Origin of the sequence: Micromonospora sp. NPDC048170 (assembly GCF_040652795.1) — a bacterium.
GTDB lineage: Bacteria > Actinomycetota > Actinomycetes > Mycobacteriales > Micromonosporaceae > Micromonospora.
Genome location: NZ_JBEZMR010000005.1, coordinates 114,946 through 170,234, shown reverse-complemented (window position 1 = coordinate 170,234; position 55,289 = coordinate 114,946). Strand labels below are relative to the sequence as shown.

The 55,289-nt window shown below is 72.5% G+C and carries 54 protein-coding genes and 1 pseudogene (1 of these 55 running past the window's edge); 25 read left to right on the top strand and 30 right to left on the bottom strand.

Annotated elements, in window-relative coordinates:
- Positions 1 to 329 precede the first annotated feature (329 nt).
- The gene (locus tag AB0D32_RS11305; protein ID WP_357087849.1) at positions 330 to 491 is read left to right on the top strand and encodes a hypothetical protein; all 162 of its coding nucleotides are present in this window, start codon (positions 330 to 332) and stop codon (positions 489 to 491) included.
- A gap of 195 nt (positions 492 to 686) precedes the next feature.
- Here AB0D32_RS11305 and dapE read toward each other — a convergent pair whose 3' ends face one another.
- Entirely contained in the window at positions 687 to 1,760 is a 1,074-nt protein-coding gene (gene dapE, locus AB0D32_RS11300) for a succinyl-diaminopimelate desuccinylase (RefSeq protein ID WP_357087847.1), read from the bottom strand.
- Positions 1,761 to 1,887: 127 nt separating this feature from the next.
- On the opposite strand from dapE, the gene dapD reads away from it, so the two are divergent.
- The gene (gene dapD / locus AB0D32_RS11295; protein WP_357087844.1) at positions 1,888 to 2,844 is read left to right on the top strand and encodes a 2,3,4,5-tetrahydropyridine-2,6-dicarboxylate N-succinyltransferase; all 957 of its coding nucleotides are present in this window, start codon (positions 1,888 to 1,890) and stop codon (positions 2,842 to 2,844) included.
- Between the two features lie 51 nt (positions 2,845 to 2,895).
- On the opposite strand, the gene AB0D32_RS11290 is transcribed toward dapD, so the two are convergent.
- Positions 2,896 to 6,279, bottom strand: a complete 3,384-nt coding sequence (locus AB0D32_RS11290) for a S8 family serine peptidase (RefSeq protein WP_357087842.1) — start codon at positions 6,277 to 6,279, stop codon at positions 2,896 to 2,898.
- A 98-nt stretch (positions 6,280 to 6,377) separates the two neighbouring features.
- Between AB0D32_RS11290 and AB0D32_RS11285 the strand changes: the two genes are divergently transcribed.
- Complete coding sequence (locus AB0D32_RS11285; RefSeq protein ID WP_357087839.1) at positions 6,378 to 6,935, top strand: sugar O-acetyltransferase; 558 nt, start codon at positions 6,378 to 6,380, stop codon at positions 6,933 to 6,935.
- 71 nt (positions 6,936 to 7,006) lie between these two features.
- On the opposite strand, the gene AB0D32_RS11280 is transcribed toward AB0D32_RS11285, so the two are convergent.
- The 6 genes from AB0D32_RS11280 to fdxA all read right to left on the bottom strand — a co-directional run bounded on the left by AB0D32_RS11280 (position 7,007) and on the right by fdxA (position 11,983).
- A complete protein-coding gene (locus AB0D32_RS11280; protein ID WP_357087837.1) occupies positions 7,007 to 7,654 on the bottom strand; it encodes a nucleoside/nucleotide kinase family protein in 648 nt (215 codons plus the stop codon).
- Positions 7,654 to 8,301: an SIMPL domain-containing protein gene (locus tag AB0D32_RS11275; RefSeq protein ID WP_357087834.1), complete on the bottom strand. Its 648-nt coding sequence runs from the start codon at positions 8,299 to 8,301 to the stop codon at positions 7,654 to 7,656. The genes AB0D32_RS11280 and AB0D32_RS11275 overlap by 1 nt, the downstream gene beginning before the upstream one ends.
- An 82-nt stretch (positions 8,302 to 8,383) precedes the next feature.
- Positions 8,384 to 9,409 (bottom strand): prephenate dehydrogenase/arogenate dehydrogenase family protein, encoded by a 1,026-nt coding sequence (locus AB0D32_RS11270; protein WP_357087831.1) that lies wholly within the window; start codon positions 9,407 to 9,409, stop codon positions 8,384 to 8,386.
- The gene (locus AB0D32_RS11265; RefSeq protein WP_357087828.1) at positions 9,409 to 10,407 is read right to left on the bottom strand and encodes a prephenate dehydratase domain-containing protein; all 999 of its coding nucleotides are present in this window, start codon (positions 10,405 to 10,407) and stop codon (positions 9,409 to 9,411) included. The genes AB0D32_RS11270 and AB0D32_RS11265 overlap by 1 nt, the downstream gene beginning before the upstream one ends.
- A gap of 146 nt (positions 10,408 to 10,553) precedes the next feature.
- Positions 10,554 to 11,660 (bottom strand): succinyldiaminopimelate transaminase, encoded by a 1,107-nt coding sequence (dapC, locus tag AB0D32_RS11260; RefSeq protein ID WP_357088088.1) that lies wholly within the window; start codon positions 11,658 to 11,660, stop codon positions 10,554 to 10,556.
- Positions 11,657 to 11,983 carry a ferredoxin gene (gene fdxA, locus AB0D32_RS11255; protein ID WP_350919159.1) on the bottom strand — a complete coding sequence of 109 codons (327 nt, stop codon included), beginning with the start codon at positions 11,981 to 11,983 and terminating at the stop codon, positions 11,657 to 11,659. Before fdxA ends, dapC begins: the two co-directional genes overlap by 4 nt.
- A gap of 79 nt (positions 11,984 to 12,062) precedes the next feature.
- Between fdxA and AB0D32_RS11250 the strand changes: the two genes are divergently transcribed.
- A complete protein-coding gene (locus AB0D32_RS11250) occupies positions 12,063 to 13,034 on the top strand; it encodes a GNAT family N-acetyltransferase (protein WP_357087824.1) in 972 nt (323 codons plus the stop codon).
- A gap of 274 nt (positions 13,035 to 13,308) precedes the next feature.
- On the opposite strand, the gene AB0D32_RS11245 is transcribed toward AB0D32_RS11250, so the two are convergent.
- The 3 genes from AB0D32_RS11245 to mshB form a co-directional block, all read right to left on the bottom strand.
- Positions 13,309 to 13,776, bottom strand: a complete 468-nt coding sequence (locus AB0D32_RS11245; RefSeq protein ID WP_357087821.1) for a hypothetical protein — start codon at positions 13,774 to 13,776, stop codon at positions 13,309 to 13,311.
- Between the two features lie 77 nt (positions 13,777 to 13,853).
- The gene (locus tag AB0D32_RS11240) at positions 13,854 to 14,291 is read right to left on the bottom strand and encodes a hypothetical protein (protein ID WP_357088085.1); all 438 of its coding nucleotides are present in this window, start codon (positions 14,289 to 14,291) and stop codon (positions 13,854 to 13,856) included.
- A 17-nt stretch (positions 14,292 to 14,308) separates the two neighbouring features.
- Positions 14,309 to 15,235: an N-acetyl-1-D-myo-inositol-2-amino-2-deoxy-alpha-D-glucopyranoside deacetylase gene (gene mshB, locus AB0D32_RS11235; RefSeq protein ID WP_357087818.1), complete on the bottom strand. Its 927-nt coding sequence runs from the start codon at positions 15,233 to 15,235 to the stop codon at positions 14,309 to 14,311.
- 87 nt (positions 15,236 to 15,322) lie between these two features.
- Between mshB and AB0D32_RS11230 the strand changes: the two genes are divergently transcribed.
- On the top strand, positions 15,323 to 17,464 hold the full coding sequence (locus tag AB0D32_RS11230; RefSeq protein WP_357087814.1) for a prolyl oligopeptidase family serine peptidase: 2,142 nt from the start codon (positions 15,323 to 15,325) through the stop codon (positions 17,462 to 17,464).
- Between the two features lie 331 nt (positions 17,465 to 17,795).
- Here the strand turns inward: AB0D32_RS11230 and AB0D32_RS11225 are convergent, their stop codons facing one another.
- From AB0D32_RS11225 to AB0D32_RS11205, 5 genes are all read right to left on the bottom strand, one after another.
- Positions 17,796 to 19,541 (bottom strand): ABC transporter substrate-binding protein, encoded by a 1,746-nt coding sequence (locus tag AB0D32_RS11225; RefSeq protein WP_357087811.1) that lies wholly within the window; start codon positions 19,539 to 19,541, stop codon positions 17,796 to 17,798.
- A gap of 109 nt (positions 19,542 to 19,650) precedes the next feature.
- On the bottom strand, positions 19,651 to 20,637 hold the full coding sequence (locus AB0D32_RS11220; protein ID WP_357087808.1) for an ABC transporter permease: 987 nt from the start codon (positions 20,635 to 20,637) through the stop codon (positions 19,651 to 19,653).
- A 12-nt stretch (positions 20,638 to 20,649) separates the two neighbouring features.
- The gene (locus tag AB0D32_RS11215; protein WP_357087805.1) at positions 20,650 to 21,651 is read right to left on the bottom strand and encodes an ABC transporter permease; all 1,002 of its coding nucleotides are present in this window, start codon (positions 21,649 to 21,651) and stop codon (positions 20,650 to 20,652) included.
- A complete protein-coding gene (locus tag AB0D32_RS11210; RefSeq protein WP_357087802.1) occupies positions 21,648 to 22,709 on the bottom strand; it encodes a dipeptide ABC transporter ATP-binding protein in 1,062 nt (353 codons plus the stop codon). Before AB0D32_RS11210 ends, AB0D32_RS11215 begins: the two co-directional genes overlap by 4 nt.
- Before the next feature lie 55 nt (positions 22,710 to 22,764).
- Positions 22,765 to 23,868, bottom strand: coding sequence for an ABC transporter ATP-binding protein (locus tag AB0D32_RS11205; protein WP_357087798.1), 1,104 nt, complete (start codon positions 23,866 to 23,868; stop codon positions 22,765 to 22,767).
- A gap of 209 nt (positions 23,869 to 24,077) precedes the next feature.
- On the opposite strand from AB0D32_RS11205, the gene AB0D32_RS11200 reads away from it, so the two are divergent.
- The 5 genes from AB0D32_RS11200 to AB0D32_RS11180 all read left to right on the top strand — a co-directional run bounded on the left by AB0D32_RS11200 (position 24,078) and on the right by AB0D32_RS11180 (position 31,252).
- Positions 24,078 to 25,514: a TldD/PmbA family protein gene (locus tag AB0D32_RS11200; RefSeq protein ID WP_357087796.1), complete on the top strand. Its 1,437-nt coding sequence runs from the start codon at positions 24,078 to 24,080 to the stop codon at positions 25,512 to 25,514.
- A gap of 54 nt (positions 25,515 to 25,568) precedes the next feature.
- Positions 25,569 to 27,011, top strand: a complete 1,443-nt coding sequence (locus tag AB0D32_RS11195) for a metallopeptidase TldD-related protein (RefSeq protein ID WP_357087793.1) — start codon at positions 25,569 to 25,571, stop codon at positions 27,009 to 27,011.
- A gap of 355 nt (positions 27,012 to 27,366) precedes the next feature.
- Entirely contained in the window at positions 27,367 to 28,188 is an 822-nt protein-coding gene (locus AB0D32_RS11190; protein ID WP_357087791.1) for a hypothetical protein, read from the top strand.
- 12 nt (positions 28,189 to 28,200) lie between these two features.
- Positions 28,201 to 30,150, top strand: a complete 1,950-nt coding sequence (locus AB0D32_RS11185; protein WP_357087789.1) for a fumarate reductase/succinate dehydrogenase flavoprotein subunit — start codon at positions 28,201 to 28,203, stop codon at positions 30,148 to 30,150.
- A gap of 4 nt (positions 30,151 to 30,154) precedes the next feature.
- Positions 30,155 to 31,252, top strand: a complete 1,098-nt coding sequence (locus AB0D32_RS11180) for a succinate dehydrogenase/fumarate reductase iron-sulfur subunit (RefSeq protein WP_357087787.1) — start codon at positions 30,155 to 30,157, stop codon at positions 31,250 to 31,252.
- A 75-nt stretch (positions 31,253 to 31,327) separates the two neighbouring features.
- Here AB0D32_RS11180 and AB0D32_RS11175 read toward each other — a convergent pair whose 3' ends face one another.
- Positions 31,328 to 31,765, bottom strand: coding sequence for a (deoxy)nucleoside triphosphate pyrophosphohydrolase (locus tag AB0D32_RS11175; protein ID WP_357087783.1), 438 nt, complete (start codon positions 31,763 to 31,765; stop codon positions 31,328 to 31,330).
- Positions 31,766 to 31,948: 183 nt separating this feature from the next.
- Between AB0D32_RS11175 and AB0D32_RS11170 the strand changes: the two genes are divergently transcribed.
- The gene (locus AB0D32_RS11170) at positions 31,949 to 32,254 is read left to right on the top strand and encodes a 4a-hydroxytetrahydrobiopterin dehydratase (protein ID WP_357087781.1); all 306 of its coding nucleotides are present in this window, start codon (positions 31,949 to 31,951) and stop codon (positions 32,252 to 32,254) included.
- On the opposite strand, the gene AB0D32_RS11165 is transcribed toward AB0D32_RS11170, so the two are convergent.
- Positions 32,241 to 32,660, bottom strand: a complete 420-nt coding sequence (locus AB0D32_RS11165; RefSeq protein WP_357087778.1) for a VOC family protein — start codon at positions 32,658 to 32,660, stop codon at positions 32,241 to 32,243. The genes AB0D32_RS11170 and AB0D32_RS11165 overlap by 14 nt on opposite strands.
- Positions 32,657 to 33,019: a DUF1801 domain-containing protein gene (locus AB0D32_RS11160; RefSeq protein WP_357087775.1), complete on the bottom strand. Its 363-nt coding sequence runs from the start codon at positions 33,017 to 33,019 to the stop codon at positions 32,657 to 32,659. Before AB0D32_RS11160 ends, AB0D32_RS11165 begins: the two co-directional genes overlap by 4 nt.
- A gap of 86 nt (positions 33,020 to 33,105) precedes the next feature.
- On the opposite strand from AB0D32_RS11160, the gene AB0D32_RS11155 reads away from it, so the two are divergent.
- Entirely contained in the window at positions 33,106 to 33,990 is an 885-nt protein-coding gene (locus AB0D32_RS11155) for a LysR family transcriptional regulator (RefSeq protein WP_357088082.1), read from the top strand.
- A 51-nt stretch (positions 33,991 to 34,041) separates the two neighbouring features.
- Positions 34,042 to 34,404 (top strand): PH domain-containing protein, encoded by a 363-nt coding sequence (locus tag AB0D32_RS11150; RefSeq protein WP_357087772.1) that lies wholly within the window; start codon positions 34,042 to 34,044, stop codon positions 34,402 to 34,404.
- A gap of 77 nt (positions 34,405 to 34,481) precedes the next feature.
- Here AB0D32_RS11150 and AB0D32_RS11145 read toward each other — a convergent pair whose 3' ends face one another.
- Positions 34,482 to 34,742 (bottom strand): hypothetical protein, encoded by a 261-nt coding sequence (locus tag AB0D32_RS11145; RefSeq protein WP_357087770.1) that lies wholly within the window; start codon positions 34,740 to 34,742, stop codon positions 34,482 to 34,484.
- The gene (locus AB0D32_RS11140) at positions 34,739 to 34,966 is read right to left on the bottom strand and encodes a DivIVA domain-containing protein (protein ID WP_357088079.1); all 228 of its coding nucleotides are present in this window, start codon (positions 34,964 to 34,966) and stop codon (positions 34,739 to 34,741) included. Before AB0D32_RS11140 ends, AB0D32_RS11145 begins: the two co-directional genes overlap by 4 nt.
- A 356-nt stretch (positions 34,967 to 35,322) precedes the next feature.
- On the opposite strand from AB0D32_RS11140, the gene AB0D32_RS11135 reads away from it, so the two are divergent.
- On the top strand, positions 35,323 to 35,739 hold the full coding sequence (locus AB0D32_RS11135; protein WP_357087767.1) for a GntR family transcriptional regulator: 417 nt from the start codon (positions 35,323 to 35,325) through the stop codon (positions 35,737 to 35,739).
- 362 nt (positions 35,740 to 36,101) lie between these two features.
- On the opposite strand, the gene AB0D32_RS11130 is transcribed toward AB0D32_RS11135, so the two are convergent.
- On the bottom strand, positions 36,102 to 37,103 hold the full coding sequence (locus tag AB0D32_RS11130; RefSeq protein ID WP_357087764.1) for a hypothetical protein: 1,002 nt from the start codon (positions 37,101 to 37,103) through the stop codon (positions 36,102 to 36,104).
- Between the two features lie 201 nt (positions 37,104 to 37,304).
- Here AB0D32_RS11130 and AB0D32_RS11125 point away from each other — a divergent pair, with 201 nt between their 5' ends.
- The 4 genes from AB0D32_RS11125 to AB0D32_RS11110 all read left to right on the top strand — a co-directional run bounded on the left by AB0D32_RS11125 (position 37,305) and on the right by AB0D32_RS11110 (position 39,040).
- Positions 37,305 to 37,931, top strand: coding sequence for a superoxide dismutase (locus AB0D32_RS11125; RefSeq protein ID WP_357087761.1), 627 nt, complete (start codon positions 37,305 to 37,307; stop codon positions 37,929 to 37,931).
- On the top strand, positions 37,931 to 38,194 hold the full coding sequence (locus AB0D32_RS11120) for a superoxide dismutase (protein WP_357087758.1): 264 nt from the start codon (positions 37,931 to 37,933) through the stop codon (positions 38,192 to 38,194). The genes AB0D32_RS11125 and AB0D32_RS11120 overlap by 1 nt, the downstream gene beginning before the upstream one ends.
- A gap of 34 nt (positions 38,195 to 38,228) precedes the next feature.
- Positions 38,229 to 38,564: a YnfA family protein gene (locus AB0D32_RS11115; protein WP_357087755.1), complete on the top strand. Its 336-nt coding sequence runs from the start codon at positions 38,229 to 38,231 to the stop codon at positions 38,562 to 38,564.
- 80 nt (positions 38,565 to 38,644) lie between these two features.
- Positions 38,645 to 39,040, top strand: coding sequence for a hypothetical protein (locus AB0D32_RS11110; RefSeq protein WP_357087753.1), 396 nt, complete (start codon positions 38,645 to 38,647; stop codon positions 39,038 to 39,040).
- Positions 39,041 to 39,073: 33 nt separating this feature from the next.
- On the opposite strand, the gene AB0D32_RS11105 is transcribed toward AB0D32_RS11110, so the two are convergent.
- On the bottom strand, positions 39,074 to 40,723 hold the full coding sequence (locus AB0D32_RS11105) for an FAD-binding dehydrogenase (protein WP_357087750.1): 1,650 nt from the start codon (positions 40,721 to 40,723) through the stop codon (positions 39,074 to 39,076).
- A gap of 90 nt (positions 40,724 to 40,813) precedes the next feature.
- On the opposite strand from AB0D32_RS11105, the gene AB0D32_RS11100 reads away from it, so the two are divergent.
- Positions 40,814 to 42,034, top strand: a complete 1,221-nt coding sequence (locus tag AB0D32_RS11100) for a helix-turn-helix domain-containing protein (protein ID WP_357087747.1) — start codon at positions 40,814 to 40,816, stop codon at positions 42,032 to 42,034.
- Positions 42,035 to 42,043: 9 nt separating this feature from the next.
- Positions 42,044 to 42,982 (top strand): MBL fold metallo-hydrolase, encoded by a 939-nt coding sequence (locus tag AB0D32_RS11095; RefSeq protein ID WP_357087744.1) that lies wholly within the window; start codon positions 42,044 to 42,046, stop codon positions 42,980 to 42,982.
- 151 nt (positions 42,983 to 43,133) lie between these two features.
- On the opposite strand, the gene AB0D32_RS11090 is transcribed toward AB0D32_RS11095, so the two are convergent.
- From AB0D32_RS11090 to AB0D32_RS11075, 4 genes are all read right to left on the bottom strand, one after another.
- Positions 43,134 to 43,328 (bottom strand): hypothetical protein, encoded by a 195-nt coding sequence (locus AB0D32_RS11090; protein ID WP_357087741.1) that lies wholly within the window; start codon positions 43,326 to 43,328, stop codon positions 43,134 to 43,136.
- Between the two features lie 197 nt (positions 43,329 to 43,525).
- The gene (gene ychF, locus AB0D32_RS11085) at positions 43,526 to 44,611 is read right to left on the bottom strand and encodes a redox-regulated ATPase YchF (protein WP_357087739.1); all 1,086 of its coding nucleotides are present in this window, start codon (positions 44,609 to 44,611) and stop codon (positions 43,526 to 43,528) included.
- 138 nt (positions 44,612 to 44,749) lie between these two features.
- Positions 44,750 to 45,517, bottom strand: a complete 768-nt coding sequence (locus AB0D32_RS11080; RefSeq protein WP_357087736.1) for a peptidase E — start codon at positions 45,515 to 45,517, stop codon at positions 44,750 to 44,752.
- Between the two features lie 62 nt (positions 45,518 to 45,579).
- Positions 45,580 to 46,083 (bottom strand): MarR family transcriptional regulator, encoded by a 504-nt coding sequence (locus AB0D32_RS11075; RefSeq protein ID WP_357087733.1) that lies wholly within the window; start codon positions 46,081 to 46,083, stop codon positions 45,580 to 45,582.
- A gap of 92 nt (positions 46,084 to 46,175) precedes the next feature.
- Here AB0D32_RS11075 and AB0D32_RS11070 point away from each other — a divergent pair.
- Positions 46,176 to 46,991 (top strand): annotated as a pseudogene (locus AB0D32_RS11070) (EamA family transporter); the annotation flags it as partial.
- Positions 46,992 to 47,044: 53 nt separating this feature from the next.
- Here AB0D32_RS11070 and AB0D32_RS11065 read toward each other — a convergent pair.
- Entirely contained in the window at positions 47,045 to 47,527 is a 483-nt protein-coding gene (locus tag AB0D32_RS11065; RefSeq protein WP_357087730.1) for a hypothetical protein, read from the bottom strand.
- A gap of 141 nt (positions 47,528 to 47,668) precedes the next feature.
- Between AB0D32_RS11065 and AB0D32_RS11060 the strand changes: the two genes are divergently transcribed.
- The 4 genes from AB0D32_RS11060 (at position 47,669) to valS (ending at position 54,153) form a co-directional block, all read left to right on the top strand.
- Positions 47,669 to 49,219 carry an AlkA N-terminal domain-containing protein gene (locus tag AB0D32_RS11060; RefSeq protein ID WP_357087727.1) on the top strand — a complete coding sequence of 517 codons (1,551 nt, stop codon included), beginning with the start codon at positions 47,669 to 47,671 and terminating at the stop codon, positions 49,217 to 49,219.
- Positions 49,216 to 49,716: a methylated-DNA--[protein]-cysteine S-methyltransferase gene (locus AB0D32_RS11055; protein WP_357087724.1), complete on the top strand. Its 501-nt coding sequence runs from the start codon at positions 49,216 to 49,218 to the stop codon at positions 49,714 to 49,716. The genes AB0D32_RS11060 and AB0D32_RS11055 overlap by 4 nt, the downstream gene beginning before the upstream one ends.
- 226 nt (positions 49,717 to 49,942) lie before the next feature.
- Positions 49,943 to 51,514 carry a trypsin-like serine protease gene (locus AB0D32_RS11050; protein WP_357087721.1) on the top strand — a complete coding sequence of 524 codons (1,572 nt, stop codon included), beginning with the start codon at positions 49,943 to 49,945 and terminating at the stop codon, positions 51,512 to 51,514.
- Between the two features lie 74 nt (positions 51,515 to 51,588).
- Positions 51,589 to 54,153, top strand: a complete 2,565-nt coding sequence (gene valS / locus AB0D32_RS11045) for a valine--tRNA ligase (RefSeq protein WP_357087717.1) — start codon at positions 51,589 to 51,591, stop codon at positions 54,151 to 54,153.
- Between the two features lie 34 nt (positions 54,154 to 54,187).
- On the opposite strand, the gene AB0D32_RS11040 is transcribed toward valS, so the two are convergent.
- Positions 54,188 to 54,838: a hypothetical protein gene (locus AB0D32_RS11040; protein ID WP_357087714.1), complete on the bottom strand. Its 651-nt coding sequence runs from the start codon at positions 54,836 to 54,838 to the stop codon at positions 54,188 to 54,190.
- A 91-nt stretch (positions 54,839 to 54,929) separates the two neighbouring features.
- A protein-coding gene (locus AB0D32_RS11035) for an ABC transporter permease subunit (protein ID WP_357087711.1) crosses the window boundary here: on the bottom strand, positions 54,930 to 55,289 show its 3' portion. It continues 351 nt past the right edge of the window; only the last 360 of its 711 coding nucleotides appear in the window; its start codon lies beyond the right edge, outside the window; it ends in the stop codon at positions 54,930 to 54,932.

Genomic DNA, 55,289 nt, shown 5'->3' with positions numbered 1-55,289 from the left:
TGCGAGCACCGCGAGCCGGTCCCGCCCCGGACCACCAGACGGGAGCAGCGGGCCGGCCGACAGGCAGGCGGACGGGAGCGCACCGACCGATGGCAGGTGGCCGGGCAGCGGGCGAACAGGCGGGCGGCGGGCGTGCAGGCCGGGCGGCGGGTGAGCCAGCGACGAGGCGCCCGGGCCGGGCCACGGGCGAGGCGACAGACGGGGCGCCCCGACCGAAGAGGGCCTGGAAAATTTTTTCTGGATCTTGGGCAACTAATTCGGTCGCACGGACGTCTTACTATTCACATACCGGGTATGCCCCGGCGCGCGCCTTCGGGGGAGGAGTCAGCGTGATCAGCAACAGCGAGATGATCCGGATCCGGCGGCAGATGCAGCGCCGCATCCGCGACGTGGTGGCCGAGCGCCGCCGCGCCCGCCTGATGGAACCGTCCACCGAGCAGGGCGGCCAGGCCGACACCCGGCCCACCGCCGACACGTCCGCCACCGTCTGACCGCACCGACAGCACCGTGCACGGGAGGTCCGCGTCACTCGACGCGGACCTCCCGTTGCTGTGAGGGTTGCCCCTCGGCGAACGGAACCGCACCCCTGGACAGCGGGATGTCCCTCGGCGAACGGAACCGCACCCTGGCCAGGCCGTGCACCGGCGGGGCGGTGATGGGCTGCCACGCGCCGCCCCCGGAGGTCGTCAGGCGGAGGCGAGCCAGCGGTGCAGGGTGGCGGCGCCGTCCCGGATCTTGCCGATCTCGACGTGCTCGTCGGGATGGTGGGCCAGGTTCGGGTCGCCGGGGCCGAAGTTCAGTGCCGGGATGCCCATCGCGGCGAACCGGGCCACGTCCGTCCAGCCCAGTTTGCCGATCGGTGCGGCGCCCACCGCCGCGAGGAACTCCTGGGCCGGGGCCGCGTCCAGCCCGGGCGGGGCGCCGGCGGTCGAATCCGTGACCCGCACCTCGAAGCCGGCGAAGACCTCACGCAGGTGTGCCTCGGCCTCGGCGGGGGTACGGTCCGGCGCGAACCGGTGGTTGACCTCGACCTCGCACCGGTCGGGCACCACGTTGCCGGCCACGCCGCCGTGGATGCGGACCGCGTTCATGCCCTCCCGGTAGTCACAGCCGTCGATGGTGACCCGCCGCGCCTCGTAGGTGACCAGCCGGGCGAGCACCTCGCCGGCGGCGTGGATCGCGTTCACCCCGTGCCAGGATCGGGCCGAGTGGGCGCGTACGCCGGTGGTGGTGACCATCGCGCGCATGGTGCCCTGGCAGCCGGCCTCGACGATGCCGTACGTCGGCTCCAGCAGCAGTGCGAAGTCCGCCTCCAGCCACTCCGGGTGCGCCTCGGCGACCAGGAAGAGACCGTTGTACTTCGACTCGATCTCCTCCGCCTCGTAGAAGAAGTACGTCACGTCGTAGCGCGGGTCAGGCAGGTGCACCGCCAGGTGCAGCGCGAACGCCACGCCGGACTTCATGTCCGAGGTGCCGCAGCCGTACATCAGGTCGCCGCGCATGGTCGACGGGAAGTTGTTGTTCAGCGGCACCGTGTCCAGGTGACCGGCGAGCACCACCCGCTGGTCGCGACCCAGGTCGGTCCGCGCCATCACCGTGTTGCCGTGCCGGTGGGTGGTCAGGTGCGGTACGCCCCGCAGCACCTGCTCCACGCAGTCGGTGATGGCCTTCTCGTTGAGGGACACGGACTCTATGTCGACCAGCGCACGGGTCAGCGCCACCGGATCGGCGAGGACCTCGGGGGTCAGCGGGTTCTCCATGCTTCGCACGGTACCGTCAGAGCTGGTGAGCGCGGGGAGCGAGCTTCCCGAGGCGGCGCCGTGTGCGACGCGGTCGCGCGGGGCGCGGAGGGCTCGCCGTCCCGCAGCACGAACGAGAGGTGAATCAGTGACGTCCGAATCCGCCTGGGGCATCGGCCTGGCCACCGTGACCGCTGACGACCAGGTGCTCGACACCTGGTATCCGACCGGCAAGCTGGGGCTCGGCGAGCTGCCGCTGGTCGCCGGCGAGGACGAGGCGGACGTTCTGGACCTGCCGCCGGGGGCGGTCGGCGACCGGGCGCTGCCCGGGCTGCGTACCGCGCAGGTGGTCACCGTGATCGGCTCGCTGGACGACCCGATCAAGGACGCCGCCGACGCGTACCTGCGGCTGCACCTGCTCTCCCACCGCCTGGTGCGGCCCAACGAGCTCAACCTCGACGGCGTCTTCGGCAAGCTGGCGAACGTGGCCTGGACCTCCGCCGGGCCGTGCCCCCCGGAGCGGGTGGACGAGCTGCGGGTCATCGAGCGGGCCGCGGGCCGCCACCTGGCCGTGTACGGGGTGGACAAGTTCCCCCGGATGACCGACTACGTGGTGCCCTCGGGCGTGCGGATCGCCGACGCCGACCGGGTGCGGCTCGGTGCGCACCTCGCCGCCGGCACCACCGTGATGCACGAGGGCTTCGTCAACTTCAACGCCGGCACGCTCGGCACCTCGATGGTCGAGGGGCGGATCGTGCAGGGCGTGCTGGTCGGCGACGGCTCCGACATCGGCGGCGGCGCCTCCATCATGGGCACCCTCTCGGGCGGCGGCACCGACAAGGTGCGGATCGGCGAGCGCAGCCTGATCGGCGCGAACGCCGGCGTCGGCATCTCCCTCGGGGACGACTGCGTCGTGGAGGCGGGGTGCTACATCACCGCCGCGTCGAAGATCACCTTGCCGGACGGCCGGGTGGTCAAGGCCCGCGAGCTCTCCGGGGTGGACGGCCTGCTGTTCTGGCGCAACTCGGTCACCGGCGCCCTGGAGGCGAAGCCGCGCACCGGCCGGGGCATCGAGCTGAACGCCGCGCTGCACGCCAACGACTGACGGTCGCCCCGCCGGGCCCGCGGTCGGCCGCGGACCCGGCGGGGGTACGCCTCAGCGCAGGCGGTACGCCTGGATGACGCGCTGGGTGACCGTGTTGCCGGCCGTGTCCCGCGCGGTGGCCCGCAGCGAGACGTGTCCGACGCCGGCCGGGTGCCGCACGGTGGCCGCCCAGCCCTGGCCGCCGGGCCGGACCCGGGCCTGCTGCCAGGTCTTCCCGCCGTCGTAGGAGACGTCGACGGTCAACGCGGCGACCCGGGCCGAGGGCGCGCCCGGCTGCCGCTGCACCGTCACCGGGATCACGAAGCTCCGGCCCGCCGGGGCGGCGTTGTTCGCGTCCAGTCGGGGCGCGAACCGGATCGCCGACGCCGGCAGGGCGGCCGGGTCGTCGCCGGCGACGTGCCGGGACCGGAACGTCCAGGTGGCCGCCACCTCGGTCGAGAGGTCGGTGAAGCTCCGCTTCGACAGCACCTCCAGCCGGTAGTCGGCCGCGCCCGGCGGCACGTCGAACCCGCCGTACGCCGGGTCGGGCGTCTCCCCGACCAGGACCCCGTCGCGGTAGAGGGCGGTGCGGGCGGTGTCGGCGATCGAGCCGCCCGGGTGCCCCTCGGCGTCACTGTGCAGGGGCAGACTCACCTCGACACGGTCGCCCTGACGGGTGATGCCCGCCTGCGGGAACGACGGCCCGTACGGTGCGCTGTTCCAGCTCTCCCGGTAGTGCCGCCCGGCCCGCAGGCTGCGCTCCTCGGAGAAGAGGATCGCCTTGAGGTCGAGCCAGCCGTCGTCGGCCGGCACCCCGAAGTTGAGCTCGGAGGACCAGCGCACGTCCCGGGTGTTGTGGTGCTCCACCCGCTGCCCGGGCGTGGCGGTGGGCAGGACGATCGCCCAGCCGCCGACGTCGGGATCCTGGCGCGGGAAGACCATGCGCTCGGTGGTCAGGCCGGGGCTGCCACCGTTGAACCGGTGGGTGACGGTGGCCAGGTCCCTTGCCCGGTAGTGCCGGACGAGGCCGGTCGGCATCTGCCCGGGAACCGGCTCACTGAGGGCGTAGAGGTAGGGGCTGCTCGCCGCGCCCCTGTCGGCCCACTGGCTGCTGACCGTGGCGAGGAAGCGCTCCCTGGAGACCGTCCGGCCGAGCCCGGCGGTGTAGAGGCCGGTGAAGTCGGAGTCCACGATGCTGAAGCTGTAGCTGCCCTCCTCGGTGAGGAAGTGCGCGTCGGCGACGACGAGCACCGGGGTGGCCGAGCGCTGCGGGACGCTCATCCGGACCGGCCTGCCCCGCCGGGCATCGAGGGTGATCCGCGTGTCCTCCGCGACCGCCAGCTCCGGCTGGACGAGTTGGGTGATCCCGGTGAGCTCCTCGCCGTCCAGCTCGTACACCCAACTGACCAGCCCGTACCGGCCCTTGGGGACCCGCACCTCGGCGGTGCCGTCCGGGTCGTACACGTCGTGGGTGTCGTACCCGTCGAGCGAGATCAGTGTGGTGCCGTGCTCGCCGGTGAGCGCGCCGGCGCGGTTCAGGTGCCGGGCGGTCACCGTGTAGCTCTCCACCTCCCGGTACACGGCCAGCGGGGCGGTGGCCACCACCGTGTTGCCGGAGCGGGCCACGAGCCGGCCGGTGTAGTTGCCGTCCGGTCCGTCGACCCGGGTGTCGGCGGTGACGGTGGTGCTCGCGGTGCCGCCGGCCGGCACACTGATCCGGGTCGCGCCGAGGGTGAACATGCCGGCCGGGGCCGGGGCGCCGGCCGGGCCGGTCGCCTCGACGGCCAGGTCCAGACCGATCGCGGTCGAGCCGTCGTTGCGCCAGGTCACCGTGCGGGTGATCGGGGTGTCGTCGCCGTGCGGCCAGAGCGCCCGCCCGAACGACACGCTCGGCGGGTCGCTGGTCACCGTCTGCCAGACCGCGCTGGCCACGTCGACCCGCCCGGCCCCCTGCTCGTACGCGGTCAGCCCGGGGTGCGGCTTCGCCGAGGACATCAGGAGGGCCTTGAGGCGGTCGGCCTTCCAGTCGGTGTGCTTCTGGGCGAGCAGCGCCGCGGCGCCGGCGACGTGCGGGGCGGCCATCGAGGTGCCCGACATCGACACGTACCCGTCCCCGGCCGGCTCGCCGATCACCCCGTCCCGGCTGCGCGCCGCCACGATCCCCACCCCGGGGGCGGTGATGTCGGGCTTGAGCGCGTCGTCACCGGTGCGGGGGCCCCGGCTGGAGAAGTCGGCGAGGCTGTCGTCCCGGTCGACGGCGCCCACCGAGAGGGCGGCGTCGGCGGTGCTGGGGGAGCTGACCGGGGCGAATCGGCCGGAGTTGCCGGCGCTGATCACGAAGAGGGCGCCGGTCTGCGCGGTGAGCGTGTTGACGGCCTCCTCCAGCGGGTCGACCTCCGGGGTGTCGAAGCCGCCGAGGCTCAGGTTGATCACGTCGGCGCGCTGCTCGACCGCGGCCCACTGCATGCCGGCGAGGATCGCCGACTCGGCGCAGCCGTACGTCTCGCAGACCTTGCCGTCGAGCAACGTCGCGTCCGGGGCCACGCCCCGGTGCCGCCCGTCGGAGGCTGCGCCGCTGCCGGCGATGATCGAGGCGACGTGGGTGCCGTGCCCGACCACGTCGCCCGGCGCGGACTCCTCGGTGAAGTTCCGCGCCTGCGCGACCCGGCCGGCCAGGTCCGGATGGGTGGCGTCGACCCCCGTGTCCAGCACGGCGACCCGCACGTCCCGGCCGGTGAAGCCAGCCCGGTACGCCTCCGGCGCGCCGATCTGCGGCACGCTGCGGTCGAGCGTGAGCTGCCGCCGGCCGTCGAGCCAGATCCGGTCGGCGCCCCCTGCCGCGCCGACCCTAGCGCCGGCGGCGGTGACCGCCGCCCAGACCTCGGCGGCCCGCCGCTTGCTCGCCGTGGCGGCGAGCCCGCCGACGGCGGGCAGCTCGCGGGTGACCGTCACCCCGCCGGGCACGGCCGAGCGCCGGGCCGGGCCGGTGCCACCGGTGATCAGCAGGGGCAGGTTGTCGCGCCGGGCGTCGTCGTAGCCGGCGGCGACCAGCTCGGTGACGTCGAACAGCCGCCGGTCGATCCGGCCGTCCCGGATCGGCGCCACGGCGTCCTCGGGCACCACCGAGAGGTGGCCCCGATCGCGTCGGGTCAGGAAACGGACGTCCTCGCGCCCGGGTGCGGGTCGCACGCTGGCCCGGGAGCCCGTGACGGTGACCCGGTCGCCGGTGAGCAGGGTGACGGTGCTCGGGCGGCTGCCGGCCGCTCCCGCCCGGGCCGGTGCGGCCGGGTCGGCTGTCGGGTCGGGACGGACGGTCGGATCGGCGGGCGCCTGGGCCACGGCCATGCCGGGGGTGCCGAGCACCATGCCGAGCACGAGACCGAGACCGACCAGTTTTCTTCTTCGCTGCAACGGATCCTCCTCGTCGGGCGTTACTACCTGTAGAGAGAGACGCATTGACAGTCATCAGGATTGCATACCGGGTATGCAAAAAGAAGACATGAAGATGACGGACCAGCCAACGAACGGACCCGGCCATCGGGGATGATCGGCCGGTGACCTCCATGAAGGAACGCATGCTGGCGGGCGAGCCGTACATCGCCGACGATCCGGAGATCGCCGCAGACCTGGACCGGGCGACCCGACTGATGGAACGCTTCAACACCAGCCCGGCCGCCGACCCCGAGGCCCGGCTCGCGGCCCTGCGAGACCTGCTCGGCGAGGTGGGCGAGGGCACCGACGTCCGGCCGCCGCTCCACATCGACTACGGCTGGCACGTCCGGATCGGACCGCGCAGCTTCGTCAACTTCAACGCGGTCCTCCTCGACGTCGCCCCGATCACCATCGGCGCCGACGTCCAGATCGGACCGAACGTGCAACTGCTCACCCCCACCCACCCCGTCGAGCCCGGGCCCCGCCGCGACAAGTGGGAGGCGGCCAAGCCGATCACCATCGGCGACAACGTCTGGCTCGGCGGCGGGGCGATCGTGCTCGCCGGCGTCACCATCGGGGAGAACACCGTCGTCGGCGCGGGCGCCGTCGTGACGAAGGACCTGCCGGCGAACGTCGTCGCCGTGGGCAATCCGGCCCGCGTCGTACGCCAGCTCGACTGACCGCCAACACGGCGGCCCGGTCACCGGTTTCTACCGCTCCCCCGCGCCCCGGCGCCGGTCCGGCTGACCCGTCAGGGCGGCGGCGGCTCGGCGAGCCGGACGACCAGGTCGGCGTGGTCCGCGGTGCCGGCCACCAGGGCGGCGTTGGTCTCGTCGCTGCCCGTCGCCCACTCCCGGGCCTGCTCCGCCGACCGCCCGTACGCCTCGTGCCGGGCGGTCAACCGGCGCAGCCGCAGCCCGGGGTCGAGGTCGAGGAACCACGCCTCGTGCAGGAGCTGCCGCACCTCCTCCCAGGGCGTCCCGTTCACCAGCAGGTAGTTGCCCTCGGTGACCACCAGCCGCACCGACGGCGGCACCTCGATCGAGCCGGCGACCGGTTCCTCCAGATCCCGGCGGAACGCCGGCGCGTAGACCGCCGTCGGTTCCAGCCTGCGCAGGCGACGCAGCAGCGAGACGTAGCCGTTGGCGTCGAAGGTGTCCAGGGCACCCTTGCGCTCCGCCCGGCCCAGCCGGCCCAGCTCGGCCCGGGCCAGGTGGAAGCCGTCCATCGGCACCAGCCGGGCGGTCGGGCCGACCGCCTCCACGATCTGCTCCGCCAGCGTGGACTTGCCCGCGCCGGGCGGCCCGGCTATGCCGAGCAGCTGCCGCGGGCCCGCCTCGGCGAGGGCCCGCGCCCTCGCCACCAGCTCGTCGATCCCGACGACCCGGGCGGTCACCATCAGTCGAGGACCGGCTCGCTGATGGCGAACCGCGCCTGCACCGCGGCGTGCACGGTCTGCGGCTGCGGGTCGAGTGCCAGCTCCGGCGTGCCGCCCTCGGCGCCGCCGTCGAAGGCGTACGCCATCCGGCTCATCATCGGCTGCTCCGCCGCGCCCGCGTCGGCCAGCTCGATCAGGGCGGTCACCCGGGTGCCCAGGGCCTCCGCGTACTCCCGGGCGCGCAGCAGGGCGTCGGCGAGCGCGGCGTGCCGGGCCTCCCGGTGGGCCGGGCTGTCCGGGCGCAGCGACCACCATGGCCCGGCCACCTCGACCTGGTCCTGGTCGGCCAGGCGCAGCATCAGCTCGCCGAGCGCGGTGAAGTCGCTGACCGTCACGGTGGTGGTCACGCTGCCGCGGTACGCCACCACCCGCTCGCCGGAGCGCCGGGTCTCGGGCCTGACCCGCAGCTCGCCGGTCTCCCGCCGGTCGATGGCCGGGCCCTCGCCGTCGAGCAGCACCCGGACGGCGGCGGCCCGCTCGGCCAGCCGGGTCAGGGTGGCCTCCCGGTCCCGGTCGCGGGCCGTGACGGTCACCGCGAACCGGGCGATCTCCGGAGCGACCTCCCGGTACGCCTCGCCGCGTACCGTCACCACCGGCCCGTCCACCATGCCCTCACCCTAGTGGCCCGCCCACCCGCACGCGGCCCGTGCGTGGCGACCGGTGCGGCCGGCCGGGGCGCAACGCCCGGGTTCAGGCCGCGTCGGTGGTGGCCGGTAGGTGGCCCGTGTAACCCACCCGGTCGCCGTCGATCCGGCACCCGGTCAGGTAGCCGCCGGCGGCCCCCAGCTCCATCAGGTACGCCACCTCGGCCCGGTGGTCGCCGCCTGCGGGGAACTCCCGCCGGTGGGCGAGCAGGTCACGGTCGAGCAGGGCGGTGCGCAGGTCCCGCGCCCGCTGGAAGCGCGCGACCAGAGCGTCGATGTCCCGGTCGCGCAACGCGGAAGCCAGCCCGTCGAGGAACGCGCTGACCTGGCCGAGCTGCCGCACCACCTGCTCGCGGTTGTCGAACAGCATGTCGGCCGTACGCCTGGCCGGGGTGCCGGCGACCCGGGTGCCGTCCCGGAAGCTGCCCGCGGCGAGGCCCAGGACGGCATCCCGGACGTCCGCCCCCGCCACCGCGCCGGCGAGGCTGCCGGCGAGCAGGTGGGGGATGTGGGACGAGAGCGCCACCACCGAGTCGTGCACCGACGGCGACATCGGCACCACCCGGGCGGCGAAGACGTCGACGATGAGACCCGACAGCATCCGGAACGGCCTGATGCCCTCGGCCGCCGGGCAGAGCACCCATGCGGCCCCCTCGAAGAGTGCCGGCACGGCGGCGGTGAGCCCCGACCGCTCGGTGCCCGCCATCGGATGGCCCGGGACGAACCGGTCGGTCAACCCGTGGGCGACGGCGAACGCGGCCACCGCCCCCTTCGTGCTGCCCACGTCGGTGAGGACGCAGCCGTCACCCACGTGCTTCGCGACGGTGAGCAGGGTCTCCGGCAGGCTCGGCAGCGGGCCGCAGAGAAACACGACGTCGCGGTCACGGACCGCCTCGCCCAGGTCGTCGGGGAACGGCACCCCGCGTTCGCGCCCGTCTTCCCGGGTCGCCCTGTCCGGATCCCAGCCGACGGCGTCCAGCCCCGCCTCGTGCAGCCGGAGCAGGACCGAACCGCCGATGAGGCCGGTGCCCACCACGGCGACCCGGGGCTGCCCAGGGGGATTGTCCACCATCACGCACCTCGGCGGTTCGGTCGGTACCTGTCGAGGGGGCCCGGGAAGACCTGCGTGATCTCGTCGAGGTGGGCCAGCCCGAGGCTGCCGGGCGGCGGCACCAGCGCCCGGCGGGCGTCCACCCCGGCGACGGCGTGGTCGGAGAGATAGCTGCCCAGGTGCTTCACCCGGATGCCCTGGTGCATGAGGCTCCGGATCGCCCGGGCGAGGTCGGCCGAGCGGCGGTCGTGGTCGACCGTGACGACGAAGACGTACTTCCCGGCGAAGCCGGGCAGCGGCCGGGAGGCCAGCGAGACGATGTCGATCCCCCGGTCGGCGAACTGCGTGCAGAGTTCGGCGAGCACGCCCGGGCGGGACCAGCCCGGCGTCAGCGCGACGCTCGTCTTCCAGGTCAGCCCGGCGGCGTCCACGGGCGACGGCTCCGGCCCGCCGGCCAGGCCGAGACAGACGAACCGGGTGTACGCGCCGGGGTGGTCCTCGATCGCGCGGTCGTGGACCCGCACGGGGTACGCCTCGTCGAGGCCGGGGGCCCCGATGGCGATCAGCCCCGGTCGCTCGGCGGCGGCCCGGACGGCGGCGGCGGTGCTCGGGAAGTGCTCCACCGGCAGGCCGGTGCGGCTGACGTACCGCGCGCACTGGGCGAGCCCGTGCGGGTGGCTGCCGATCGCCGTGGGCGGGGTGCCGGCCGCCGAGACGTACGCGTCGAAGGTGATGCGGACGGAGGCCTCCCGCATGATCAGCACCGGGTCGGCGCGGAACACGATCCCGTCCAGGCTCGCCGTCATGATGCCCTCGGCCGTGTTCTCGATGGGCACGACGCCGAAGTCGTAACGGCCCTCGGCGACCCCGGCGATCACGGCCGGGATGCTCCCGGCGGCCCGCAGGTCGGCGCCTGTTCCGTGCAGGAGTCGTGCTCCCTGATGGGTGAAGGTGCCCTCGGGCCCGAGGAACCCGATCACCGGCCGCCCGCCACGGGCCCTCTCGCCGTCACCGTCCACCGCTCCACTTCCTTCCCGGCCGACCGCACACCGCGCCGGCCCCACGCCCGCCCGCCGGTGCGGGCTGTCGCCGGAGCACCGGCTCGGCGGACCCGCTGCCATCGAAACTCATCGTGCGATGGCCGGGGTTCCGAGTCGGCGGTCACTCAGGCGCGCAGCCGGCCGGCGACCGCCGCCACGTGCTCGTCGGACTCGGTCAGCGCCACCCGGACGTGCTGGCGTCCGCCCGGGCCGTAGAGGGCGCCCGCGGCGGCCAGGATGCCCCGCCGGGCCAGCCAGTCGACCGTCTCCCAGCAGTCCTCACCCCGGGTCAGCCAGAGGTAGAGCCCGGCCTCGGAGTGCTCGACGGTGAAGCCCGCGCCGGTGAACGCGGCGTGCAGGGTGTCCCGCCGGGCCCGGTAGCGCTCCCGCTGCTCGTCGGCGTGCCGCTCGTCGCGCAGCGCGGCCACCATCGCCGCCTGCACCGGCGCCGGCACGATCATCCCGGCGTGCTTGCGCACCTTGAGCAGCTCCGCCACCAGCGCCGGGTCGCCCGCCACGAACCCCGCCCGGTAGCCCGCCAGGTTGGACCGCTTGGAGAGCGAGTGCACGGCCAGCACACCGTCGTACGACCCGCCGCAGACCTCGGGCGAGAGCACCGAGACCGGTTCCGCCGCCCAGCCCAGCGGCAGGTAGCACTCGTCGCTGGCGACCACCGCGCCGCGTTCCCTGGCCCAGTCGACCACCTTGCGCAGGTGGGCCGCCGGCAGCACTCGGCCCGTCGGGTTGCCCGGGGAATTGACCCAGACCAGGCGTACCCGGGGGTTGGGGCCGACGGCGGTCAACGAGTCGGCACGGACGACGGTGGCGCCGGCGAGCCGGGCCCCGTCCTCATATGTCGGGTAGGCGATCGGCGGCACCACGACCACGTCGCCGGGGCCGATCCCGAGCAGGGTCGGCAGCCAGGCGACCAGTTCCTTGGAGCCGATCGTCGGCAGCACGCCGAGACCGTCGACGCCAGCCCCGCAGGCCCGCGCGACCCACGCCGCGATCGTCTCCCGCAGCACCGGGGTGCCGGCCGTCAGCGGATAGCCCGGTGCGTCGGACGCGTCAGCCAGCGCCCGCCGGATCACCTCGGGCACCGGGTCGACCGGCGTACCCATGGAGAGGTTGATCAGGCCCTCGGGATGCGCCGCGGCCAGTGCGGCCGCGGCTTCCAGTGCGTCCCAGGTGAACTCGGGCAGCCGCGACGAGACCGGCGCGGACCGGTTCAGTGGTCCTCGCCGCGCGGCGGCTGCGCGGCGACGAAGGTCGCGTCCTTCTCCACCTTGCCGATCTTCGAGGCACCGCCGGGCGAGCCCAACTCCTCGAAGAACTCGTAGTTGGCGCCGGTGTAGTCCTTCCACTGCTCGGGGACGTCGTCCTCGTAGAAGATCGCCTCGACCGGGCAGACGGGCTCACAGGCACCACAGTCGACGCACTCGTCGGGGTGGATGTAGAGCATCCGGTTGCCCTCGTAAATGCAGTCGACCGGGCATTCCTCGATGCAAGCCTTGTCGAGCACATCCACGCACGGTTCGGCGATGATGTAGGTCACCGGTCTTCTCCTCCGCAAGACACGCCGCGATCACCCGCGACGGTTAGAGCCTAGTATCTCGCCGGGGAGGGGGTCGATCGTGCTCCGACAGCAGGATGTGGGACACCGGATCGTGGTTCGCCGAATCGTGGGCATTCGCGAAGGTCGGCCGCTCTACTCGGACGCCCTCGGCGAACTGGTCGAGCTGAGCGAAACCCACCTCACGGTCGCCACCGCGCAGGGCCGGCTCCGGGTACCGGTGGCCGAGGTGCACCGGGCCAAGCGGGTGCCGCCGACCCACCGGCCCACCGCCGCGGCGGTGGTCGAGCTGGAACTGGCCGCCGACGAGGCCTGGCCCGCCCCCGTCCGGGGACGGCTCGGCGACTGGCTGCTGCGCGCCGCCGACGGCTGGACCGGCCGGGCCAACTCGGCGTTGCCCGTGGGCGACCCTGACCGGCCCCTGCCCGCCGCACTCGACGCGGTCGAACGCTGGTACGCCGACCTCGGCCAACCACCGATGGTCAACACCCCGCTGCCCCTCGCCAACCCGGTCGGCGCGGAACTGGACGCCCGCGGCTGGGCCAGTGGCCCGCCCGTGCTGGTGCAGACCGTTCCGCTCGCCACCCTGTCACGGGCCGCGCTGTCGCAGGCCGCGCTGTCACAGGCCGCACCGCAGGTCGAGCTGGCCGCCACCCCGTCGGAAGACTGGCTCACCGTCGCCGCCGGCAGCAAGGGCGGCCTGCCGGACGCCGCCCGGCACGTGCTCACCGCCGTGGACCAGGTCCGTTTCGCCCACGTGTACGCCGACGGCGCACTGCTCGCCATCGGCCGGGGCGCCGTCACCGGGCAGGGGCGCTGGCTCGGGTTCAGCCTGATCGAGGTGCTGCCCGAGGCGAGACGGCAGGGCCTGGCCGGCCGGATCATCCGCGCACTCGCCGACTGGGGCATCGCGGCCGGAGCCTCGCACGCCTTCCTCCAGGTCGAGCAGCGCAACACCCCGGCGGTGGCCCTCTACCGCACCCTCGGCTTCACCACCCACCACACCTACCTCACCCGCGTCGCCCCCCGCTGACAGCCATCACCCCGCGCAACGCACCCGACGCACTCGACGCGGCGCACTCGACGCACTCGACGCACTCGACGCGGCGATCTTGCACTTTCCGCCCCGACAAAGCCGACATCCGTCGCAGATCGTGGGCACAAAGTGCAAGATCGCGGGCGGAGGGGGGGCGGGCGGGGGCGGAGGGCGGAGGGCGGGCGAGGGGTGGGGTGAGGAGGGGTGGGTGGGGTGGGTGGGGTGGGTGGGGTGGGTGGGGTGGGTGGGGTGGGTGGGGTGGGTGGGGTGGTTAGCGGCGGACTACCCGGCGGGGCTTGGTGGCCTTGAGTTCGGCGTAGCGCTTGAGGGACTGCGAGCGGTGGTCGAGGCCGAGCGCCGTGAGGAGCAGGAAGCCGAGCAGCACGCCGACGCCGGCAGCCGCGAGGTAGAGCCAGATCTGGGCGAAGAAGGTGCCCGCTCCCCCGCCGAACGGGTTGTCGCCGACCAGCAGCGGCCCGACCAGCACCGTGAGCAGCAACGCGATCCCGACGGCGGCGGCCAGGTCGGCGCCCCAGGCGGCGACGGGCCGACGCTTCCCCCAGACGAAGGCGACCGCGGCCAGGGCCAGCCCGATCACCACGAACATCCCCAGCGACACCCGGTCGGCGGCGGCCGTGTCGTCGCCGTCGAAGCCGAACCGGGTGACCAGCCGGGCGACCACGTTGACCGCGAACAGCGCGACCGTGAGAACCCCGATCGCCCGCCACCGCTCACTCATCGCACGCCTCCCGCCGTACCGCCCGCCGGGGCGGCGGGCTTCCTGGCAGGATGTCTACCACCGGAACCTGTGCGTCGTCAGTCCCCCGACCGGACCGGTGGTGGTGCCAGGATCTGCCGGAACCCCATCACCGCGAAGGTCATCGCGCCGGCCACGATCATCGTCAGGCCCACCCAGTTGTCGCCGGTGACGAGCAGATCCCCCTCGGCGGTACGGACCGCCGCGACCGCCATCAGGACGAACCAGGGCGTCGCGGGCAGCGCCACCGCCCAGCGGCGGCCCACCGCCTCGTGCGCGAACCAGCTGAGCGCGATGTTCGCACCGATGGCGATGAGCACCGAGACGCCGATCAGGTGCCCACCGACCCGGAGCGTGGCCAGCAGCAGCTCCAGCACCGCGGTGAGCGCCCCGGCGAGGACGGCGACCAGCCCGCCGGCCACCCGCAGGGCGAGGTCGAGCAGCCGCCGGGACTGCCCGGGCGGCGGTGGGGCGGTCTCCTCCGGGGCGGCCGACATCGACGCGACGGGCAGGGTCACCGGTGACCGGCCGCCGCGACCGGGGACCGGTCCGGACCGTCGGCGAGGTCGAGCCCGGCGAAGAGGTCGTCCTCCCAGCCGTACGGGCCGCTGCCCGGGCCCTTCTCCCCCACCGCGAGGGTGTAGTACTCCACGCCCATGAACTCGCTGCCGAAGTTGCCGGCGATCGAGTAGAGCCAGGAGGCGTCGGGGATCTGGGTGGCGTGCGCGCGCATCGCCGCCTCCTTGGCGGCGTGCTGCTCGGTGGCGTCGATCCGGGCGGCGATCTGCGTGTCCGGAGTGCCGAAGGGCAGCTCCGAGATGTCCTGGATGCCGGCGAAGGGATTGTCCGACGACTCGGCGAAGTGGGTCAGGCCGGCCTCCAGCACGCTGAGCGGCATCGCGGTCCAGTAGATCTTCGCCGGGGCGACGCCCTCCGCACGGGCCAGCTCGTACGCGCGCATCGCCACCCGGTGCGCCTGGATGTGGTCCGGGTGCCCGTAGAAGCCGTTGTCGTCGTACGTGACCATGACCTGCGGGCGTACCTCCCGCATGATCTCCACCAGGTGCCCGGCGGCCTCGTCGAGGTCGGCCTGCCAGAAGGCCCGGGGGTGTTCGTTGGTGGCGAGGCCCATCATGCCGGAGTCACGGTAGCGGCCGGCGCCGCCGAGAAAGCGGTGGTCGGTGACGCCGAGCGCGGCGCAGGCGGCCGTCAGCTCGGCGATCCGCCAGCCGCCGAGCTGGTCGGCCTCGGCCGCGACGAGCTGCGCCAACGCCGGTACGTGAATCTCGCCCTCCTCGCCGAGGGTGCAGGTCACCAGGGTGACGTGGGCACCGTCTGCGGCGTAGTGCGCCATCGTCGAACCGGTGCCGATGGACTCGTCGTCGGGGTGCGCGTGGACCAGCAGTAGGCGGCGGTCAGGCAGCGTCGTCACGCTGGTCACTCTAACCGGCAGTTCTCCTCCGCCGGCCCTGACGCGTCCACGCAGGTCGGCCACATCACCCCCGGTCACCGCTCTACGATCTGGGCTGTGGACTTTCCGGAGCTGGCCGCCCGCACCCGCCGGTTCAGCCGCGGAGCGCCGCGGGCCGTCACCGTGGCCGACGACGGCTCCCGGGTGGTCTTCCTGCGCTCGGCCGGCCCGGAGGACCCGGCCGACGCGCTCTGGCTGCTCGACGTGGCCACCGGCGAGGAGCGCCTGGTCGCCGACCCGACGGCGCTGCTCGGGGCCGACGCCGACGCCGACGCGCTGAGCCCGGGCGAGCGCGCGCTGCGCGAGCGGCTGCGGCTGAGCGCCTCCGGCATCGGCTCGTACGCGCTGGACGGCGCCGGCCGGATCGCGGTGTTCGCGCTGGCCGGGCGGCTGTTCCGGGCCGACCTGGTGCACGGTGACGTGATCGAGGTGGCCACCGTCGGCCCGGTGCTCGACCCCCGGCCCGACCCCACCGGGCAGCGCCTGGCGTACGTCACCGACGCCGCCGAGGGGGTCCGCCGGGGGCAACTGCGGGTGGTCGAGGACGACGGCACGGACGCCCTGCTGGCCGGCGAGGACTCGGGGGTCACCTGGGGGTTGGCCGAGCACATCGCGGCCGAGGAGTTCCACCGGTTCCGCGGCTACTGGTGGGCGCCGGACGGTCGTTCGGTGCTGGCCGCCCGGGTCGACGAGTCGCGGGTGGAACGCTGGCACCTGCACGACCCGGCCGACCCGGCCAGTCCGCCGACCACGGTCGCGTACCCCCGGGCGGGCAGCCCGAACGCCGAGGTCAGCCTGCACCTGCTGGATCTCGACGACGGCTGGGTCGACGTGCACTGGGACCGGGAGACCTACCCGTACCTGACGAACGTGCACTGGGCCGACGGAGGGCCGCTGATCACCGTGCTGCGCCGGTCCCAGCAGCACGGCCTGGTGCTCGCCGTCGACCCGCGCACCGGCGAGACCCAGGTGCACGCCGAACTGGCCGACCCGCGCTGGGTGGAGCCGATTCCCGGCACCCCGGCGCACCTGCCCGACGGCCGGGTGCTGGTCGGCGGCGAACTCGCCCACGACGGGTACGACGCCCGCTGCCTCTTCGCCGACGGGACCCTGCTCACCCCGCCGTCGCTCTACGTGCGGCGGGTGGTGGGGCGGGTCCCGGGCGGCGGCGGCCCGGCCGACCTGCTGGTGGAGGCGAGCGACGGGGAACCGAGCGAGCGGCACCTGTTCCGGGTACGCACCACCATCGGCGGCGGCGTGGACGCCCGCCGGATCACCACCGACCCGGGCTGGCACACGGCCGCCGTGGGCGGGGACGTGCTGGTGGTGGGGAGCGCCTCGCTCGACCACCCGGGCACCCGGTGGACGGTGTGGCAGGGCGGGCGCGAGGTGGCCGTGCTGCGCTCGCTCGCCGCCACCCCGCCGTACTCCCCGCTGCCGCTGTTGGAACGGGTCACCGACCGGCGGCTGCCGACGGCCGTGCTCTACCCGGACAACTACGTCACCGGCCGGCGGCTGCCGGTGCTGCTCGACGTGTACGGCGGGCCGGGGCACCAGGAGGTGCTCGCGGCCCGCGCGGCGTGGCTGGAGCGGCAGTGGTGGGCCGACGCCGGCTTCGCGGTGGTCACCATCGACAACCGCGGTACGCCGGGCGTGGCCCCCTCCTTCGAGAAGGCAATCCACCGGCGGGTGGCTGACGTCGTCCTCCAGGACCAGGTGGACGCGCTCACGGCGCTGGCCGGCAAACACCCCGACCTGGACCTTGAGCGGGTGGCGGTGCGCGGCTGGTCGTTCGGTGGCTGGCTGGCCGGGCTGGCGGTGCTGCGGCACCCCGAGCTGTTCCGGTGCGGCATCGTCGGGGCACCGGTCACCGACTGGGCGCTGTACGACACCGCCTACACGGAGCGCTACCTGGGGCTGCCGGACGACGGCACGGACATCTACGCGCACCACTCACTGGTGGAGCTGGCCGGCGAGTCGGTGCCGGGGCCGGAGGCGGCCCGCCCGCTGCTGCTGGTGCACGGTCTGGTCGACGACAACGTGGTGGCCGCGCACACGCTGCGCCTGTCCGCTGCGCTGCTCGCGACCGGCCGGCCGCACGCGGTGCTCCCGCTGACCGGCGCCACCCACATGGCCGCCGGCGGCACCGCGGAACGCCTGCTCAGACTGGAACTCGACTTCATCCGCCAACACCTCTAACTCCCCACCCCCTCCCCTGCGGCCCCACCCTCCCCTCCCCTGCCGCCCCATCCCGCCACGCCCACCCGCCCGCCCGCGCGCCCACGTCACGCCCCTCGCCTCCGCGATCTTGCACTTTGTGCCCTCGATATGCGTTGAATGTCCCTTGCGTCCGGGCGGTAAGTGCAAGATCGCGGAGGCGAGGGGCGAGGAGCGGCGCGAGGGCGGCGCGAGGGCGGCGCGAGGGGCGAGGGTGGGGTGGGGGGTGGGCTGGGTGTACGGCGACCCCCGGTCGACGACGTTGTCGGCCGGGGGTCGGTCCGTTGCCGCGGTTACGGCCGTACGGGTGGTGTCACTGCTTGACGTAGGCGTCCACGAAGCTCGGCCAGCCGAAGATGCTGCCGATGAAGACGCCGCCGGCCTTCTCGCCGTGGGCGACGGAGACCACCTCGGTGTAGAGCGGCACGGCCGGTGCCGACTCCTTCATCAGCCGCTCGTCGAGCTTGCTCCACTCGTCGGCCTGCTTGGCCGGGTCGAGCGCGAGCACCCGGTCGAACTCCGCGTTGAGCGCGTCGTTGTTGAGCTGCGAGGTGTTGCTGTTGCCCTCGGCCTTGATGCCGCGGCCGTCGAAGAGCACCGGCAGGATCGAGGCGCCGCTGGGCCAGTCGGCCGCCCACGAGTCGACCCAGAGGTCGTACGGGTTGTCCTTCTTCTTGACCGTGTCGAGGTAGCCGTCCTCCGGGATCGTCTTGATCGTCACGGTGAGGCCGGCCTTCTCCAGCGCGTTCTTGATCTGGGTCGCCCGCTCCTGGGAGCTGGTCACGTCGGAGGTGAGCAGCACCAGGTTCTGCGTCTTGCCGGCGAGCAGTTCCTTGGCCTTCTCCGCGTTGCCGCTGTCGCCGGCCGGGTACGCGTCGAACTGCTTGTAGCCGAGCGTGGTGGGCGGCAGCAGCGTGGTCAGTGGCACGGCGCCGTAGGGGCCGCCGAGGTTCTTGGTGATGCTGGTGCGGTCGATCGCGTGGTTGATCGCCTGGCGCACCTTCAGGTCGGTGACCCGGGTGGTGTTGATGCTCAGCCGGTACGCGTTCGGCGTGGCCGCGACGATCATCCGCGCCTTGAGGGCGGCGTCGCCGGTGACCTTGGCGATCAGCTCCGACGGGACACCGCCGGTGGCGACCGCCGCGGCGTCGTTGCCGGTGCCGGCGAGCACCCGGTTGGTCTGGGCGGCCTGGTCCGCGCCCAGCGACCAGATGAACTTGTCCGGGTACTGGTGGCGCACGGCGTCGGTGGCCGGGTCCCAGTGCTCGTTGCGCTCGAGCACGATCTCGACGCCAGGCGTGTGCTTGGTCATCTTGTACGGGCCCGACGAGAACGGCTGGTTGTCCAGGTTGACGCCGGTGTCCTTGTCGGCCGGCAGCGGCGCGGTGGCCGGCAGCGAGACGGCGAACGGCAGGTCACAGCGGGGCTTGTTGAACTCGAAGCGCAGGGTCCGCTCGTCGGGCGTGGTCAGCCCCGGCGGCAGCGAGGCCTTGTTGGCCTTGAAGTCCCACTTGGTGTCGTACTGCGGGCTGTCGACCAGCCACTCCTGGAGGTAGGTCGGGCCGCCGGTGAGGTCCGGGTCGAAGGACCGGGCGATGCCGTACGCGATCTCCTTGCTGGTGATCGGCCGGCCGTCCTCGAACTTCACCCCCTGCTTGACCTTGAACTCCCAGACCTTGCAGTCGTTGTTGACGTTGGTGCCGGGGGTCTCGGCCAGGTCACCGACCAGGGTGACGTTGCCCTTGCCGTCGTCCTTGAACGTGGTGAGGAAGCGGGCGTAGAGCTGGCTCCCCATCAGGCCGGCAAACGAGTAGATCCGCTGCGGGTCCATGTGGGAGATCTTGTTCTCCCGCAGGATGTAGAACGTGCCGCCCTTGGTCGCGCCGGACACCTCCGGCGCCGGGCCGAGAGAGTCCTTGGGGTCGGTCGCGATGGCACCGGTGCGCGGCTTGGTGGTGTCCACGCCGCCAGTGTCGTCGCCGGTGTTCTCGCTGCACGCACTGAGGGAAACCATCAGTGCGATCGCACCGCCCAGGGCGGTGACGCGCCTTGCTCGCATACTCACTCCTCCGGATCACCGATGAAGGAAAGCTTCGCGTAGATTTCCAGTTCGGTAGATTTCAATCGGATAACGGGGCCACAACGATCGGCACCCGGGACACGGCGGGTCAGCCGAGGCGTACCCGGGGGTCGATGAACGCGTAGAGCAGGTCGACGAGCATGTTGGCGACGACCACGAACAGTGCGGAGATCAGCACGGTGGCCATGATGGTCGGCAGGTCCCCCTGCCTGACCGCCTCCACCGCCGTACGCCCCAGCCCCTGGATGCCGAAGGTGGTCTCGGTGATCACCGTGCCGCCGAGCGCCGTGCCCACGTCGAGACCGGCGATGGTGACGATCGGCGTGATCGCCGCGCGCAGCGCGTGCTTCCCGTACACCTGCCGTTTCGGCATGCCCTTGGCCCGGGCGGTGCGCACGTAGTCCTCCGAGAGCGTCTCCAGCATCTGCGCCCGCGACAGCCGTGCGTAGATCGCGGAGAAGAGCAGCGCCAGGGTGACCCAGGCCAGCACCAGCCCCCGCGCCCACTCCACCGGATTCTCGAACAACGACGTGTACCGCGGCGTGGGCAGGATCTTCAGGGTGTAGACGAAGATCAGCAACAGCACCGCGCCGACGAAGTAGAGCTGGAGCGAGGCGAAGGTCAGGGTGAGGCCGATCGAGATCCGGTCCAGCAGCGAACCGCGCCGCAGCGCCGAGACCATGCCGAGCCCGACGCCGATGGCGAGCCACAGCACCGCGGCCGGCAGGACGATGCTCAACGTCACCGGCAGCACCCGGGCGAAGGTGTCGGTGACCGCCTCGCTGTTGACGTACGAGTAGCCGAGGCAGGGCGCCGCGCACTCACCGCCCTGCGCGCTGCCCAGATCGCGGCCGACGAAGATGCCCTTCATGTAGTTGGCGTACTGCTCCAGCTTCGGGTCGTTGAGCCCCAGCTCGGTCCGCACCCGCTCCAGTCGCTCGGCGTTGCAGTTCTTCGGGCACATGCCGGTCACCGGGTCGGCTGGCAGCGCGAAGAACAACAGAAAGCTGACCACACTCACCGCGAACAGCACCGAGATCGCCAGCAGCATCCGCTTCAGCAGGAAGCGCATCATGCGCAGAACCCCTTACCGTGACGACTTCGGGTCGAGCGCGTCACGCAACGCGTCGCCGAAGAGGTTGAACGCCAGCACCAGCGCGAAGATCGTGATGCCCGGGAAGAAGACGTACGCCGGGTCGGTCTGCAGGTAGTCGATGCTCCGGTAGATCATCCGGCCGAAGCTGGGCACGGACTCGGGCAGGCCGACGCCGAGGAACGACAGCGCCGCCTCGCTGGTCACGTACGAGGGCACCAGCAGCGAGAACGACACCAGGATCGGGGCCCAGATGTTCGGCAGCAACTGCCGGAAGAGCATGTGCGCCAGTCCCGCGCCGCTGGCCTTCGCCGCCTCGACGAACTCGCGTTCGCGCAGCGACACCACCTGCCCGCGGACCAGCCGGGCGGTGCTGGTCCAGCCGAACGCGGTGAAGACCACGATCAGCGTGGTGACCGCGAACCAGGTCGGCACCTCGTCGCGCGGGCCGTAGAAGCGCAGCGAGAACGTCGGCACCACGGCCAGCGCGAAGATCAGGAACGGCATCGCCAGGGCGACGTCGGTGATCCAGCTGATCACCGCGTCCACCACCCCGCCGAGGTAGCCGGCGAGGATCCCGAGGACCACGCCGATCGCGGTGGTGATCAGGGCGGCGCCGAGCGCGATCAGCAGCGAGGTGCGGATGCCGAAGATCATCCGGATGAAGATGTCCCGGCCCAGGCCGGGCTCCAGGCCGAACCAGTGGTCACCACTGATCCCACCCACGTATCCCAGCGGCATCCCGGTGCTGTCCAGCAGGTCGCCGAACTGCTCGTTCGGCGACACCCCGTAGAGCCGCTGGACCAGGGGCGCACCCACCGCCAGCAGCACGAAGAAGACCAGCACCACGCCGCTCACCAGGGCGGTACGGTCGCCTCGCAGCCGGCTCCGGACGAGCTGGCCCGGCGAGCGGCCGACCAGCGTCTTCTGCTCACCGTCGGCACCGCCGGACTCGATCTCGGCCAGCGCCGTGCCCTCGGCCGGGGACAGGCTCATCTCGACACCTCCTCGACGGTCGTGCCGGCCCCGGTCGCCTCGGGACCCGCCGGCCGCGCGTCGTCGCCGACCGGCCCCGTCTCCGGGAAGTGGCAGGCGGTGGCCTGGTCGCCGCCGCGCGACACCAGTGCCGGTTCCTCGGTGGCGCACCGCTCCTGCGCCTTCCAGCACCGGGTGCGGAAGCGGCAACCCGACGGCGGGTCCAGCGGCGTCGGAACGTCCCCGGAGAGCCGGATCCGGCCCGCCGCGCCGAGCTGGGTGACGTCGGGGATCGCCGAGAGCAGCGCCCGGGTGTACGGATGCTGCGGGCGTTCGTAGATGTCGTCCCGGTCGCCGATCTCGACGACCTTGCCGAGGTACATGACGGCGACCCGCTGGCAGAAGTGCCGCACCACGGCCAGGTCGTGGGCGATGAAGACGAACGCCAGGTCGAGGTCGCGTTGCAGGTCGCGCAGCAGGTTCACCACCTGCGCCTGGATCGACACGTCCAGGGCGGAGACGGGCTCGTCGGCGACGATCAGCTTCGGGCGCAACGCCAGGGCACGGGCGATGCCGATGCGCTGCCGCTGCCCGCCGGAGAACTCGTGCGGGTAGCGGTTGTAGTGCTCCGGGTTCAGCCCGACCAGTTCCAGCAGCTCCTGGACCCGCTTCTTCACCCCGCCCGGCGGGATGATCCCGTTGACCTGCAACGGCATCGCCACGATCCGGCCGACGGTGTGCCGGGGATTCAACGAGGCGTACGGGTCCTGGAAGATGATCTGGAGGTCCTGCCGCAACGAACGCAGCTCACGGCGGCCGGCGTGCGTGATGTCCCGCCCAGCGAACTCGATGCTCCCCGCCGTGGGTTCCAGCAGGCGTACCAGCATCCGCCCGGTGGTCGTCTTGCCGCAGCCGGACTCGCCCACCAGGCCGAGCGTCTCGCCCGGGCGCACGTCGAAGTCGAGGCCGTCCACGGCCTTGACCAGCCCGGTGCGCCGCAGACCGCTGCGTACCGGAAAGTGCTTGGCCAGCCCGCGCACCCGCAGCAGCGGCTCATCGGTGTCGGCCTGGGCACTCATCGGGGTTCACCTGCGTTCGCGACTGCGGGACTCCGCTCCGCTGCATTCCTCGCGCTCATCGGGCCACCCCCACGTGTGCGATGTCCTCCGCGTACAGCCGCGTCCGGTCGTCGGCGGACAGGTGACAGGCCACCAGGTGGCCGGGTGCGCCCGCCGGACGCAGCTCGGGAACCTCCGTGCGGGACCGGTCGCCGTTGCGGTCGGCGTACCGGCAGCGCGGGTGGAAGGCGCAGCCGGACGGCAGGTTGATCAGGCTCGGCGGGTTGCCCTTGATCGGCACCAGGTCCGCGTCCGCGTCGCCGTGCAGCGACGGCACGCTGGAGAGCAGGCCCCAGGTGTACGGGTGCTGCGGCCGGCGGAGCACCTGCTCGACGCTGCCGTGCTCGACGGCCCGCCCGCCGTACATGACCAGCACCTCGTCCGCGACCTGGCTGACCACGCCCAGGTCGTGGGTGATCAGGATGATCGCGGAGTGGAACTCGGCCTGGAGGTCGGCCAGCAGGTCGAGGATCTGTGCCTGCACCGTCACGTCCAGGGCGGTGGTCGGCTCGTCGGCGATCAGCAGGTCCGGGTCGTTGACCAGCGACATGGCGATCATCGCCCGCTGCCGCATGCCCCCGGAGAACTCGTGCGGGTACTGGTCGAAGCGGCGGCCCGGCTGCGGGATGCCGACCCGGCCCAGCATGTCCACCGCGCGCTGCCGGGCCTCGCGCTTGCCGGCCTTCGGGTGGTGCACCCGGTACGCCTCGGCGATCTGCCTGCCCACCGTGAAGTACGGGTGCAGCGCCGACAGCGGATCCTGGAAGATCATCGCCATGTCCCGGCCGCGCAGCCGGCGTACCTCCTCGTCCGGCAGGCCGACCAGTTGGCGGCCGCCGACGGAGATCTCCCCGGTGATGTCGGCCCGCTTGGTGTTGTGCAGCCCGAGGATCGCCAGCGAGGTGACGCTCTTGCCGGAGCCGGACTCGCCGACGATGCCGAGGGTGCGTCCGCGGGCCACCTCGAACGACACCCCGTCGACGGCGCGCACCACGCCGTCTTCGGTGTCGAAGCGGACCCGCAGGTCGCTCACCCGCAGGTAGGGATCCTGGCCGGAGCGCTGCTCCGGCACGCTGGGGCGGTCCGGTTTCCCGGACGGCGCCGACTCCGGCCTGTCCACGACGCCTCCCTCAGTGACGAAGAGAACTTACAGGAAAGCACTGAGGGTGAAAATAAGCTACATAAGCGGGGACTGTCAGCGGGCCACAGCGTAACGACTCTGCAACGGGCGTGAATACCCCTCACCAGCACATCCACGGCCACAACTGGAACGTCCCGGAGCAGCTCGTCCCCTGACGGATGTCGGTGTGCTCGCCTAGGGTCGGGCGCATGACCGAGTTCGACGCTGCTACCGCCGCCGTGCAGGCCGCGCTCGACGCGGGAGCCCGCTACGCCGACGCGCGGGTGATGCACCGCCGCTACGAGTCGATGTCGGCCCGCAACGGCGACGTCGAGGAGCTGACCCAGGACGAGAGCATCGGGCTGGGCGTCCGGGCACTTGTCGGTTCGAGCTGGGGCTTCCACGCCGTACCGGACCTGTCGGACGCCGCCGCCCGCGAGGCCGGCCGGCGCGCCGCGCGGATCGCCGCCGCGAGCGCGCGGGTGCCGGGGCCGCCGATCGACCTGGTGCCGGCCGAGGCGGTCACCGCGAGCTGGGCCTCCCCCTGCGCGGTCGACCCCCTCGGCGTGCCACTCTCCGACAAGGGCGACCTGCTGGTCGGGGCGACCCGGGCCATGGCGGAACACGGCGCCGACGTGGCCGAGGGCCTCTACCAGATCTGGGACACGGCCAAGTGGTTCGTCTCCAGTGAGGGGCACCGGATCGACCAGCGCATCCGGGAGTGCGGCGGCGGGATCTCCGCCACCTCCGTCGGCGACGGCGAGACCCAGCGCCGTTCCTATCCCAGCTACCGCGGCCAGTACGGCACCACGGGGTGGGAGCTGGTCGAGTCACTCGACCTGGCCGCGCACGCGGCGCGGATCGCCGAGGAGTCGCGGGCGCTGCTCACCGCGCCGCCCTGCCCCGCCGGGGAGACCGACCTGATCCTCGGCGGCGAGCAGCTCGCCCTCCAGATCCACGAGTCGGTCGGGCACGCCATCGAGCTGGACCGGATCCTCGGCTGGGAGGCCGCCTTCGCCGGCACCTCCTGGTTGGACCTGACCCAGCTCGGTTCGCTGCGCTACGGCTCCGAGCTGATGAACGTCACCATCGACCCGACCATCCCCGGCGCGTTGGGCAGTTTCGGCTTCGACGACGAGGGCTCCCCCGCCGTGCGGCGGGACGCGGTGCGCGAGGGGCGGTGGGTGGGTGTGCTCGCCGGCCGCGACTCGGCCGCCGTCGCCGGCCTGGACCACGGCGGCAGCGTACGCGCCGACGGCTGGGCCCGGCTGCCGATGGTGCGGATGACCAACGTGGGCCTGGAGCCCGGCCCGCACACCCTGGAGGAGATCGTCGCCGCGACCGACGACGGGGTGCTGATGGACGTCAACCGCTCCTGGTCCATCGACGACAAACGGCTCAACTTCCAGTTCGGCTGCGAGATCGGCTGGGAGGTGAAGAAGGGCCGGCGGGGGCGAATGCTGCGCAACCCCACCTACACCGGCATCGGGCCGCTCTTCTGGCGGTCCATGGACATGCTCTCCTCGGAGACCGTCGCGTGGGGCACCCCGAACTGCGGCAAGGGCCAGCCGGGGCAGACCGGCCACACCGGCCACCCGGCCGCTCCGGCGCGCTTCCGCGACGTCCGCGTGGGAGTCCGCGCGTGAGGGCGGGTCCCGCAACCGCGAAGGAGAGATACACCGGTGAGCGAGGGATGCGGCATGAGTGAGCTGGAGATCGCCGGTCGGCTGGTGGAGCTGGTCCGACGCCTCGGCGGGCCCGACGCACAGGCCGAGGCCGTGGTCACCCGGTCCGATCTGGCGCTGACCCGGTTCGCCAACTCCTTCATCCACCAGAACGTGGCCGAGTCCGGCATCGGGGTGCGGCTACGGCTGCACGTCAACGGGCGTACGGCCGCCGGCAACGGCAGCGTGGTCACCACCGAGGGGCTGACCGCGCTGGTCGAGCGCACCCTCGCCGCGGCGCGGCTCTGCCCGCCCGACCCGGCCTGGCCCGGGCTCGCCCCGCCGGCACCGACACCGTCCGCCGTGGCCGTCGACGAGGCCACGGCACACGCCGAGCCGGACGAGCGGGCCGAGCGGGTACGCGCCTTCGTGGCGGCGGCCGGCGGGCTGGAGGCGGCCGGCTACTGCCGCACGGCGCACCGCTCCTCGGCGTTCGCCAACTCGGCCGGGCACACGGCGCAGGGTCGCGCCGCCGAGGCCTCGATGGACGGCATCGCCCGCACGGGCGGCTCGGACGGCGTGGCCCGGCTCCACGCCGACCGGCTGGCCGATGTCGACGGTGCCGCGCTCGGCGCCCGGGCCTCGGCCAGGGCCCGCGCGGCGGTCGACCCGGTGGAGCTGCCGCCCGGCCGCTACGAGGTCGTGCTGGAGCCGGCCGCGGTCGCCGACCTGCTCCAGAATCTCGCCTGGCACGGTTTCAACGGCAAGCGGTACGCCGAGCGGCAGTCCTTCGCCGAGCCGGGGGCGGCCCAGTTCGACCCGGCGGTCACGCTGGTCGACGATCCGCTCGGCGGCTCCGGGCTGCCGTTCGACGCCGAGGGCACGCCCCGGCGGGCGCTGACCCTCGTGGAGGCGGGCACCACGCGGGCGGTGGCGCACGACCGGCGTACCGCCGCCGAGGTCGGCGCGGCCTCGACCGGGCACGCGTCGCCCGGTGCCCCCGCCTGGGGTCCGATGGCCCGCAACCTGCGCCTGCGTCCCGCCGCACCGGCCGGGGCCACCACCATCGGCGGATCGGCCAATGCGACGCCGGCCGACGCGACACCCGGCGGCGCGGCGGGAGCAGCCGGGGGCGTGCCGGGGGCGGTGGTCGACGCGGACACCGCCGCGCTGGTCGGGCGGGTGCGGCGAGGATTGCTGGTCAGCGACCTCTGGTACACCCGGGTGCTCGATCCGCTGAGCCTGGTCCTCACCGGCCTGACCCGCAACGGCGTCTGGCTGATCGAGGACGGCGTGGTCACCCGGGCCGTCCGCGACCTGCGCTTCACCGAGTCCTATCCCCGCGCCCTCGGCCCGGGCGCGGTGCTCGGAGTGGGACGACGGGCGGTGCGCCAGCCGGACCGGCTGGACGGGGTGTGGTGGGAGGCGCCGCCGCTGCGGCTCGCCTCGTGGAACTTCACGGGCGGCGCCTCCGGCTGAGCCCGTCGCGCGGCGGCGGCTGCCGACCCCGGCAGCGCGCCCTCCACGACGGACTCCGGCCGGTGACGCTTCCGGGTGAGTCGCCGCCGTACGCCGGACAGGCGCCTGGTGAGGTTCTTAACATCCGGACATCGATCATCGTTCGGGGCTTTCCACCGGCCGAAACACACGGGACACTGCCTTGCGCGGACGGCTCGCAAAGATCGGCGTAACGTGTGTCACTTAGCTGCGCCGGATCGTCGGCGCGGTCGTTGGTGTGCGCATGACGTGGCAAGCGGGTGCGGGTTCGCCGGTCCGCGTGCCGACCGAACTTGATCCGCCCGCACCTGCGGGCCCCGTCAGGGAGACGACTCAGATGACATCAACGTCGGCCACGCCGCCGACCCTCAGGCCGCGGGGAGGGCGGGCGCGCGCCGCCATCGCGGCGAAGACGTTGCGTACCGACCGCTGGTGGCTCGCCCCGCTGATCACCGTGATCGGGCTCGGCGCGTGGATCGCGTACGCGACGGTCCGGGTCTTCATGCACAAGTGGTACTGGGTCGAGGACTTCCACTACCTGACCCCGTTCTACTCCCCCTGCGTGACGGACCGGTGCATCGAGGAGGCGTCCCACTTCGGACGGTTCCTGCCGGGCTGGTGGATCATCCCGGATGCCGCGCTGACGCTGCCGTTCCTGCTGCTGTTCCGGCTCACGTGCTACTACTACCGCAAGGCGTACTACCGGTCGTTCTGGCTGTCGCCGCCGGCCTGCGCCGTGCCGGACGGGCACCAGTCCTACAGCGGCGAGACCCGTTTCCCGCTGCTCGGCCAGAACCTGCACCGCTACTTCTTCTACGCCGCGGCGATCATCTCGCTGATCAACACCTGGGACGCGATCCTGGCCTTCCACTCACCGAAGGGCTTCGGGTTCGGGCTGGGCAACATCATCCTGCTCGGCAACGTGGTCATGCTGTGGGCGTACACGATCTCCTGCCACTCGTGCCGGCACATCATCGGCGGGCGGCTGAAGCACTTCTCCAAGCACCCGGTGCGCTACCGGGCCTGGACCTTCGTCTCCGCCCTGAACGTCCGGCACATGCAGCTCGCCTGGATCACCCTCGGCACGCTGGCCCTGACGGACTTCTACGTCATGGCGGTCGCGGCCGGCTGGTTCAACGACCTGCGGTTCATCAACTAGAGGGCCCCTGACATGACCAATCCTCACCACCACACGAGCTCCACCACGCGAATCGAACGACACCACTACGACGTCGTCGTGATCGGGGCCGGCGGCGCCGGCCTGCGCGCGGCGATCGAGGCCCGGCTCGCCGGCAAGAAGACGGCGATCATCTCCAAGTCGCTCTTCGGCAAGGCGCACACGGTGATGGCCGAGGGCGGCGCCGCCGCCGCGATGGGCAACGTGAACAGCCGGGACAACTGGCAGGTGCACTTCCGCGACACGATGCGCGGCGGCAAGTTCCTCAACAACTTCCGGATGGCCGAGCTGCACGCGAAGGAGTCGCCGCAGCGGATCTGGGAGCTGGAGACGTACGGCGCGCTCTTCGACCGTACGAAGGACGGGAAGATCTCGCAGCGCAACTTCGGTGGCCACGAGTATCCCCGGCTGGCGCACGTCGGCGACCGGACCGGCCTGGAGCTGATCCGCACCCTCCAGCAGAAGATCGTCTCGCTCCAGCAGGAGGACAAGCGGGACCACGGCTCGTACGACGCCCGGATCAAGGTCTTCGCCGAGACCACCATCACCGAGCTGCTGCTCGACGGCGACCGGGTCGCCGGGGCGTTCGGCTACTACCGGGAGTCCGGCGAGTTCGTCCTGTTCGAGGCGCCGTCGGTGGTGCTGGCGACCGGCGGTGTCGGCAGGTCCTACAAGGTCACCTCGAACTCCTGGGAGTACACGGGTGACGGGCACGCGCTGGCGCTGCGGGCTGGCGCGACGCTGATCAACATGGAGTTCCTCCAGTTCCACCCGACCGGCATGGTCTGGCCCGTCTCGGTGAAGGGCATCCTGGTCACCGAGTCGGTGCGCGGCGACGGCGGCGTGCTGAAGAACTCCGACGGCAAGCGGTTCATGTTCGACTACGTCCCCGACGTCTTCCGCAAGCAGTACGCGGACAACGAGGCCGAGGCGGACCGCTGGTACAAGGATCCGGACAACAACCGGCGCCCCCCGGAGCTACTCCCGCGCGACGAGGTGGCCCGGGCGATCAACAGCGAGGTCAAGGCCGGCCGGGGCACCCCGGCGGGCGGCGTCTACCTGGACATCGCCTCCCGCCTGCCGGCGGAGGAGATCCGTCGCCGCCTGCCGTCGATGTACCACCAGTTCAAGGAGCTGGCCGACGTCGACATCACCAAGGAGCCGATGGAGGTCGGGCCCACCTGTCACTACGTGATGGGCGGCATCGAGGTCGACCCGGACAGCGGGGCGGCGTTCGGCCACGTGCGGGGGCTCTTCGCGGCGGGCGAGGTGTCCGGCGGGATGCACGGCTCCAACCGGCTCGGCGGCAACTCCCTGTCCGACCTGCTGGTGTTCGGCAAGCGCGCGGGCGGCCACGCCGCCTCGTACGCCGACAGCCTCCCCGCGCGCCCGAAGGTGGGCATCGCCGCCGTGGAGGCCGCCGTGGAGACGGCCCTGGCGCCGTTGCAGCGGGACACCGGCGAGAACCCGTACACCCTCCAGCAGGACCTCCAGGCGGTGATGGGGGATCTGGTCGGCATCATCCGGCGCGAGGGCGAGCTGGTGGACGCCCTGGCGCGGCTGGCGGAGCTGCGGGAGCGGGTGGCGAAGGTCAGCGCGAGCGGCGGCCGACGCTACAACCCGGGCTGGCACCTGGCGCTCGACCTGCGCAACATGCTGGTGGTCTCGGAGTGCACGGCGAAGGCCGCGCTGGAGCGGCGGGAGTCGCGCGGCGGCCACACCCGGGAGGACCACCCGGCGATGGACCCGACGTGGCGCCGGGTCAACCTGGTCTGCTCCCTCGAAGGCGACACGGTGCGCCTGGATCGCAAGCCGCTGCCGAAGATGCGCCCGGAGCTGATCGGCCTCTTCGACCGCGCGGAGCTGGCCAAGTACCTCACGGACGAGGAGCTCGCCGAGTTCGACGCTCACGTCGCCGACGTCGAGACCGAGAAGGAGCGCTGACGCAATGGGTAAGCAGAACTCCCCGGCGCCCGGCCGGCCGGGCGCGAAGCGCCAGTTCCGCATCTGGCGCGGCGACGAGAACGGCGGCGACCTCCAGGACTACGCGGTCGAGGTGAACGAGGGCGAGGTCGTCCTCGACGTCATCCACCGGCTCCAGGCGACCGACGCCCCCGACCTGGCCTGCCGCTGGAACTGCAAGGCCGGCAAGTGCGGCTCCTGCTCGATGGAGATCAACGGCAAGCCCCGGCTGAGCTGTATGACCCGGATGTCCACCTTCGCGGAGGACGAGACGGTCACGGTCACCCCGCTGCGCACCTTCCCGGTGATCCGGGACCTGGTCACCGACGTCTCGTTCAACTACGAGAAGGCCCGGGAGACGCCCGCGTTCGCGCCGCCGGCCGAGCTGGCTCCCGGCGAGTACCGGATGCAGCAGGTCGACGTGGAACGCTCGCAGGAGTTCCGCAAGTGCATCGAGTGCTTCCTGTGCCAGAACGTCTGCCACGTCATCCGTGACCACGACGAGAACAAGCAGGCGTTCTCCGGGCCGCGGTACTTCATCCGGGCAGCCGAGCTGGACATGCACCCGCTCGACGCGAAGACCGACCGCAAGGAGTACGCGCACGCCGAGCAGGGCCTCGGATTCTGCAACATCACCAAGTGCTGCACCGAGGTCTGCCCCGAGCACATCAAGATCACGGACAACGGGATCATCCCCATGAAGGAGCGGGTCGTCGACCGCAGGTACGATCCCCTTGTGTGGCTTGGTAGCAAGATCTTCCGGAGGGGTCAGGTGCCTCAGACCATCGTGACCAGCGAGCACGCCAGCGGTGCGGTGCGCGGCAGCGCGGCCCACGGGGGCGTGCACTCGCACGCGGGCGGTTCGCACGACCAGCGGGCCGAGGGGCAGGCGCAGAGCGGGGTCAACTGGGACCGTGAGGTGCCGAGGCCGACCGCGCCGGCTGTCGACGACCGCGGCAGGCTGCCGTTGACGGAGCTCACGTTCGACCGGGCGGCGGCGCCGTCGCCGTTCGGCGACGACGTGAGGTTCCCGCTGCCGCCGGAGCACCTGAACTTCGCCCACCCGGAGCAGGACAAGCACTGAGTGCGCTGAAATGACGGGGGCCGCGGCTGATGCCGCCGGCCCCCGTCCATTTTCGGCCCGGGTGTCCGCTTCCGTTCAGGCCGAGAGGATGGGCCGGAGGGCGGCGACGATGGGCGCGTCGGCGGGGAGCCAGGTGACGCTGTCGAGTTCGTCGGCGGAGAGCCAGCGCAGCGCCGAGTGTTCCAGGGCCTGCGGCTGGTCACCGTGCAGCAGGCGGGCCGCGTACACCTTGAGCACCGAGCGGCCGTGGGCCATCCGGACGTTGCGACCCACCCGGTCGCCGATCTCCACGCGGACGGCCAGTTCCTCGGCGCACTCGCGGGCGAGCGCGGCGGTCTCGCTCTCGCCCGGCTCCACCTTGCCGCCGGGGAACTCCCACATGCCCGCCACCTCGGGCGGGGCGGAACGGGCGCAGGCGAGCACCCGACCGTCCCTGATGATCGCCGCCCCGACGATCACCCTGAGGTCCCGTCGCTCGGCCTGCCCTCCGCCATTAGCCCGTTCGGTCCGCACGGGCGTCCAGCGTGCCAGATCAATAGGCGGTTTGGGTACCGTGGCCGACCGTCAGGGCAGGAGAACCCGGAAGTGTGGGCGTGGACACACCCAGCATGTGAGGACAGACTAGACGGCACCGACAAGACACGGGACGGCGACGATTTGGCCACAAGCCGGCAACGACGCCTGGGAGGTGCGGTGATGCGCGCGCTGTTCAGCGGCCGATCCAAGCACGACTACCTCAGCGACGCTCTCACCCTCCTCACCGGCTGGATCCGGGAGGGTGAGCAGATCCGACGGACCCTCAGCATCGACGACACGCAGCACGCGGCCCTCACCGAGCGGGTGAAGGTGGTCGCCGACTCGCTGCACCTGCGCCCCGAGATCAGCCGCCGGGCCGACGAGACCCAGATCCGGGTCGGGCACGGCAATGCGCCGCTGACCGAGGGCGAGGTCCTGCTGGCCGCCCGCATCGAGGACGCCTACCGCGCGGTCACCCAGTCCTGAACCGCACGCCGGCTCCCGCCACGTCCTGCGGATACCAGCGCAACTCGACGGAGTTGCCGTCCGGGTCCCGCACATAGAGCGAGGTGGCGCTCCCGCGCGCGCCGAACCGGCCCACCGGGCCCTCGATCACCGTGAAGACGCCCGAGCCGACCACCTCCGCCCAGTCGAGCGGCTCGACCACCAGGCAGAAGTGGTCGACGTTGGCTTCGCCCCGGTCCCGGCGGACGAGGTCGATGATGGTCCCCGCGTCGACCCGTATTGAGGGGAACGGGACCGTGCCGGCCCGCCACTCGTCGACCCGCACCGGGGCCAGGCCGAGCAGACCGCAGTAGAAGCCCAGCGCGCGTTCGACGTCGGTCACGTTGAGCACCAGGTGGTCGAAGCCCGTGACCCGCACCGCGCTCATCCCACCTCCAGGTCGTGCGCCTGGCGCAGCCAGTCGGTGAACAGGGCGGAGTCGACGTCGGCGAGGGTCCGCAGCTTGACGGCGGCCATCTGCCGGGCGCCGGGGACGAGCCGCCCCGAAGGGTCGGCGACCTCGCTGCCGCGCCACAGCCCGAAGGTGACGTACGCGCCGTACGCCTTGACCAGGCAGACAGGGCGCTGGCCCGGCCGGTCGCCCAGGCCCCAGACCGGGTGGCCGTGCCACATCGCGCCGGTCGCTCCCGGCAGAGCCGCCTCGATGACGGGGAGGAGCTTCTCGCCGATCTCCCGCAGTGGCGTGTCGAGACCGGCCAGGTAGTCGGTCACTGTCTTCGTTTCCATGCCCTTCACGATCCGCCGGCCGGCCCCGCCGACCAAGACGCGATCGCACTACCATCGTTGAGCCGGATTCAACGATGGGCGAGGGTGTGCTGGAACGACACGAGCTGGAGACCTTCCTGACCCTCGCCGAGGAGCTGCACTTCGGCCGGACGGCGGTGCGCCTGCGGGTGACCACCGGGCGGATCAGCCACGTGATCAAGAAGCTGGAGCGCCGCGTCGGCGCCCCGCTGTTCGCCCGCACCAGTCGTGTCGTGCAGCTCACCCCTATCGGCCGGCAGCTCGCCGAGGACCTGGCGCCACTGGTCGCCGGCATCGACGACGCGGTACGCCGGGCCGTCGACGCGGGACGGGGCGTCACCGGCCGGCTGCGGGTCGCCTTCCTCGGCGAGTGGACCGCCCCGACGCTACTCAAGGCCGTCACCCTGTTCTCGCAACGCCACCCCGAATGCCAGGTCGAGGTGCACGAGGTGCAGCTCTTCAACTCCCGGCAGAGCCTGCTCGACGGCTCGGTCGACATCCTGATGGCCGCGTACCCCTTCGACGGGATGGCCTGCGGGCCGGTGCTGCTGGTGGAGCGGCGCCTGCTCGCGGTGGCCGCCGGGCACCCGCTGGCCCGGGAGGAGTCCGTCTCCCTGGAGACGCTCGGCGACCACCCGGTGGTGCAGTACCCGGCGGTGACCTCGGTGGAGTTCAAGCGCGACCGCACCCCCGAGCACACCCCGGCGGGCCGGCCGGTGCCGAAGGGACCAGCGGGCAACACCTTCTCGGAGATGCTGACGCTGGTCGCCATGGGGCGGGGTGTGCTGCCGGTAGGCGAGCACACCCGCCGCTACTACCCGCGCCCCGACGTGGCGTACGTGCCCATCCGCGACGCGCCGCCGATCCGGCGGGGCCTGGTCTGGCGGGAGAGCAACGGCACGGCCCGGGTCCACGAGTTCGTCCGGGCCGCGACCGACGCGAACACGGCCTGACGCGCGCCTTCGAGTGATCTTGGGCTGGCGCGCCCGGCCTACCGTGGGGTGATGGCCAACGTGACGTACGACCGCAAGGAGCAGTTCCAGCAGATCCAGAGCGGCCTGCTCCACGGGGAACAGATCATCGCCGTCTACGACGCCGTCGGCACCGGGACCGGCTTCATCGGCCTGACCGACCGGCGCGTCATCATCCAGGACCGCTCCTTCGTCGGGAAGCGGTACGCCATCACCAGCATCCCGTACTCGAAGATCACCAGCGTCAGCGTGGTCAGCAACAAGTCGTGGGGCGGCTCGTTCTTCTCCACCGGAGCCATCGCGATCCACGTCGGCACGCACACCTACGAGGTGGAGTTCCGGGGCTCCGAGAAGAGCCACCACGTGCACAACGTCATCCTCCACCACATCAGCTGAGCTTCGGCGGCGACGGCGGGTAGCCGACCAGCGCCCCACCGGCCACTGCCTGGTGCAGGTGATCACGGATGGTCCGGTCACCGGGTCAGCCGTCTCGTGCACGGGCCGTCGTGGTCGGCCCGCAGCAGGCAGCGCCGGCCCTCGGGCAGCCGCAGGTCGCAGAAGACCCGATGGCGTACGCCCTGGTTGTCCTCGGTCGAGACGGTGGTTTCGCCGGGGTCTGCCTGAGCCAACAGCCCGGACCAGCGGGCAACGACCCGGGCGAGCCGTACGGCACCGGCCAGGTCGACGGCGAGCACCGGCAGGTGTACGACGAAGCGTTGCCGGCGGGTCGTCATCGCCGCTGCCCCTCGTTGGTACGCCGAGCCTGCTCGGACTGCCAGCGGCGCAGCGCGTCCTTGATCCGCGTGGCCTCCTGCCGGCTGTTGCCGAGGGCGTCGTAGACGGCGGCCAGATCGACGGCCACCCGGTCGAGGAACTCGTGCACCTCCTCCGGGTCGAGCCCGCGCCGGCCGAACCGGGTGGGCCGGAACCGCCGCTCCCGTACCTGCCAGGGGCGCAGCGGCGAATACGACGCGGACCGGTACTGGCCCGGCTTGTTGACCTGCCTGGCCCCCTCGGGCCGGACGCTACGCCGGAAGAACCGCACGACTGCCTCACCTCTCCGTGGTCCCGGTTATCCGTGGAAGGGGTGGTCCGTCCACCCGCCGCGAGCGGACGGCCCACCCCGGCCCTGCCACCGCAGCCCACCTCGGCAGTACGACAACAGAGCAGCTCAACGACAATGCGGGCAACACGCCAGTTCCCGCCCGAACACCCGCCGTGACTGCGACCATAGCGGTGCAGACATATGGGCACAAGCCCCTTTGCCCCTATGGCCAAAGCCGGAGTTACCCATGGGGTCACAAGGCTGTGAGCATGACCATCGATCCGCGGTCGCACACCCCGGTTTACGTCCAGCTCGCCGACCTGCTCCGCAGCCGGATCGAGTCAGGCCAACTGCCGCCTGGATCGGTCCTGGAGAGCGAGGCGAGACTCAGCCAGGAATATGGGATCGGCCGAGACGCCGTCCGTATGGCCATCTCCGTGTTGCGATCCGAAGGGCTGGTCAGCACCAGCCGAGGTCACGGAACCCGGGTCCGCACGAAGCCGGAGCGCAGAAGGGTCGAGCTGTCGCCAGGCAGTTCGGTGATCAGCCGAATGCCGAACGACGGCGAACGTCGCGCCATGCAGCTCGACGAGGGCGTACCCGTCCTGGAGGTCCGCGACGCCAACGGTGACGTGGAGGTTCTGCCGGGTGACGAGGTCGAACTGACTCGGCCGGAGTCCGACTGAGGACCGCAGGGAAACGGCAACCCGGCGCGGCCTTTCCCAGCTTGCGCAGGTCACGGGTACACCGCTGGCAAGAGTTCCAATTTCGATGAGTGGAACACCATGGACGTCAAACGCGGGCGTTGACGTCCATGGTGTTCCACTCATCCGTCCGGAGCGACGGGCGGCAGCCGGGCGCGCATCGTCGCCCGCGTCGCGCCACGCCGCGTGCCGTGGCATGCCGCGGCGCGGCGTGCCGCGGCGTGGCACCGGGGGCTACCCGTCAGCTTCACGCCGCCAGGACTGTCGGGGTGCGAGCCGCCTCATGCCGCAGCCGGTGGGCGTCGGGCCGGACAGCCACGGGTGCGTCGGCGGCAGGGCCACCGCTACTGCTGGTCGACCAGGAACGGCGCGTCCGGGCAGGTCAGACAGACGAAGATGCGCAACGCGCCGTACCGGCCGACGACCACCTCCGTCGGCTCGTCCGAGTCGTGGTCCGGCTCGCCGTCCGCCCGCGCCGGCTGCCACCGCGCGGATCCCCGCTCCGAGGAGTCGATGACGAGGGCCAGCGTGGTGGGGCCGGCGCAGCGGGGGCACGGCGTCGGGAGGAGGTCCGTGAGGTTCCACTTGGCGTAGCCGCCGACCTTCCACCCGGGCGCCAGGAACGTGTCGAGGTATTCCTCGTCCTCGTCGGCCAGCCGCCGCAGGTCCTCCGGCAACTCGTCCGGGTACGGGTACTCGACGATCCGCTCCGGGTTCAGCCGGCACGGCCGGGGCACGTACCCGTCGGTCCCGGCCTCGCCGCGCGGCGGTTCGGCGAGAAGGTCGGCCAGGTCCGCCTCCCGCCGCCAGCGCAACTCCACGGTCGGCCCCCACGGCGCCAGGGCGTGCTCGAACGGGCACCACAGCACCTGCAACAGGTCGGCCCCGCCGGGGCGGGGCAGGTCGGGGAGGTCCGCCGCGCGCAGTTGCGCCAGCACGATCATCGGGTTCGGCCCGGCGTGCGGTCGCGGCCCGTACCGGTAGCCGACGACCGGGCCACCGTCGCGCGAGCCCCAGCCGCTGAAGCCCTGGCCGACCAGGCGGGCGATCTCCTGGTGCAGCTCAAGCTCGCCGTCGGCCAGGACATGAGCCTGCGTACGGCGACTCTCCGCCTCCCGCATCCGGGCCACCAGCTCGGCCGGTAACGGCACTTCCTCCTGCACCATGTACGGCGTGTCGCAGGTGGGCCAGGGCTCGCCTGCCGGCCAGAGCAGCGGCCCGCCGACGTGGCTGCCGGTGGCCGTGACCGCCCCGGGCCGCGGATGCAGCCGGGTCGCTGTACGACCGAACTTCTCCAGCCCGGGATAGCGAGCGAGCACATCGGACGGGAGGGGCGGAGTGATCATGGCGGAGATCGTAGGCGGTCGACCCGGGAGGCGCGCCTCCGCAGGGATCATCGCGGCGCGGAGGCGCGCCCTACCGACCGTGTCGGCCGTGGCCGGGAGGCTTCCGATGCACTCCCACCCAGTTGCCAATATTCCGCAGTTGCCAGAGCTTGGCAATAAGGCATACTGGCCGAGCGATCTCCAACTGGTGAAAGGGTTCCCATGGCCGTCTACAAACTCCCCGACATGCCCTACGACTACGGGGCGCTCGAACCCGCCATGAGCGGTCAGATCCTGGAGCTGCACCACAGCAAGCACCACGCCGCGTACGTCAAGGGCAGCAACGACACCCTCGACCAGCTCGCCGAGGCCCGCGACAAGGGTGACTACTCGACGCTGGTCGGCCTGGAGAAGACCCTGGCCTTCAACCTCTCCGGGCACATCCTGCACTCGATCTTCTGGAACAACCTCTCCCCCGAGGGCGGGGACCGCCCGGACGGCGAGCTTGCCGCCGCCATCGAGGAGCACTTCGGCTCGTTCGACGGCTTCGCCGGTCAGCTCTCCGCCGCCACGAAGAGCGTGCAGGGCTCCGGGTGGGGCGTCCTGGCGTGGGAGCCGCTGGCGCAGCGCCTCATCGTCGAGCAGGTCTACGACCACCACGGCAACATCGGCCAGGGCTCGACGCCGATCCTGGTCTTCGACGCCTGGGAGCACGCCTACTACCTGCAGTACAAGAACGTCCGCCCGGACTACGTCGACCGGCTCTGGGACCTGGTCGACTGGGCCGACGTCACCAGGCGCTTCGACGCCGCGCGCGCCGCCGGCAACCCGCTCACCGTGGCACCCTGATGGCGGCCGACCCGGCGTCGGCCCTCACCGCTGCACAACGCGCCGCCGGGGTCATCGCCGCCAGACACCGCGGTGACCTCGACGGCGCGGAACAACTGCTCGCCATGTTTCCCGACGACGCCACCCGAGCGCGCGGCTTCATGTTCCTGGCCGAACTGGCACTCAACCTCGTACGGACCCAGACCGGGCAGAGCATGGAGGACCTCGCGCAGGAACTGGCCCTGCACATCGCGGCCGTCGGCGACGGGCCTCCCGCCCCCTGACGGCACCCGCGCCACTCCCGCTACCGTCCCACCCATGACGGTGGTCCGCTCGATCCTGCTGTTCCTGCTCGCCGCCCTCGCCGAGATCGGCGGGGCGTGGCTCGTGTGGCAGGGCTGGCGCGAGAACCGGGGACTGCTCTGGGTGGCGGGCGGGGTCATCGCCCTCGGGTTGTACGGCTTCGTCGCCACCTTCCAACCCGACCCGAACTTCGGCCGCATCCTGGCCGCCTACGGTGGCGTCTTCGTCGCCGGCTCGCTGGCGTGGGGCATGGTCGTCGACAAGTTCCGCCCCGACCGCTACGACGTCGTCGGCGCGGCCATCTGCCTGGTCGGGGTCGCCGTCATCATGTACGCCCCACGCGGCGGCTGATCGGTGGCGTGCCGGAATCGCCGGCGGGCACCACGCCCACGGGCCCGAGTGTGTCGGACGCCGTCGTTAGGCTGCCCCGCGTGATCAACCGACCCAGCCAGAAGTGGGGCCGCAGCGTGCGGGAGCAGAAGGCCGCCATCGCGGCGGGCACCCTCACCGACGACGCCGCGTACGCCCTCCGTCTCTGGCCCGAGCCTTTCATCACCGCCGTCGACGCCGCTCTCGACGCCTACGAAGCGGACGTACGCTCGCTCTCCGCACCGTCCGACGAGGAGGTCTTCGCTGCGGTGGAGCGGGTGGTCGACGCCCTCAACGCCGTCAGCGCCGAGCACGGCTGCATCGAGACGGGCGAACGCGAGGACCTGTGCGAGTACGTCGACGTCGTCCTGACGAACGCGGGCCTCGACGTCCAGGCGCTCACCTCCCGGCGCGGCATCGGGCGGCACGAGCTCACCGACGACTGGCGCGACTGGTGAGGCCCTGATCCGTCGGGACCGCGTGGCCGACCGTCATGCGGTTGCCTGCGTGATAGCGCGACCGGCCTGGCGGCCGGAGAAGATGCAGCCGCCGAGGAAGGTGCCCTCCAGGGAGCGGTAGCCGTGCACGCCGCCCCCGCCGAATCCGCTCGCCTCACCGGCGGCGTACAGGCCGGGGATCGGGGTCGCGTCGGCCCTGAGCACCCGTCCCGACAGGTCGGTCTGGAGGCCGCCGAGGGTCTTGCGGGTGATCACGTGCAGCCGGACGGCGATGAGTGGCCCGGCCTTCGGGTCGAGGATCCTGTGCGGGGTCGCCGTACGGACCAGTTTGTCGCCGCGGTACCGGCGGGCGTTGTGGATGGCGGAGATCTGGCCATCCTTGGTGAAGGCGTTGTCCAGCTCCCGGTCGCGGGCGACGACCTCGCGCCGGATGTCCTCGACGTCGAGCAGGGGCCTGCCGGTCAGCGCGTTCATGCCGGCGACGAGTTCGTCGAGGGTGTCGGCGACGACGAAGTCCTCGCCGTGCTGCTTGAACGCCTCGACGGGCGCGGGTGCGCCGGGGCGGATGCGGCCGAGGGTCTGCAGGACCGACTTGTTGGTGAGGTCGGGGTTCTGCTCGGAACCGGAGAGCGCGAACTCCTTCTCGATGATCTTCTGGGTGAGTACGAACCAGCTGTGGTCGTGCCCGGTGGCCCGCAGGTGCGCCAGCGTGCCGAGGGTGTCGAAGCCGGGATAGAGCGGTCCGGGCAGCCGCTTGCCGGTGGCGTCGAACCACAGCGAGGAGGGCCCCGGCAGGATGCGGATGCCGTGGCCTGCCCAGATGGGATTCCAGTTCTTCACCCCTTCGACGTAGTGCCACATCCGGTCGGGGTTGATGACGTTGCCACCGGCGTCCTGGGTGATCCGCAGCATCCGTCCGTCCACGTGGGCGGGGACACCGCTGATCATGTGCTCGGGTGCGGTGCCGAGCCGGGCCGGCCAGTTTCTGCGCACCAGGTCGTGGTCGGCACCGATCCCGCCGGAGGCCACCAGGACAGCCTGGGCGGTCAGCTCGAATTCACCGACCACCGTGCGGCTGCTGGCCACCCCGCGAGCGGAGTCGCTGGGCTCCAGGACGGCACCCCGTACGCCGGTCACCGCTCCGTCGGTCACGACGAGTCCATCGACGCGGTGCCGGAACGCGAGGGTGACCAGCCCCTTCGCGACCGCGTCCCGCACCCGCCGTGCGAACGGCGCGACGACGGCGGGGCCGGTGCCCCACGTGACGTGGAAGCGCGGGACGGAGTTGCCGTGCCCGGTCGCGCCGTACCCGCCGCGCTCGGCCCAGCCGACCACCGGGAAGAACCGTACGCCCCGGGCGTGCAGCCAGGAGCGCTTCTCCCCGGCCGCGAAGTCCACGTACGCCTCGGCCCACCTGCGCGGCCACTCGTCCTCGGGCCGGTCGAACCCGGCCGTACCCAGCCAGTCCTGGAGGGCGAGCTCGCGCGAGTCCCTGATCCCCATCCGGCGCTGCTCCGGCGAGTCGACCAGGAACAGGCCGCCGAAGGACCAGAACGCCTGCCCACCCAGATTCGCCTCGGGCTCCTGGTCGAGCAGGATCACCCGGCGGCCCGTGTCCGCGAGTTCGGCGGCGGCAACCAGACCCGCCAGCCCGGCTCCGACAACGATCACGTCTGCGTCCATGGCAGGCACTCTTCCCACCGTCGTTTCCGCTGACGATCAAAACCACAGCGGATGAGGACGCACATTGTCACTGAGTGATAAAACAGGGCCATGGGCCTTCCGGAGCGGCTGGCCGTGCAGCGGCGACTCGTCGAGCGCGGTGGCCGGGTCGACGAACGCGTCATCGCCGCCGTGCTGCGCGAGGTCCCCGCCTACACCACCATCAGCCCCGCCCAGGTGGCCGAGACCCGCGCCATCGCCGCGTGGGCGATCCGCCGGCTGATCGAGATGTGGATCGACGACACCACACTGACCGCTGCCGACCTCCAGCGGTTCCGGGGCATCGGGGCCGCCCGGGCCACCGACGGTCGTCCCCTGTTCGCGGTGCTGCGCGCCTACCGGGTCGCCGCGGTCGAGATCAGTGACCTGGTCATCGACCTGGCTTCCGACGGGCTGGCCCTGTCCGACGTGGTGGCGCTGAACCGCACGCTGCTCACCAGCGTCGACCAGTTGTCGGAGTCCCTGTTCGCCGGCTACCACAGCGCCGCCGAACAGTTGAGCAGCAACCGGGCGCAGATGCTCGCAGGCCTCACCCACGACCTCCTGACCGGCCGGCAGACCTCCGCGGCCGTACTGGCGGACCGGGCGGCCCAACTCGGCATCGCGGTCCCGGCGACCCTGGCCCTCGTCGTCGTCGCGCCCGACACCACCGGCACCGTCCTCTCGGAGGGCGACGTCGCGGACCTCGCCTCGTCGATCTCCTCGGCGGGCGGCGGCCAGCCCCTGGACGTCCTGCACGCACTCCGGCGACACCAGGGGGTGCTGCTGGCCGCGACCATCCCCGACCTGACCGGCGAACTGACGTCCCGGCGATGGCGTGCCTGCGTGATCCGAGGGGTCACCCCCGCCGCGATCCCGGCGGAGTTCCGCCTCGCCTCCGCCGCACTCGACCACGCACCAGACGAGGCGTTCGCCGACTCGCCGATCCTCGACCGGGGCGACGCGATGCTGGTCGCCCTGCTGCGCGGGCAGCCGTCCGTCGACCCCGCCGAACTCGCGGCCGAGGCCCTCGGCCCCGTAGCCGAGGCCAAGAACGCGCACCTGCTCGAAGGGCTCAGGGAATACCTGCGCCGCGGCTCGTCCACCGAGGCGGCCGACAGGCTCGGCCTGCATCCCCAGACCATGCGGCACCGGCTGCGCCGGATCACCGAACTCTCCGGCCGCGACGTCCGTCTCTCCTGGGACCGCCTGATGCTCGACATCGCCCGCAGCGCGGACGAGGTCGCAGGCCGCGACCGTACGCCGACCGGACGGCCACCCGTCAGGAGGTAGCGTCCCGCCATGCGCATGAAGCTCGGTCGGCCCGACCTGGCCGCCCACGCCGAGCGGTTCGACGTCCCACCTGCGGCGGAGGACTTCGGCGTCACGTTTCTCGGCGTCTCCAGCCTGCTGTTCGACGACGGCGACACGGCGGTGATGACCGACGGCTTCTTCTCCCGCCCGTCCCTGCTCAGGGTCGCTCTCGGCAGGCTCGCACCCGACGAGGCGCGCATCGGCTCCGCGCTCACCCGGCTCAGGCTGGACCGCGACAACGGTGTACGCCGCCTGGCCGCCGTGATTCCGGTGCACACCCACTTCGACCACGTCATGGACTCCGCGACCGTCGCCCTGCGCACCGGCGCGCTGCTCGCCGGTGGCCGGTCCGCAGCCAATGTCGGCCGAGGAGCCGGCCTCGCCGAAGACCGCATCCACGTCGTCACGCCCCACGAACCGATGCCACTGGGCGCCTTCACCCTCACGTTCGTCGAGTCCGAGCACTGCCCACCGGACCGTTTCCCCGGCACCATCACGGAGCCCCTGACGCCCCCTGCCAAGGCGTCCGCCTACCGGTGCGGTGAAGCCTGGTCGGTGTTCGTCGAACACGCGAGCGGCCGGACCGCCCTGGTCCAGGGCAGCGCCGGCTACCGGCCAGGAGCACTCGACGGGCGACGGGCCGACGTCGCCTACCTGGGCGTCGGCCAACTCGGCGTGCAGGACGAGGAGTACATCCGTACGTACTGGGCCCAGACCGTACGGGCCGTCGGAGCCCGTCGCGTGGTCCTCGTCCACTGGGACGACTTCTTCCGCCCCCTCGACGAGCCGCTGCGCGCCCTGCCGTACGCGGGCGACGACCTCGACGTCACGATGCGCGTCCTGGCCCGGCTGGCCCACCAGGACCGGGTCGCGCTCCACCTGCCGAGACTGTGGCGTCGGGAGGATCCGTGGGTGGGACTGAGGTGACCGACGCCCCAACCGACCCTGCATCAAGGCATCGATGAAATCGAGTACCTCACGGCGCTGAAGGCCCTACGACGGATGATCGAGAACACCGGGGGAACCCGGTCTAGAGCCATCGCCATCCCAATACTCCCAGGGCATCAAGCTCTGTTCGTCACCCACCCGGTCCAGCACCTTCGTCTGCCCAGAACCCGGGATCTAGCTGGAGGCGGTGCAAATGATCCGCCCAGTTCTCAGGCTCTTCGTGGAAGATCAACCAGTTGTACTCGCCGAAATGGTCTTGCCAGTCCCAATGATGGTTGATGATCCGAACAGCTTGCGCGTACGACACCGCATGCCGCTCGGCCATGGCGACTGCAATGTCCCGGAAGTACAGGCGATGTTCATCAGGTGCCTCGAAGTCGAACTCAGGAAACAGACGCCCACCCTCCTACAGTGCCAGGTCAGCATCATGGGCGACGGGAAGGCTCGTCGCGCGCCCAGCGAAGCTGTCTGCCGCCGACCCGCCCTCCTGGGGATCAGACCGCCCGGTCGACGGCAGAGCTTTCAGACGTTGAAGCGGAACTCCACGACATCGCCGTCCTGCATGACGTACTCCTTGCCCTCGATCCGGACCTTGCCGGCGGCCTTGGCCGCCGCCATCGATCCGGCCTCGACCAGGTCGCCGAAGGAGACCACCTCGGCCTTGATGAAGCCGCGCTGGAAGTCGGAGTGGATGACCCCCGCGGCCTCCGGCGCGGTCGCGCCGACCGGGATGGTCCAGGCCCGCGCCTCCTTGGGGCCGGCGGTGAGGTACGTCTGGAGCCCGAGCGTGCGGAACCCGATCCGGACGAGCTGGTCCAGGCCGGGCTCGTTCTGCCCGATCGACTCCAGCAGCTCGCGGGCCTCCTCCTCGGGCAGGTCCACCAGCTCCGACTCGATCTTGGCGTCCATGAAGACGGCCTCGGCCGGGGCGACCAGGGCGCGCAGCTCGTCGAGGAACTCGGCGTTGCCCAGTTCGGCCTCGTCGACGTTGAAGACGTACAGGAAGGGCTTGGTGGTGAGCAGGTGCAGCTCGCGCAGGTGTTCCAGCTCGATGCCCGCGCCCTTGGCACCCGCGTAGAGGGTGACACCGGTGTCGAGCAGCTCGACGGCCTGCTTGGCGGCGGCCACGGCGGCGGCCCGGTCCTTGCGGAGCTTGGCCTCCTTCTCCAGCCGGGGCAGCGCCTTCTCCAGGGTCTGGAGGTCGGCGAGGATCAGCTCGGTGTTGATCGTCTCGATGTCGTCGGCCGGGGAGACCTTGCCGTCGACGTGCACCACGTTCGGGTCGGAGAAGGCGCGGACGACCTGGCAGATCGCCGAGGCGTCGCGGATGTTCGCCAGGAACGCGTTGCCCCGGCCCTGCCCCTTGGAGGCGCCGCGCACCAGGCCGGCGATGTCGACGAACGACACCGGGGCGGGCAGCACCTTCTGCGAGCTGAAGATCTCGGCGAGCTTGTGCAGCCGCTCGTCCGGCAGCCCGACGACGCCGACGTTGGGCTCGATGGTGGCGAACGGGTAGTTCGCCGCGAGCACGTCGTTCTTGGTCAGCGCGTTGAACAGGGTGCTCTTGCCGACGTTGGGCAGGCCGACGATGCCGATGGTGAGACTCACGACGAGCCAGCTTACGCCGCCGCCGTCCGGCCCCGGGAACGCGGTGCGGCACGCCAACTAGATCTTGGTGAGAAACGGCCTGGAGGGGCGCGGACCTACCAAGATCCGCCGACAGCCCAGGCCAGCCTCACAGTCAGGTCAGGAGAGCAGGCGCGGGCCGATCGGGATCTCCCGCACGCTGCCGTCCGGCCCGCGACTGACCTCGTACGCCGAGACGCCCGGACGGTCCGCGACGGCCTCGACGAGCCGCTCGCCCCGGTAGAGCAGGCCGGTGCCGTCGTCGGTGCAGTGGGCGGTCGGCAGCGTGCCGTCGCCGACCAGCCGGTGCATCAGCGGCCGGCGCTGCTCCTCGCTGTCGTAGTGCACGCCGTTGCCGTAGGGCAGCCAGCCCAGCCCGTCGGTGAAACCGCGCAGGGTGGTGCCGAAGCTGTCGGTGGCTCCGCCGGCGTGCCAGCAGATCGAGCCGGCGGAGACGCCGCCGAGCACCACGCCGGCTTCCCAGCACTCGCGCAGGATCTCGCCGAGGCCGTGCACCCGCCATACCGCGCAGAGGTTGGCGACGCTGCCGCCGCCCACCCAGACGATGTCCTGGGCGAGCAGGTGGGCGCGGATGTCGTCGACGTTCGGCATGGGGAACAGCGCCAGGTGCGTCATCCGGAACCGGCTGCCGGCGAACGCCTCGTAGATCCGGGCGAGCGTGGTCGGCTGGTCTCCCCCGGCCTGGTCGAGGAGGCAGATCCTCGGCTCCGGTCCGGCCTCGGCCAGTTCGGCGGCGAGGTCGAAGACGGGGTTGACCCGCCGGGCGCCGCCCTCGGGGCGCGGCGCGTAGATGCCCATGCTGGTGGCGAGGATGGTCGGTTCGCTGGCGGGCACGGTCGTCCTTCCGTCGGGGTCGGCGGTGCCCATCCTGCCCGAGGCCCCTCCCGGGCTGCCCGCCGCCCGCCGCCGGCAGGGTCCGCGCGGTTCGCTCAGCGTCCGCGGTCGGTCGCCGCGCCCAGCAGCGTACGCAGCAGCTCGGTGAGGCGACGCTGGTCCTCGGCGGGCAGCGCGTCGAGCAGCCGGCGCTGGACGGCCAGCCCCGCGTCGGCAGCCTCCTCGACCAACTCGCGGCCGGCCGGGGTGAGCGTGACCTGGAGCCCTCTCCGGTCGGTCGGGTCGGGTGAGCGGCGGACCAGCCCGGCGCGTTCCAGCCGGTCGAGCCGGCCGGTCATCCCGCCGGAGGTGAGCATCAGCGAGGCGGTGAGTGCCTTCGGCGCCAGCGTGTAGGGGGCTCCGGCGCGGCGCAGGGCGGCGAGCACGTCGAACTCGCCCCGGCTGATCGACCAGCGGGCGTAGGTGCGTTCCTGTTCGTCGCCGACGAGCCGGGCCAGCCGGTAGATGCGGCCGAAGACCGCCATCGGTTCGGGGCGCATTCCCGGCCGCTCCCGCTGCCACTGCTCGACGATGCCGTCGACGTCGTCCCGCTCGGTCACCCCCGGATTGTGCCGCACCTCGCACTCCCCCTTTCGTTCGCCACAAAGTAGCTTAGCTGTAAGATACTTAGCATCGAGCTTTAGGAGGGATCGTGAACCGGCGCTGGCCCGACATCCTGCTCACCGCCGCCGCGCCGACCGCGTGGGGCACGACGTACCTGGTCACCAGCGAGCTCCTGCCGCCCGACCGGCCGCTCTGGTCCGGCGTGATCCGGGCTCTCCCCGCCGGCCTGCTGCTGCTCGCGCTGACCCGGCACCGCCCGCACGGCGTCTGGTGGTGGCGCGCGGCCGTGCTCGGCGCGCTGAACATCGGGGCGTTCTTCCCGCTGCTCTTCTTCGCGGCCTACCACCTGCCCGGCGGCACCGCCGCGGTGCTCGGCGCCACCCAGCCGCTGCTGGTGGCGGGTCTGACGGTGCTCGCGCTCCACGAACGGCCCCGCCCCCGGGCCCTGGCCGCCGCGTTCGCCGCGCTGGCCGGGGTCACCCTGGTCGTGCTGCGCCCCGACGCGGGCCTCGACCCGACCGGCGTCGCCGCCGGGCTGACCGCCACCGCCGCGATGGGCACCGGCCTGGTGCTGACCCGTCGCTGGGGCCGCCCACCGGGCGTCGGCACGCTCACCGCCACCGGCTGGCAGCTCACCGCCGGCGGGCTGATGGTGACACCGGCAGCCCTGCTCGTCGAGGGAACGCCACCCCTGCCCGACCTCCCGGCGCTGGCCGGGTACGCGTGGCTGACGCTGGCCGGGACGGCGCTGGCGTACGCGCTGTGGTTCCGGGGCGCGGCCCGGCTGCCGGTCACCCAGGTCTCGCTGCTCGGCGCGCTCAGCCCGCTCACGGCCGCCGCGCTCGGCTGGGCCGTGCTCGGGCAGGCGATGACCGGCTGGCAGCTCGCCGGCTTCGCCGTCGCGGTCGGCGCCACCGTGGCCGGGCAGCTGCCGGAGCGCCGGCCCGGGCCGACGGGTCAGTCGCGGGGGCCGGCCTGGCGAGGGACCACCGCCTCGATCCGCAGGGTGCCGGGGGCCAGCTCCCCGGCGGCAGCCAGTGGCAGGGTGAAGCGGGCCTCGGCGGCAGGACCGGCCGCGTACGACTCGCGGAGCATCCAGCGCACCTCGTCGGCCGTCCAGCCCAGTCCGCCCCGGCCGGCGATCTCGCGGACGAGGCGCAGCGCCACCCGGGTGTCGTCGTCGTAGAACCGCATGCACCAGTGGTGCACCCACATGCCCAGCGCGCGGAGACCGTCGGCGTCGAGCGAGCGCACGAGTCGACCGCAGGCGGTGTCGCCGAACGCCCGCCCCGGGTCGCCGGCCCCGTCCCGTTCGATCGCGCCGACGGCGGCCGGGGCGACCGCCCGCATCCGGTCGTAGAAGCCCTGCACCACCACGCCGTCCAGCGGGGGGTGCCCGTCCCGTGTCGACGCCGCTTCCCGCCCCGCCACGCTCGCCATGACCGCACCCCTTCTTGAGTTGGTGGCCGGACGGTACCGACCACAACCGACACTTTCGGCGCCGGCGTCCCGTTCACTCCTCGCACGGTCAGGTCCGATTCCCGCGAGCCGGGGGCTCCGAGCAGGGGCATCATCGATGACGTGGAGTTGGACTTCGAGCGGTGCTACCGGGCGGTCGACAGCCGCGACCAGCGGTTCGACGGCTGGTTCTACACGGGCGTCACGTCGACCGGGATCTACTGCCGGCCGTCCTGCCCGGCGACGACGCCGAAGCGGCAGAACGTCCGGTTCTTCCCCTCGGCCGCCGCCGCCCAGACAGCCGGGCTGCGCGCCTGCCGGCGCTGCCGGCCGGACGCCGTCCCGGGCTCCCCGCAGTGGGACGTGCGGGCCGACGTGGTCGGCCGGGCGATGCGGTTGATCGCCGACGGGGTGGTCGACCGGGACGGCATCCCGGGGCTGGCCGCCCGGCTCGGCTACACCGAGCGGCACCTGCACCGGATGCTGCGGGCCGAGATGGGCGCCGGCCCCCTGGCCCTGGCCCGGGCGCAGCGCGCGCAGACCGCCCGCACCCTGATCGAGACCACCGGGCTGGGCATGGCGGAGGTCGCGTTCGCCGCCGGGTTCGGCAGCGTCCGGCAGTTCAACGACACGGTCCGGGAGGTGTACGGCAGTGCCCCGTCCGAGCTGCGCACCGCCCGCCGCCCGAGTCCCACGTCGGGCGGGGCGGGCACGATCACGTTGCGGCTCGCGTACCGCCCGCCGCTGCACGCGGAGGCGCTGCTGGACTTCCTCGCGCTGCGCGCGCTGCCCGGCGTCGAGGAGGTACGCGACGGGACGTACCGGCGGGGACTGCGGCTGCCGCACGGCCCGGGCGAGGCGGCCCTGACCCCGGCGGACGGGCACGTCACGGCGACGCTGCGGCTGACCGACATGCGCGACCTCGCCCCGGCGGTGGCCCGCTGCCGGCGCCTGCTCGACCTCGACGCCGATCCGACCGCCGTCGACGACACCCTCGCCGCCGATCCGGCGCTGGCCCGGGCGGTCGCCGCGGAGCCGGGGATCCGGCTTCCCCGCTCGGTCGACGGCTTCGAGATGGCCGTACGCGCGATCGTCGGCCAGCAGGTCTCCGTCCGTTCCGCCCGCACCACCCTCACCCGCCTCCTGACCCACCTGACCCCCCTCCCCCTCCCACCCCACCCACCCCACCCGCGCCTCAACGGCGTCGATCAAGAGGTTCGGGGCTCCGGGGAACGCTCCCAGGAACCCAAACCTCTTGATCAACTGGCGGAGGGCGGGGCGGGCGGGGCGGGCTGGTTGTCCGGGTTTCCCGGCGCCGCGGAGGTGCTCGGCGTGCCGGACGAGGTGTTCGGGATGCCGGCGGGGCGGCGGGAGACCATCCGTACGCTGGCACGGGCCGTCGCCGACGGATCGCTCGACCTGGCGCCGGGCGGGGACCGCGAGGAGACCGTCCGGCGGCTGCTGGCGCTGCCCGGAATCGGGCCCTGGACCGCGGGCTACGTCGCGATGCGTGCCCTCGGCGACCCGGACGTCCTCCTGCCCACCGACCTCGCCGTGCGCCGGGGAGCCGCCGCCCTCGGCCTACCGGACGCCCCGTTGACCCTCGACGCGTACGCCGACCGCTGGCGCCCCTGGCGCTCGTACGCGGTGATCCGACTCTGGAGAGCAGCATGAACACGAACGACAGCACCGTCATCGACACCCCCGCCGGGCCGCTGAGCATCATGGTCGGCCCGGACGGCGCGGTCCGGGCGGCGGGCTTCACCGGTGACCCGGAGAGCCTGCTCCCCCTGATGCACCCGACCATGCGGGCACCGCTGCGACACCGCGGCGACCTCGGCCCGGTCAGCGCCGCCGTGGCGTCCTACCTGGACGGCGAGTTGACCGCCATCGACACCGTGCCGGTGCGGCAGCACACCGGGGGCACGTTCATGGCGCACGCCTGGCAGGTGCTGCGCGAGGTGAAACCGGGCGATCCGGTGACGTACACCGGGTTCGCCGGGCTGGCCGGCCGCCCCGCCGCCGTACGCGCCGCCGCGGCGGCCTGCGCCCGCAACGCCGCCGCCCTGTTCGTCCCGTGCCACCGGGTGCTGCGCACGGACGGGACGCTCGGCGGCTACCGCTGGGGGCTGGACGTGAAGCGGTGGCTGCTCCGGCACGAGGGGCGCTGACGGGAAACCCTCGACGGTGGAGACGGCCGACCGGGTGCTGTAGCCCGACGGCGGCCGGATCGTCACTGCCGGGCCGTCCCGCACCGCCGTCACCCCGCCGGACGGGAACCCGCCGGGGCCGCTTCTCCCCTAGACTCCGTGCGGCCATCGGCGCAGCCCGCGGACCGCTTCGGCGGCCAACGCGAGGACTGTCCGATGAGGACAGGCGACACGGGGAGGTTGCGGGGTGCGTTTCCGACGACGGGTCATGGTGACCGGGGTGGCCGCCGCCTGCGTGGTGGCCGGGGTGGTCGTCGCGGTGGTGCCGACGCTGGACGGCAGCGACCGCACACCGGCCGCCGCGACGGAGGCCGGTGCGTCGACGGAGGGCGGCGACGTCAACTCGACGGACGCCCCGCCCGCCGCCAGCCCCCGCCCCGGCAGCCGCGCCGGCAGCAGCCCCGGGACGGCACCCCGGCCGGTGACCGTTCCCACCCGCCCGGCCGCCACGATCGCCAAGGGCAGCCCCGCCTCCGTCTCCTACCTGCGCGAGCGGTACGCGCTCGGCCCGCAGGAGGCGGCCCGTCGGCTCGCGCTACAGGAACTCTCCGCCCCGCTGGCCGAACGCCTCGCCAAGGAGTTCCCCGGCGAGTACGGCGGCATGTGGCTGGACCAGGCCGCCGGCGGCGTCCTCACCCTCGCCGCCACCGACGTCGTGCCCGTGACGGCGGCGGTCAGCGGCGTACCGGACGCGGCGCACGTCCGGGTGGTGCCGGTGCGGCACTCGCTGCGCGAACTCACCGACGCGGCGGCCCGGCTCGCCACCGCCCTCGACGCCGCCGCCGGCACCGACGTGGTGGTGGACCAGCAGACCAACGAGGTGCTCGTGCTCACCGGCGACCGGATCGCCACGGACGACGCCCGGCTGGCCGGGGCGCTCGCCACCGCCGGGGTGCCGGCCCGCGCGCAGGCCCGGATCGCCGACACGGCCGTGCAGAAGGCCTGCGACCCGCGCTACTGCGCGAAGGCGCCGATGCGCGGCGGCATCCGGCTGGACGTGCCGCGCGACGACGGCACCGTGGGCGGCTGCACCTCCGGCTTCAACATCACCGTCGCCGGGCGAAGCCCGTACGTGCTGACCGCGGGGCACTGCGTCGTCGGCGGGCGGCACCAACTGGTGGACCGGACGTGGCACCAGTTCCTCGGCCCGAAGGTGCCGGTGACCGTGGAGGCGCCGAACGCGGGCCTGGCCGAGAACGCCTACCCGTACGACTACGCGATCATGCCGTACCAGCCGGGTGCCTCGGCCCGCTGGTCGTCCTCGGGCGGCGGCACCACCGGCCTGGTCAACTACTGGTGCGTGCCGGACAACCCCCGGTGCGGGAGCACCGGCAGCCGGGACGTGCCGATCACCGGGCACGTGCCGTGGAGCGCCGTCCAGACCGGCTGGGTGGTCTGCGCGACCGGCGCGGCGTACACGCCGAAGGCCGGCGAGCAGTACGTCGACTCCGGGGCCGGCTCCGGCTACCTGCCCGGCACCCGCTGCGGGGAGATCGTCGGCAAGAGCAGCGGCGGTATCGACGTCCGGATCTGCGCCCGCCCGGGCGACAGCGGCGGGCCGCTGTTCACCGAGACCGACGGCAAGGCGCTCGGCATCCTCTCGCACGGCGACCCGGGGCAGGGCGCCTGCACGAACCCGAACGAGAGGAACTCCTACGCCCCGGTCTCCACGATCCTGGACCGGGCGAACGCCCGCACCAACAATCTGATGCGGATCAGGCTGGCCACCAGGGGTGTGGAGGCCCCGGTCCCCCGCTGAGCGGAGCCGGCGGCCGAGCCCAGGCGCCCGGTTAACCCGTGGTCCGGTGCTCGGCCGCTGCCTACGATCGACGGATGACCGATACGGAGAGGACGGCCCGCGCCGACATCCCCGAGCGTCCGACCCTGGACGGGCTCGAGGAGACCTGGGCGCGCCGCTGGCAGGAGAAGGGCACGTACACGTTCGACCGCGCGAAGCAGCGGTCCGACGTGTACGCGATCGACACTCCGCCGCCGACCGTATCCGGCGAGCTGCACATGGGGCACGTCTTCTCGTACACGCACACGGACGTGGTGGCCCGGTTCCAGCGGATGCGCGGGCGGACGGTCTTCTACCCGATGGGCTGGGACGACAACGGCCTGCCCACCGAGCGCCGGGTGCAGAACGTGTACGGCGTCCGCTGCGAGCCGGCGCTGCCGTACGACCCGGAGTGGCAGGCCCCCGAGACCCCCGTGAGCGAGGCCGCCCGCAAGGACCCGACCCCGATCTCCCGACGGAACTTCATCGAGTTGTGCGAGCGGTTGACCGTGACCGACGAGCAGGTCTTCGAGGCGCTCTGGCGGCGGCTCGGGCTGTCCGTGGACTGGTCGCTGACGTACACCACGATCGGCCGGATGGCCCGGGCGACGTCGCAGCGGGCGTTCCTGCGGAACCTGGCCCGGGGCGAGGCGTACCAGGCGGAGGCACCGACGCTGTGGGACGTCGGCTTCGCCACCGCCGTCGCGCAGGCGGAACTGGAGGACCGGGAGCGGCCCGGGGCGTACCACCGGCTGCGGTTCGCCGGGCCGGGCGGGCGCGAGGTGCTCATCGACACCACCCGCCCGGAGCTGCTGCCGGCCTGCGTGGCACTGGTCTGCCACCCCGACGACAAGCGGTACGCCGACCTGGTCGGCGACACCGTGCGTACGCCCGTCTTCGACGTGCCGGTGCCGGTGCGGACGCATCCGCTGGCGGACCCGGCGAAGGGCACGGGTATCGCGATGGTCTGCACCTTCGGCGACCTGAACGACGTGACCTGGTGGCGGGATCTCCAACTGGAGACCCGCGTGGTGATCGGCCGCGACGGTCGGCTGCTGCCCGAGCCGCCGGCCGGCGTGCCGGCGCAGCCGTACGCGGCGCTGGCCGGACGGACCGTCAACGCCGCCCGGCGGACGCTGGTCGAGTTGCTGGCCGACACCGGTGACCTGGTCGGCGAGCCGCGACCGATCACCCACCCGGTGAAGTTCTACGAACGCGGCGACCGGCCGCTGGAGATCGTCTCGACCCGGCAGTGGTATCTGCGCAACGGCGGGCGCGACACGGGGCTGCGCGACGAACTGCTGGCCCGGGGCGGGGAGCTGCGCTGGATGCCGGAGCACATGCGGCACCGCTACGCGCACTGGGTGGGCGGCCTGACCGGTGACTGGCTGGTCAGCCGGCAGCGCTTCTTCGGCGTGCCGGTGCCGGTGTGGTACCGGCTCGACGACGCTGGCGAGCCGGACTGGTCCCAGCCTCTCACGCCGGAGGAATCCGCGCTGCCGATCGACCCGTCCAGTGACGCCCCGCCCGGGTTCGCGGAGTCGCAGCGGGGCCGGCCGGGTGGCTTCGTCGGCGACCCGGACGTGCTCGACACCTGGGCCACCTCGTCGCTGACCCCACAGATCGCTGGCGGGTGGGAGACCGACCCGGACCTGTTCGCCCAGGTCTTCCCGATGGACCTGCGCCCGCAGGGGCAGGAGATCATCCGCACCTGGCTGTTCTCCACGGTGGTCCGGTCGCACCTGGAACACGGGGTCCTGCCCTGGCGGGACACGGTGCTCTCCGGCTGGATCCTCGACCCCGACCGGAAGAAGATGTCCAAGTCCAAGGGGAACGTGGTCACCCCGATGGCGCTGCTGGAGCAGTACGGCTCCGACGCGGTCCGGTACTGGGCGGCGAACGGCAGGCCGGGCATGGATCTCGCCTTCGACCCTGCTCAGATCAAGGTCGGCCGGCGGATGGCCACCAAGCTGCTGAACGCGTCGAGGTTCGCCCTCGGGCTGGGCGCCGCCGAGGCGTTGCGCGCTCCGGCGACCGAACCGCTGGACCGCGCCATGCTCGCCGAGCTCTCCGGCGTGGTCGCCGCCGCGACGTCCGCACTGGAGGCGTACGACCACACGGCCGCGTTGCAGGTCGCCGAGAGCTTCTTCTGGCGGTTCTGCGACGACTACATCGAGTTGGTGAAGGAACGCGCCTACGGTTCCGGGCCGGGGGCGGAATCGGCCCGGGCGGCGCTGGCCACCGCGCTCTCGGTGCAGCTGCGGCTGTTCGCCCCGGTGCTGCCGTACGCGACCGAGGAGGTGTGGTCGTGGTGGCGGTACGGCTCGGTGCACCGCGCGCCCTGGCCCACCACGTACGAGGTGGAGCGGGCGATCCAGGGCGGTGGCGACCCGGAGTTGCTGCGGCTGGCCGCCGACGCGCTCGGCCAGGTGCGCCGGGCCAAGTCGGAGCGGAAACTGTCGATGAAGGCGGAGGTGCCGCTGGCCGAGGCGCTCGGCCCGGCGGCCCTGTTGGAGCAGCTGACCGTGATCGCCGACGACCTTCGGGCGGCCGGCCACATCGCCAAGCTGGACCTGCTGCCCGACCGCACCCCGGAACTGGTGATCGCCTGCGCCTTCTGAGGCACCGACCCGCCGTCCCGCCCGGGGCGGCGGGTCACCAGCCGCGCAGAAGACGCAGGCCGAGGAGGAAGGCGACGACGGCGGGGCCGACCAGCAGGGTGATGGCCTGGAGGCGGTACGGCATCCGGTGCCGGGTCAGCTCCACCGCGTTGCCCAGCACGATCACGCCGGCCAGCATCAGGAAGGCACCCCACATCGGGGCGGCCCCCACGTCGAGCAGGCCGACGCGGGTCAGTTGGAGCGTCCCGCCGAGCAGCAGGGCGCCGTCCAGCGCCAGCAGGGAGACCGCCCGGTGCAGGCCCCGGGCCAGCGGGTGGACCAGCCGCCAGCGGTAGGTGCCGGCGACCGCCAGGCACGGCAGGATGATCATCAGGGGCCAGCCGCGCCCGAACACGCCGAACATCAGCAGCGCGCCGACCGCGAACACCAGCGCGCCGAGGCAGGCGACCACGTAGCCGGCGAAGGCACGCCCGCCGCCCCTGGCCAGCAGTGGCCCGCCGGTGGCGGCGATCAGCGCGCCGGGGATCAGCACGAAGCCCGCCCACCAGTGGAAGTGCCCGGTGGCCTGTGCGGCCGTGGTGGTGGCCGCCGCCGCCAGCCCGGCCACCACGAGGCTGACCATCCTGTGCCGGCCGGCACCCGGATAGGACTCCCGCGACATCACCAGCCCCGTCTCCGCGCTCACGCAGTCAGCCTCGCCCAGCCGGCCGACCCGGTCCATCCGGGCAGCCCTACCATCGGGGGTCGGGCTGCCCGGACGGCCTTGGCGTGCGCGGTCAGCTCGTCTCGCCGGCCACGCTGAACGAACGAAGACGGTCGATGGCAAGCGCGGTGAACCCTACGCTGATCAACGCGGCCATCACCGTGGCCACCGGCACCGAGACGCTGGTCTCCAGCAGCCCGGTGGGGGCCAGCCGGTCGGCGAGGGTGATCACGTACTGCTGGACGGAGAGCACCTGGGTGCCGCTGACGATGTTGCCGAGCAGCCCCTCCCAGATCAGCACGTAGACCAGGCCGAGCAGCACCGGGCGCCGGGTGACGAGGCTGAGCGCCACGAACAGCGCCGAGTACGCCAGCGCACCCACCGCCGACGCTGCGGCGAGCGCCAGGCCGAGGCGTACGGAATCGGCCAGCAC

What these genes read in the sequence shown, in the direction of transcription:
- AB0D32_RS11245 (WP_357087821.1), bottom strand. Translation starts at nt 13,776, where the DNA reads ATGAGTGAGCGGTGGCGGGCGATCGGGGTTCTCACGGTCGCGCTGTTC.
- AB0D32_RS11095 (WP_357087744.1), top strand. Translation starts at nt 42,044, where the DNA reads ATGCGCATGAAGCTCGGTCGGCCCGACCTGGCCGCCCACGCCGAGCGG.
- AB0D32_RS11270 (WP_357087831.1), bottom strand. Translation starts at nt 9,409, where the DNA reads ATGGTGGACAATCCCCCTGGGCAGCCCCGGGTCGCCGTGGTGGGCACC.
- AB0D32_RS11190 (WP_357087791.1), top strand. Translation starts at nt 27,367, where the DNA reads ATGACATCAACGTCGGCCACGCCGCCGACCCTCAGGCCGCGGGGAGGG.
- AB0D32_RS11150 (WP_357087772.1), top strand. Translation starts at nt 34,042, where the DNA reads ATGGCCAACGTGACGTACGACCGCAAGGAGCAGTTCCAGCAGATCCAG.
- AB0D32_RS11210 (WP_357087802.1), bottom strand. Translation starts at nt 22,709, where the DNA reads ATGAGTGCCCAGGCCGACACCGATGAGCCGCTGCTGCGGGTGCGCGGG.
- AB0D32_RS11280 (WP_357087837.1), bottom strand. Translation starts at nt 7,654, where the DNA reads ATGGTGACCGCCCGGGTCGTCGGGATCGACGAGCTGGTGGCGAGGGCG.
- valS (WP_357087717.1), top strand. Translation starts at nt 51,589, where the DNA reads ATGACCGATACGGAGAGGACGGCCCGCGCCGACATCCCCGAGCGTCCG.
- AB0D32_RS11080 (WP_357087736.1), bottom strand. Translation starts at nt 45,517, where the DNA reads ATGGGCACCGCCGACCCCGACGGAAGGACGACCGTGCCCGCCAGCGAA.
- AB0D32_RS11240 (WP_357088085.1), bottom strand. Translation starts at nt 14,291, where the DNA reads ATGTCGGCCGCCCCGGAGGAGACCGCCCCACCGCCGCCCGGGCAGTCC.
- AB0D32_RS11125 (WP_357087761.1), top strand. Translation starts at nt 37,305, where the DNA reads ATGGCCGTCTACAAACTCCCCGACATGCCCTACGACTACGGGGCGCTC.
- AB0D32_RS11105 (WP_357087750.1), bottom strand. Translation starts at nt 40,723, where the DNA reads ATGGACGCAGACGTGATCGTTGTCGGAGCCGGGCTGGCGGGTCTGGTT.
- AB0D32_RS11215 (WP_357087805.1), bottom strand. Translation starts at nt 21,651, where the DNA reads ATGAGCCTGTCCCCGGCCGAGGGCACGGCGCTGGCCGAGATCGAGTCC.
- AB0D32_RS11145 (WP_357087770.1), bottom strand. Translation starts at nt 34,742, where the DNA reads ATGACGACCCGCCGGCAACGCTTCGTCGTACACCTGCCGGTGCTCGCC.
- AB0D32_RS11170 (WP_357087781.1), top strand. Translation starts at nt 31,949, where the DNA reads ATGCGCGCGCTGTTCAGCGGCCGATCCAAGCACGACTACCTCAGCGAC.
- AB0D32_RS11165 (WP_357087778.1), bottom strand. Translation starts at nt 32,660, where the DNA reads ATGAGCGCGGTGCGGGTCACGGGCTTCGACCACCTGGTGCTCAACGTG.
- AB0D32_RS11220 (WP_357087808.1), bottom strand. Translation starts at nt 20,637, where the DNA reads ATGATGCGCTTCCTGCTGAAGCGGATGCTGCTGGCGATCTCGGTGCTG.
- AB0D32_RS11225 (WP_357087811.1), bottom strand. Translation starts at nt 19,541, where the DNA reads ATGCGAGCAAGGCGCGTCACCGCCCTGGGCGGTGCGATCGCACTGATG.
- dapE (WP_357087847.1), bottom strand. Translation starts at nt 1,760, where the DNA reads ATGGAGAACCCGCTGACCCCCGAGGTCCTCGCCGATCCGGTGGCGCTG.
- AB0D32_RS11275 (WP_357087834.1), bottom strand. Translation starts at nt 8,301, where the DNA reads ATGGTGGACGGGCCGGTGGTGACGGTACGCGGCGAGGCGTACCGGGAG.
- AB0D32_RS11160 (WP_357087775.1), bottom strand. Translation starts at nt 33,019, where the DNA reads ATGGAAACGAAGACAGTGACCGACTACCTGGCCGGTCTCGACACGCCA.
- AB0D32_RS11200 (WP_357087796.1), top strand. Translation starts at nt 24,078, where the DNA reads ATGACCGAGTTCGACGCTGCTACCGCCGCCGTGCAGGCCGCGCTCGAC.
- AB0D32_RS11180 (WP_357087787.1), top strand. Translation starts at nt 30,155, where the DNA reads ATGGGTAAGCAGAACTCCCCGGCGCCCGGCCGGCCGGGCGCGAAGCGC.
- AB0D32_RS11195 (WP_357087793.1), top strand. Translation starts at nt 25,569, where the DNA reads ATGAGTGAGCTGGAGATCGCCGGTCGGCTGGTGGAGCTGGTCCGACGC.
- AB0D32_RS11290 (WP_357087842.1), bottom strand. Translation starts at nt 6,279, where the DNA reads ATGCGTCTCTCTCTACAGGTAGTAACGCCCGACGAGGAGGATCCGTTG.
- AB0D32_RS11100 (WP_357087747.1), top strand. Translation starts at nt 40,814, where the DNA reads ATGGGCCTTCCGGAGCGGCTGGCCGTGCAGCGGCGACTCGTCGAGCGC.
- AB0D32_RS11120 (WP_357087758.1), top strand. Translation starts at nt 37,931, where the DNA reads ATGGCGGCCGACCCGGCGTCGGCCCTCACCGCTGCACAACGCGCCGCC.
- AB0D32_RS11065 (WP_357087730.1), bottom strand. Translation starts at nt 47,527, where the DNA reads ATGGCGAGCGTGGCGGGGCGGGAAGCGGCGTCGACACGGGACGGGCAC.
- AB0D32_RS11090 (WP_357087741.1), bottom strand. Translation starts at nt 43,328, where the DNA reads ATGGCCGAGCGGCATGCGGTGTCGTACGCGCAAGCTGTTCGGATCATC.
- AB0D32_RS11135 (WP_357087767.1), top strand. Translation starts at nt 35,323, where the DNA reads ATGACCATCGATCCGCGGTCGCACACCCCGGTTTACGTCCAGCTCGCC.
- AB0D32_RS11115 (WP_357087755.1), top strand. Translation starts at nt 38,229, where the DNA reads ATGACGGTGGTCCGCTCGATCCTGCTGTTCCTGCTCGCCGCCCTCGCC.
- AB0D32_RS11130 (WP_357087764.1), bottom strand. Translation starts at nt 37,103, where the DNA reads ATGATCACTCCGCCCCTCCCGTCCGATGTGCTCGCTCGCTATCCCGGG.
- AB0D32_RS11055 (WP_357087724.1), top strand. Translation starts at nt 49,216, where the DNA reads ATGAACACGAACGACAGCACCGTCATCGACACCCCCGCCGGGCCGCTG.
- AB0D32_RS11185 (WP_357087789.1), top strand. Translation starts at nt 28,201, where the DNA reads ATGACCAATCCTCACCACCACACGAGCTCCACCACGCGAATCGAACGA.